The organism is Haloferax chudinovii (genome assembly GCF_042663345.1).
In the GTDB taxonomy this organism is placed as follows: Archaea; Halobacteriota; Halobacteria; order Halobacteriales; family Haloferacaceae; genus Haloferax; species Haloferax chudinovii.
Genome location: NZ_JBHTAB010000001.1, coordinates 184,541 through 240,996 on the forward strand (window position 1 = coordinate 184,541; position 56,456 = coordinate 240,996).

At 65.9% G+C, this 56,456-nt stretch carries 49 protein-coding genes and 2 pseudogenes (2 of these 51 running past the window's edge); 25 read left to right on the forward strand and 26 right to left on the reverse strand.

The features are described 5' to 3' along the window. Together ACFQI8_RS00880 and ACFQI8_RS00885 are read right to left on the reverse strand one after the other, a co-directional pair. Window positions 1-53 carry the start of a carboxylate--amine ligase gene (locus tag ACFQI8_RS00880; protein WP_390242217.1) on the reverse strand. Its footprint begins 1,264 nt before the window's first position, so only the first 53 of its 1,317 coding nucleotides appear in the window; the start codon lies at window positions 51-53; its stop codon lies beyond the left edge, outside the window. Between the two features lie 375 nt (window positions 54-428). Next, window positions 429-668: a DUF7120 family protein gene (locus tag ACFQI8_RS00885; RefSeq protein WP_004978002.1), complete on the reverse strand. Its 240-nt coding sequence runs from the start codon at window positions 666-668 to the stop codon at window positions 429-431. A gap of 196 nt (window positions 669-864) precedes the next feature. On the opposite strand from ACFQI8_RS00885, the gene ACFQI8_RS00890 reads away from it, so the two are divergent. Beyond that, complete coding sequence (locus ACFQI8_RS00890; protein WP_390242219.1) at window positions 865-1,479, forward strand: hypothetical protein; 615 nt, start codon at window positions 865-867, stop codon at window positions 1,477-1,479. Between the two features lie 58 nt (window positions 1,480-1,537). Further along, window positions 1,538-2,260, forward strand: a complete 723-nt coding sequence (locus tag ACFQI8_RS00895; protein WP_390242220.1) for a hypothetical protein — start codon at window positions 1,538-1,540, stop codon at window positions 2,258-2,260. A gap of 44 nt (window positions 2,261-2,304) precedes the next feature. On the opposite strand, the gene ACFQI8_RS00900 is transcribed toward ACFQI8_RS00895, so the two are convergent. From ACFQI8_RS00900 to ACFQI8_RS00910, 3 genes are all read right to left on the reverse strand, one after another. Continuing rightward, complete coding sequence (locus ACFQI8_RS00900) at window positions 2,305-4,089, reverse strand: archaea-specific SMC-related protein (RefSeq protein ID WP_390242221.1); 1,785 nt, start codon at window positions 4,087-4,089, stop codon at window positions 2,305-2,307. Beyond that, window positions 4,086-4,874 carry a rod-determining factor RdfA gene (rdfA, locus tag ACFQI8_RS00905; RefSeq protein WP_390242222.1) on the reverse strand — a complete coding sequence of 263 codons (789 nt, stop codon included), beginning with the start codon at window positions 4,872-4,874 and terminating at the stop codon, window positions 4,086-4,088. Before rdfA ends, ACFQI8_RS00900 begins: the two co-directional genes overlap by 4 nt. 64 nt (window positions 4,875-4,938) lie before the next feature. After that, window positions 4,939-5,688, reverse strand: a complete 750-nt coding sequence (locus ACFQI8_RS00910) for a V-type ATP synthase subunit D (protein WP_390242224.1) — start codon at window positions 5,686-5,688, stop codon at window positions 4,939-4,941. Window positions 5,689-5,796: 108 nt separating this feature from the next. Here ACFQI8_RS00910 and ACFQI8_RS00915 point away from each other — a divergent pair, with 108 nt between their 5' ends. Both ACFQI8_RS00915 and ACFQI8_RS00920 read left to right on the forward strand, forming a co-directional pair. Continuing rightward, on the forward strand, window positions 5,797-6,780 hold the full coding sequence (locus ACFQI8_RS00915) for an ABC transporter ATP-binding protein (RefSeq protein WP_390242226.1): 984 nt from the start codon (window positions 5,797-5,799) through the stop codon (window positions 6,778-6,780). Further along, the gene (locus ACFQI8_RS00920; RefSeq protein WP_390242227.1) at window positions 6,777-7,628 is read left to right on the forward strand and encodes an ABC transporter permease; all 852 of its coding nucleotides are present in this window, start codon (window positions 6,777-6,779) and stop codon (window positions 7,626-7,628) included. The genes ACFQI8_RS00915 and ACFQI8_RS00920 overlap by 4 nt, the downstream gene beginning before the upstream one ends. A 6-nt stretch (window positions 7,629-7,634) precedes the next feature. Here ACFQI8_RS00920 and ACFQI8_RS00925 read toward each other — a convergent pair whose 3' ends face one another. The 3 genes from ACFQI8_RS00925 to ACFQI8_RS00935 all read right to left on the reverse strand — a co-directional run bounded on the left by ACFQI8_RS00925 (window position 7,635) and on the right by ACFQI8_RS00935 (window position 12,532). Next, window positions 7,635-10,070 carry an amino acid permease gene (locus tag ACFQI8_RS00925; RefSeq protein WP_390242228.1) on the reverse strand — a complete coding sequence of 812 codons (2,436 nt, stop codon included), beginning with the start codon at window positions 10,068-10,070 and terminating at the stop codon, window positions 7,635-7,637. 123 nt (window positions 10,071-10,193) lie between these two features. Then, a complete protein-coding gene (gene secY, locus ACFQI8_RS00930; protein ID WP_390242229.1) occupies window positions 10,194-11,660 on the reverse strand; it encodes a preprotein translocase subunit SecY in 1,467 nt (488 codons plus the stop codon). Between the two features lie 161 nt (window positions 11,661-11,821). After that, entirely contained in the window at window positions 11,822-12,532 is a 711-nt protein-coding gene (locus tag ACFQI8_RS00935; protein WP_390242231.1) for a hypothetical protein, read from the reverse strand. Between the two features lie 299 nt (window positions 12,533-12,831). Here ACFQI8_RS00935 and ACFQI8_RS00940 point away from each other — a divergent pair, with 299 nt between their 5' ends. Together ACFQI8_RS00940 and ACFQI8_RS00945 are read left to right on the forward strand one after the other, a co-directional pair. Next, window positions 12,832-13,197, forward strand: a complete 366-nt coding sequence (locus ACFQI8_RS00940) for a hypothetical protein (RefSeq protein WP_390242232.1) — start codon at window positions 12,832-12,834, stop codon at window positions 13,195-13,197. A 172-nt stretch (window positions 13,198-13,369) separates the two neighbouring features. Next, window positions 13,370-15,235 (forward strand): chloride channel protein, encoded by a 1,866-nt coding sequence (locus ACFQI8_RS00945; protein ID WP_390242234.1) that lies wholly within the window; start codon window positions 13,370-13,372, stop codon window positions 15,233-15,235. 27 nt (window positions 15,236-15,262) lie between these two features. On the opposite strand, the gene ACFQI8_RS00950 is transcribed toward ACFQI8_RS00945, so the two are convergent. The 4 genes from ACFQI8_RS00950 to ACFQI8_RS00965 form a co-directional block, all read right to left on the reverse strand. Beyond that, window positions 15,263-15,700: a hypothetical protein gene (locus ACFQI8_RS00950; protein WP_390242236.1), complete on the reverse strand. Its 438-nt coding sequence runs from the start codon at window positions 15,698-15,700 to the stop codon at window positions 15,263-15,265. A 104-nt stretch (window positions 15,701-15,804) separates the two neighbouring features. Then, the gene (locus tag ACFQI8_RS00955) at window positions 15,805-16,722 is read right to left on the reverse strand and encodes a DUF106 domain-containing protein (RefSeq protein ID WP_390242239.1); all 918 of its coding nucleotides are present in this window, start codon (window positions 16,720-16,722) and stop codon (window positions 15,805-15,807) included. 395 nt (window positions 16,723-17,117) lie between these two features. Next, a complete protein-coding gene (locus tag ACFQI8_RS00960; RefSeq protein ID WP_390242240.1) occupies window positions 17,118-18,584 on the reverse strand; it encodes an MATE family efflux transporter in 1,467 nt (488 codons plus the stop codon). Then, window positions 18,581-19,171 carry a TetR/AcrR family transcriptional regulator gene (locus ACFQI8_RS00965; RefSeq protein WP_390242242.1) on the reverse strand — a complete coding sequence of 197 codons (591 nt, stop codon included), beginning with the start codon at window positions 19,169-19,171 and terminating at the stop codon, window positions 18,581-18,583. The genes ACFQI8_RS00960 and ACFQI8_RS00965 overlap by 4 nt, the downstream gene beginning before the upstream one ends. A 148-nt stretch (window positions 19,172-19,319) precedes the next feature. Here ACFQI8_RS00965 and ACFQI8_RS00970 point away from each other — a divergent pair, with 148 nt between their 5' ends. Continuing rightward, entirely contained in the window at window positions 19,320-21,338 is a 2,019-nt protein-coding gene (locus tag ACFQI8_RS00970; RefSeq protein ID WP_390242957.1) for a sensor histidine kinase, read from the forward strand. Between the two features lie 37 nt (window positions 21,339-21,375). On the opposite strand, the gene ACFQI8_RS00975 is transcribed toward ACFQI8_RS00970, so the two are convergent. Further along, window positions 21,376-22,539 (reverse strand): pyridoxal phosphate-dependent aminotransferase, encoded by a 1,164-nt coding sequence (locus ACFQI8_RS00975; protein ID WP_390242243.1) that lies wholly within the window; start codon window positions 22,537-22,539, stop codon window positions 21,376-21,378. A gap of 144 nt (window positions 22,540-22,683) precedes the next feature. Between ACFQI8_RS00975 and ACFQI8_RS00980 the strand changes: the two are divergent. Together ACFQI8_RS00980 and ACFQI8_RS00985 are read left to right on the forward strand one after the other, a co-directional pair. Then, window positions 22,684-22,869: pseudogene (locus ACFQI8_RS00980) on the forward strand (acetyl-coenzyme A synthetase N-terminal domain-containing protein); the annotation flags it as partial. Between the two features lie 135 nt (window positions 22,870-23,004). Next, window positions 23,005-23,227, forward strand: a pseudogene (locus tag ACFQI8_RS00985) (DUF8119 family protein). A gap of 4 nt (window positions 23,228-23,231) precedes the next feature. Here the strand turns inward: ACFQI8_RS00985 and ACFQI8_RS00990 are convergent. Next, a complete protein-coding gene (locus tag ACFQI8_RS00990) occupies window positions 23,232-23,420 on the reverse strand; it encodes a hypothetical protein (protein WP_390242245.1) in 189 nt (62 codons plus the stop codon). 156 nt (window positions 23,421-23,576) lie between these two features. Between ACFQI8_RS00990 and ACFQI8_RS00995 the strand changes: the two genes are divergently transcribed. Beyond that, complete coding sequence (locus tag ACFQI8_RS00995) at window positions 23,577-24,794, forward strand: inorganic phosphate transporter (RefSeq protein ID WP_390242246.1); 1,218 nt, start codon at window positions 23,577-23,579, stop codon at window positions 24,792-24,794. On the opposite strand, the gene ACFQI8_RS01000 is transcribed toward ACFQI8_RS00995, so the two are convergent. Together ACFQI8_RS01000 and ACFQI8_RS01005 are read right to left on the reverse strand one after the other, a co-directional pair. Beyond that, window positions 24,795-25,118: a hypothetical protein gene (locus tag ACFQI8_RS01000; protein ID WP_390242247.1), complete on the reverse strand. Its 324-nt coding sequence runs from the start codon at window positions 25,116-25,118 to the stop codon at window positions 24,795-24,797. A 144-nt stretch (window positions 25,119-25,262) separates the two neighbouring features. Then, window positions 25,263-26,513, reverse strand: coding sequence for a tyrosine-type recombinase/integrase (locus ACFQI8_RS01005; protein WP_390242250.1), 1,251 nt, complete (start codon window positions 26,511-26,513; stop codon window positions 25,263-25,265). Between the two features lie 207 nt (window positions 26,514-26,720). Here ACFQI8_RS01005 and ACFQI8_RS01010 point away from each other — a divergent pair, with 207 nt between their 5' ends. Both ACFQI8_RS01010 and ACFQI8_RS01015 read left to right on the forward strand, forming a co-directional pair. Further along, on the forward strand, window positions 26,721-28,190 hold the full coding sequence (locus ACFQI8_RS01010) for an APC family permease (RefSeq protein ID WP_390242252.1): 1,470 nt from the start codon (window positions 26,721-26,723) through the stop codon (window positions 28,188-28,190). Next, window positions 28,183-28,941: a universal stress protein gene (locus ACFQI8_RS01015; protein ID WP_390242254.1), complete on the forward strand. Its 759-nt coding sequence runs from the start codon at window positions 28,183-28,185 to the stop codon at window positions 28,939-28,941. The genes ACFQI8_RS01010 and ACFQI8_RS01015 overlap by 8 nt, the downstream gene beginning before the upstream one ends. Before the next feature lie 913 nt (window positions 28,942-29,854). Here the strand turns inward: ACFQI8_RS01015 and ACFQI8_RS01020 are convergent. Beyond that, complete coding sequence (locus ACFQI8_RS01020; protein WP_390242255.1) at window positions 29,855-30,670, reverse strand: IclR family transcriptional regulator; 816 nt, start codon at window positions 30,668-30,670, stop codon at window positions 29,855-29,857. A 400-nt stretch (window positions 30,671-31,070) separates the two neighbouring features. Next, window positions 31,071-32,318, reverse strand: a complete 1,248-nt coding sequence (locus ACFQI8_RS01025) for a Zn-dependent hydrolase (RefSeq protein ID WP_390242256.1) — start codon at window positions 32,316-32,318, stop codon at window positions 31,071-31,073. Window positions 32,319-32,765: 447 nt separating this feature from the next. Here ACFQI8_RS01025 and ACFQI8_RS01030 point away from each other — a divergent pair, with 447 nt between their 5' ends. The 4 genes from ACFQI8_RS01030 to ACFQI8_RS01045 are packed head-to-tail and all read left to right on the forward strand — an operon-like array spanning window position 32,766 to window position 38,463. Beyond that, window positions 32,766-34,439, forward strand: coding sequence for an ABC transporter substrate-binding protein (locus tag ACFQI8_RS01030; protein WP_390242258.1), 1,674 nt, complete (start codon window positions 32,766-32,768; stop codon window positions 34,437-34,439). A 15-nt stretch (window positions 34,440-34,454) separates the two neighbouring features. Then, the gene (locus tag ACFQI8_RS01035; RefSeq protein ID WP_390242260.1) at window positions 34,455-35,414 is read left to right on the forward strand and encodes an ABC transporter permease; all 960 of its coding nucleotides are present in this window, start codon (window positions 34,455-34,457) and stop codon (window positions 35,412-35,414) included. Further along, the gene (locus ACFQI8_RS01040; protein ID WP_390242262.1) at window positions 35,414-36,313 is read left to right on the forward strand and encodes an ABC transporter permease; all 900 of its coding nucleotides are present in this window, start codon (window positions 35,414-35,416) and stop codon (window positions 36,311-36,313) included. The genes ACFQI8_RS01035 and ACFQI8_RS01040 overlap by 1 nt, the downstream gene beginning before the upstream one ends. Then, entirely contained in the window at window positions 36,310-38,463 is a 2,154-nt protein-coding gene (locus ACFQI8_RS01045) for a dipeptide ABC transporter ATP-binding protein (protein ID WP_390242264.1), read from the forward strand. The genes ACFQI8_RS01040 and ACFQI8_RS01045 overlap by 4 nt, the downstream gene beginning before the upstream one ends. A 45-nt stretch (window positions 38,464-38,508) precedes the next feature. On the opposite strand, the gene ACFQI8_RS01050 is transcribed toward ACFQI8_RS01045, so the two are convergent. Beyond that, window positions 38,509-39,198: a DUF1028 domain-containing protein gene (locus tag ACFQI8_RS01050; RefSeq protein WP_390242265.1), complete on the reverse strand. Its 690-nt coding sequence runs from the start codon at window positions 39,196-39,198 to the stop codon at window positions 38,509-38,511. 373 nt (window positions 39,199-39,571) lie between these two features. Between ACFQI8_RS01050 and ACFQI8_RS01055 the strand changes: the two genes are divergently transcribed. Further along, a complete protein-coding gene (locus ACFQI8_RS01055; protein WP_004967970.1) occupies window positions 39,572-39,766 on the forward strand; it encodes a hypothetical protein in 195 nt (64 codons plus the stop codon). A gap of 34 nt (window positions 39,767-39,800) precedes the next feature. Here the strand turns inward: ACFQI8_RS01055 and ACFQI8_RS01060 are convergent, their stop codons facing one another. The 3 genes from ACFQI8_RS01060 to ACFQI8_RS01070 form a co-directional block, all read right to left on the reverse strand. Beyond that, complete coding sequence (locus tag ACFQI8_RS01060; RefSeq protein ID WP_390242267.1) at window positions 39,801-40,394, reverse strand: SprT-like domain-containing protein; 594 nt, start codon at window positions 40,392-40,394, stop codon at window positions 39,801-39,803. A 559-nt stretch (window positions 40,395-40,953) separates the two neighbouring features. Next, a complete protein-coding gene (locus tag ACFQI8_RS01065) occupies window positions 40,954-41,823 on the reverse strand; it encodes an SDR family NAD(P)-dependent oxidoreductase (protein WP_390242268.1) in 870 nt (289 codons plus the stop codon). A gap of 682 nt (window positions 41,824-42,505) precedes the next feature. Further along, window positions 42,506-43,642 carry an acyl-CoA dehydrogenase family protein gene (locus ACFQI8_RS01070; protein ID WP_390242269.1) on the reverse strand — a complete coding sequence of 379 codons (1,137 nt, stop codon included), beginning with the start codon at window positions 43,640-43,642 and terminating at the stop codon, window positions 42,506-42,508. A gap of 118 nt (window positions 43,643-43,760) precedes the next feature. Between ACFQI8_RS01070 and ACFQI8_RS01075 the strand changes: the two genes are divergently transcribed. Together ACFQI8_RS01075 and ACFQI8_RS01080 are read left to right on the forward strand one after the other, a co-directional pair. Further along, complete coding sequence (locus tag ACFQI8_RS01075) at window positions 43,761-44,246, forward strand: VOC family protein (protein WP_390242271.1); 486 nt, start codon at window positions 43,761-43,763, stop codon at window positions 44,244-44,246. 234 nt (window positions 44,247-44,480) lie between these two features. Further along, window positions 44,481-46,079 carry a long-chain-fatty-acid--CoA ligase gene (locus ACFQI8_RS01080; RefSeq protein ID WP_390242273.1) on the forward strand — a complete coding sequence of 533 codons (1,599 nt, stop codon included), beginning with the start codon at window positions 44,481-44,483 and terminating at the stop codon, window positions 46,077-46,079. A gap of 315 nt (window positions 46,080-46,394) precedes the next feature. On the opposite strand, the gene ACFQI8_RS01085 is transcribed toward ACFQI8_RS01080, so the two are convergent. From ACFQI8_RS01085 to ACFQI8_RS01095, 3 genes are read right to left on the reverse strand one after another with little or no spacing between them, the layout of a single operon-like run. Continuing rightward, the gene (locus tag ACFQI8_RS01085) at window positions 46,395-46,910 is read right to left on the reverse strand and encodes a Zn-ribbon domain-containing OB-fold protein (RefSeq protein ID WP_390242274.1); all 516 of its coding nucleotides are present in this window, start codon (window positions 46,908-46,910) and stop codon (window positions 46,395-46,397) included. After that, window positions 46,907-48,103 carry a thiolase C-terminal domain-containing protein gene (locus ACFQI8_RS01090; RefSeq protein ID WP_390242275.1) on the reverse strand — a complete coding sequence of 399 codons (1,197 nt, stop codon included), beginning with the start codon at window positions 48,101-48,103 and terminating at the stop codon, window positions 46,907-46,909. Before ACFQI8_RS01090 ends, ACFQI8_RS01085 begins: the two co-directional genes overlap by 4 nt. Before the next feature lie 2 nt (window positions 48,104-48,105). Next, window positions 48,106-50,052 carry a 3-hydroxyacyl-CoA dehydrogenase/enoyl-CoA hydratase family protein gene (locus tag ACFQI8_RS01095; RefSeq protein ID WP_390242277.1) on the reverse strand — a complete coding sequence of 649 codons (1,947 nt, stop codon included), beginning with the start codon at window positions 50,050-50,052 and terminating at the stop codon, window positions 48,106-48,108. Window positions 50,053-50,388: 336 nt separating this feature from the next. Here ACFQI8_RS01095 and ACFQI8_RS01100 point away from each other — a divergent pair, with 336 nt between their 5' ends. From ACFQI8_RS01100 to ACFQI8_RS01125, 6 genes are all read left to right on the forward strand, one after another. Beyond that, window positions 50,389-51,648, forward strand: coding sequence for an ABC transporter substrate-binding protein (locus ACFQI8_RS01100; RefSeq protein ID WP_390242279.1), 1,260 nt, complete (start codon window positions 50,389-50,391; stop codon window positions 51,646-51,648). A gap of 5 nt (window positions 51,649-51,653) precedes the next feature. Further along, window positions 51,654-52,676, forward strand: coding sequence for a branched-chain amino acid ABC transporter permease (locus tag ACFQI8_RS01105; protein ID WP_390242280.1), 1,023 nt, complete (start codon window positions 51,654-51,656; stop codon window positions 52,674-52,676). Beyond that, the gene (locus tag ACFQI8_RS01110; protein WP_390242281.1) at window positions 52,673-53,800 is read left to right on the forward strand and encodes a branched-chain amino acid ABC transporter permease; all 1,128 of its coding nucleotides are present in this window, start codon (window positions 52,673-52,675) and stop codon (window positions 53,798-53,800) included. The genes ACFQI8_RS01105 and ACFQI8_RS01110 overlap by 4 nt, the downstream gene beginning before the upstream one ends. A gap of 36 nt (window positions 53,801-53,836) precedes the next feature. Next, window positions 53,837-54,619, forward strand: coding sequence for an ABC transporter ATP-binding protein (locus ACFQI8_RS01115; RefSeq protein ID WP_390242283.1), 783 nt, complete (start codon window positions 53,837-53,839; stop codon window positions 54,617-54,619). Beyond that, window positions 54,616-55,323 (forward strand): ABC transporter ATP-binding protein, encoded by a 708-nt coding sequence (locus tag ACFQI8_RS01120; protein WP_390242284.1) that lies wholly within the window; start codon window positions 54,616-54,618, stop codon window positions 55,321-55,323. The genes ACFQI8_RS01115 and ACFQI8_RS01120 overlap by 4 nt, the downstream gene beginning before the upstream one ends. 213 nt (window positions 55,324-55,536) lie before the next feature. Continuing rightward, entirely contained in the window at window positions 55,537-56,058 is a 522-nt protein-coding gene (locus tag ACFQI8_RS01125; RefSeq protein WP_390242286.1) for a winged helix-turn-helix domain-containing protein, read from the forward strand. Between the two features lie 80 nt (window positions 56,059-56,138). Here ACFQI8_RS01125 and gdoA read toward each other — a convergent pair whose 3' ends face one another. Continuing rightward, window positions 56,139-56,456 carry the end of a gentisate 1,2-dioxygenase gene (gene gdoA / locus ACFQI8_RS01130; protein WP_390242287.1) on the reverse strand. Its footprint extends 759 nt past the window's final position, so 318 of the gene's 1,077 nt are visible here — the last part of the coding sequence; its start codon lies beyond the right edge, outside the window — the gene reads right to left on this strand; its stop codon occupies window positions 56,139-56,141.

Here is a 56,456-nt window from a genome sequence, read left to right on the forward strand (position 1 = left end):
TAGTTGCCCGACGGAACGAGTACCGATTCCCGGGCGTGCACGCGTTTGGACATGCCTGAACCGTCGCGCGGTGGCGGAATTAGTATGGGTTCGCTAACGGATTCGGGGTCGGTGACGGGAGGCGGTTCCGACCGCTCGACTCGGCGGTCGAAGTGCGGTCGGCCGCCCGCGACAGGGCCGGACCGCGCCGCCGCGCGCGAGCCCCGGCGACCGCCGAACTGTGGATTCGAACGCTCCCGACCGGATTCGATTCGTGAGAGTCGAGCAATCCGACGGTTTCGGGTCGGTTATCCACAGCATACCGGGTGGGTGGCGAGACTGTCGCCCCGGCCGACGGACCTGTCGAGTCGGCGAGGCGGGGCGCTCTCGACCGAAGAACAGTTCGGCGCGGTGCCGCGCGACCGCCGAACGTCGGGCTGACCGTCGCCTCAGAGCACGTCGTCGTCGAGGCCGCCGGGGTCGCCGGCGGTGTCGAAGAGGTTGTTCTGGGCGCTCTGGACGAAGTCCGACTGGACGCCGTCCTCGTCGTCGACGGGGGCACCGTAGGCGTCCATTCCCATCGAGAGGAGTTCCTCGACGGCCTGTTCTTCGCTGATGAACTCTTCGTCGACGAGCTGTTCGAACTCGACGAGCAGTTCGTCCGGGAGATTGACTTCTACGACGGGCATAGAGACGCGTTCGTGCTCGACGTACTTGAGCGACCGGGTGTGAGTAATCGCGTGTTGCGGTCGCAATCGGTCGCCGTGACTGACACTCCGCCCCGCGCGTCAGCCACAACCGCGTGTCTTATCAGCGCCCGGTCGGACCCTCCACTCGACGAACGGCGCGGCGTCGATTTCCGACGCCCCGGACCGAGGGACCGACGTGACACGCGACACAGATTCCACGACCGACGAGGCTTCCGCTCCCGCCGAGAGCGACGCGCTCGGCTGGCTTCCCGAGCGCGTCGAACTGCCGAGCGACGAATGGGTCATCTACCCGCGCGGCGAGCCGCGCCCGGCGAACTTCGCGCTCCGCTTCGAGAAGGCCGTTCCCGCGGTGCTCGTCGGTATCGATTCCGGCGACTCGCCGGGCGTGCACGTCCTCCCGCATCCGGGCGGCCTCTCCGTCTCGGCCCGGTTCGGCGGGGTCGTCGACGACTCGGTCCGCGAGTTCGAGCCGCCGGCGTCCGACGCCGAGCGCGAGGGGGTCGCCGCGTGGGCTCAGACGTGGGTCGACCGCGTCGACGAGCGGGCCGAACGGGCGCGCATCCGGGCGGCCTGCGGGCCGGTCCCGAACGCCGGCGACCGCGTCTCGCGGGCGCTCTTTGAGCACTTCGGGAGCGCGGACGCCGTCGCGGCCGCGGTGCTCGAACGGAACACCGCCGCGCTCAGGCGCGCGTCGGGCGTCGCCGAGCAGACCGCGGCCGACTTGGTCGTCCACTACGGCACCGACGCGGAGTGGGAGCACTACCGCCGCCACCGCGACGCCGCCCCGTGACTCAAACCGCGATTTGACTCTCGCGTAGGGTTATTCCCGTCTGTGGCGACTAACAGGTATGTCCCTGACACGACGTACTTTCCTCGGTTCGACCGCCCTCCTCTCGTTCGGCCTCCTCGCCGGCTGTGTCGGAAACGGCGGGTCGGACGACGGAACGACGACCGACGACGGACAGGCGGGCACGACGGCCGACGAGCCGACTGATGACCCCACGACCGACGGGTCGACCGACGACCTCCCGGACGGAAACGGCACTGACGACGGAGCCGGCGGTACCCGCCCGTCCGGCGGTCCCGGCATCTCGCTGGTCGGCGTCGACGACGCGCCCGACGTGCCCGTCGAACACGAAGTCGAGATAACGGAATCCCTCGCGACCGACGAGCACCCGCCGCAGGTCCGCATCACGCTGACGAACACCGGCGACGAGGTCGTTGAGGTCGGCGAGGGGAGAACCGTCTTCTTCCAGTACGTCTCGGACGCGACGAACGACCTCATCTTCCTCCCCGCGGACGGCGAGTACCCCGCCGAGGCGGGCTGTTGGCGGCTCGGAGACCACATCGCCGTGACCGAGGAGTACCGGATTCTCTCGCTCGAACCCGGCGAGTCGCGGTCGGAACTGGTGGACCTCTACGGCGTCGCCCAGTCCGAGGACGAAGAAGCGAGCTGTCTCCCGGTCGGCGAGTTCCGCTTCGAGGCGGATTTCGCCGTCGGCGGGCTCTCGGAGGCTTCCGACGACGAGAGACGAGAGGCGACGTGGGGCTTCTCGCTCACGCTGGAGTGAGAGCCGCGGGTTTCGAATACGACCGTTGACCCGTCGCTCGGGATTTATTCGGCTTCCCGTGGGGCCGTCGAGTCCGAGACGACAGACCAGTCCGCGGGGTCGATGTCGTGTCCCTCGACGGCGCTGTGCTCTGGATACGCCGTCATGACGAGATACGTCGCCGTCCCCGAGAGGTAGTCGGTCAGTCGCCCGAGGTTCTCGTCGGCGATGCCGCCGAGGCGGTCCACGAGCATGACCGGCACGCGCTCTGCCACGTCGAACGCCTCGTAGCCCGCGAGCGCCGTCGCCAGTCCGAGGAGTTCGACCTCGCCCTCGCTGAGCGCGTCGAGCGACGCCTCGCGGCCGTCGCGGGCGACGACCAGTTCGAACTCGCTCGTCAGTCGCGCGCTCTCGAACCCCGTCTCGAACAGCGTGACGACGTCCCGAATCGCGTCGTCGAACGCGTCTCGTGTCTCTTTCTTTATCTCTTGTTTCCGCCGCCGGAGGCGGGTTATCTCTTCGGTGAGCGACTGTCGCTGTGAACGCAGTGATTCGAGCTCTTCAGCCTTCGACTCGGACGATTCGAGTTCCGATTTCGCGTCGTCGAGGCGCGTTTTCGCGTACTTCAGGTCGCTCTCGATATCGGTCACCTGTTCGGCATCCGATTCGATTCGCTCGCGGAGGTCGTCGATTCGCTCGCCGAGTTCGTCGTCGCGTTCGCGCGCGTCGTCGAGGCGGCGTTCGAGGTCCGACCGGCGCTCGCGGAGCTCCCGAACGTCGGTCTGAAGCTCCCGCTCGCGTCGGCGCCGCTTCTCGCGCGATTCGACGCGCTCCGTGAGTTCCTCGACGCGTTCGCGGCTCGCCTCGGCCGCCTCGGTGCGGCGGTCGATTCGCTCGGCGAGGTCGTCGAGCCGCGCCGTCACCGACGAGGCGTCCGTCTCGGCACCGCAGACCCAACACGCGAGGTCGTCGTCGACGAGGCCGTGGGTCACGTCGGTCAGCAGTTCGCTCCGGTCTTCGGCCACGACGCGGCGGTTCGCGTCGTAGACGCCTCGAAGGAGTTCGATATCGCGTTCCTGCTGGCGGAGTTCCTGCTTCGCCGCGTCGAGTTCGCGCGCCAGTTCATCGTCGTCTTCCACGTCGAGTCCGTCGAGTTCCTCGCGGCTCGATTCGAGTCGCTCACGGACCCGCTCGGCGGTCGATTCGAGCCGGTCGATGCGGCTCTGGACGCGGGAGCGCTCCGCGCGAGCGTCGCTGAGCGCCTCGCGCGTCTCGTCGCCGCCGGCGGCGTCCGCGGACGCCGCGCGCTTCGCCTCCAACTCCTCGACCTCGGTTTCGAGTTCCGACACCCGAGCGACCAGCGTCGGCAGGCGTTCGGCCGCGTCTTCGGCCTCCGAGAGCGCCTCGTCGACCCGGTCTCGCTCGCGGCGCGCCGCGGCGATGTTCGCGTCGATGTCCTCGAAGTCGAGCGGGCGCGTCAAGAGCGGTTCGAGGTCGTCGCCCTCGCGCACGGCCCGCCGAATCTCGTTTTCCTCGCCGAGGAACGCGAACAGGTCGGCGCAGACGCGGTCGACCTCGTCGGACAGGTACGGCTCGCCGGTCGTCCGGACGCGCCGTCCGTCTCGGGTCAACTCGACCGCGTACTCCCGTTCGTCCGTCGAAAGCGAGACGCGCCCCTCGGTCGCGCCCTCGGTCAGCGGCGACGTCGTCCCGAAGGCGGTCGCTATCGCGGCGAGGAAGCTCGACTTCCCCTGCCAGTTGCTCGCGCGGACCGCGTTCAACCCGGGTTCGAGCGTCGCGCTCCCGCGTCGAATCCCGGCGACGTTCTCCACGTCGAGCCGCCAGCTCATGCCATTCCGGCGGCCGCGACGAGTTCGAGCACCGCCCCGGAGAACTCGCCGAGCGCGAGCCCGGCACTGGAGAGCGCGCCGATGGGGAGCACCGCCCGGAGCCGCCCGCCCGAGTCGGCCCCGCCGTCGGGCGCGACGCCGGTCTCGCGGACGGCCTCCTCGGTCATCTCGTCGGCACCGGCGTGGTGCTCCTGACAGACGAATCCGCGGTCAAGCGCCTCTTCGAGCGGGACCCGCGTCGGGCACTCCGCGCAGGACACCTTGACCTGCACGTCGACGCCGGCGTCTCCGGCTCCGGCGAGTCGCCCTTTCTTCCCCAGCGACGCGAGCGCCGACTCGGCTTTCTGTCTGACGGTCTCGCGCGCGATGTCGACGCTGTTTCGCTCCCAATCCGAGGACGCCTCGACGGTCGGCTTCTCGCCGTCGAGACAGTCGTTGAGGTGGCGTCGCATCGTGCTCCACGAGGCCATCGCGCCCGTCAGCTCGTCGGCGTCGATGTCGTCGGTGGCGAGGTCGGCGGCCACGTCCCCGTAGTCGAGGTCGTCGTCGCCGACGAGAGCCTCGTACTCCGCGTCGAGGCGAACGTCGGTCACGTCGCGACCGTTCCGCTCGTAGACGCGCGCGAGCAGTCGCTTGTTGAACCACGTCGTGAGCGACTTGTACCCCTCGCTTTCGCCGCCGTCGGCCCCGGTCCACCGCGCCAGCAGATAGTCGTCGATGGAGTCGTACCTGCCGGTCGGCGCGGCGAGCCCGTACCGTTCGATTGCCACGTCGACCTTGCACATTGTCTCGTTGCACGAAACTGGTGGCGCGACCGTAATAAGACTACGCTTAGCGGGCGACCTCGTCTCAGTCGCGGTCGCTGTCGTCCGTCCGTCGCGTCTCCGCGCTTCCGTCTTCTTGCCGTTCTGCCCGTCGCCGCTCGTTTTCCTGCCGTTCTGCTCGTCGCCGTTCCGCGTCCCGCCGCTCGTTGCGCTGTTTGGTCCGGAACTGTCGGAAGTGCTCTTCCTGTTCGCGCTCGTCGAGGTATCGCCGGATGTATCGTTTCTTCACTTCCAACTCCGGGATGAGCCGCTGGGTGAGGTAGTTGACGCGGAGCCGAAGCCGCCGAACCTCCGCGAGGAGGCGCAGGAGGACCGCCCGCATCTCAGCCAGCCTGACGACGTCTTCCACGACCGACTCGTAGGACCCGACGAGCTCGTCGTCGAGCGCGCTCGTGCCGAGGACGCCGTACCCCCGTCCGTCGAGCGACCGCCGCGCCGACGTGCTCAGAAAAAACGGGACGGTCAGCCCGACGAGCTTCGTTTCGGAGACGATGAGCTCCGTGTGCGAGCTCCGGGCCTCCGAGAGCGCGCGAAGCGCGATTTCGCCCTCCCGCTCTGCGCCCCAGACGTGGAGCTCCGCGGCGTCCCGGAACGCCTCGTCGGTCTCGCGGCGCAGTTCCGTCCACCGGTCTAAGAGGTCGAGGAGGACGAACACGAGACTGTCGCGCCGGCGTTCGAGGATGCGTTCTCCCTTCCGCGCGAGCGCTAACTCGTCGGTCACCGAGAGCAACTCGCGGCGCGTCGGGGTCGTTCGCCGGTGTCGCCGATTTGGCATTGTCTACGGTACGGTCGCCCCGACCGTTGATATAGTTGTGTCACCGACACGTACCCAGTCAATTTGACAAGGACTAAGCCGTTGTCAGTATCGACTCGAACACGAGCTATGTCTGGACACACTGCCGCCGAGTCGACGCGCCCGGCGGTCACGGCGACAGCCGTGAGGAAGCAGTACGGCGACACCGTCGCGGTTCGGGACGTGTCGCTCGACGTTCACGAGGGTGAGGTGTTCGGTCTCATCGGCCCGAACGGGGCCGGGAAATCGACGCTCCTCGGCCTGCTGACGGGGACGCGAATCCCGACCGAGGGTTCGGTTCGGGTGTTCGGCGAGTCGCCGACCGCGGTCGACCGCTCGCGGATGAGCGTGCTCCCGCAGGAGTTCTCACCCCACCGGCGACTCTCGGGCCGCGAACTCGTCTCGTACTACGCCGGGCTCTACCCGGACCCGCTTTCGGTCGACGAGGTGCTCGACCGGGTCGGCCTCGACGCCGGGGACGCGGCGACGGCCTACACCGACCTCTCGGGGGGCCAACAGCGCCGCGTCTGCGTCGGCGCGGCGCTCGTCAACGACCCCGAACTCCTGTTTCTGGACGAGCCGACCACCGGCATCGACCCCGCGGGCCGTCGCGACGTGTGGGACCTCGTCGACTCGCTGGCCGACGGCGGGACCGCCGTCGTGCTCACGACGCACTACATGGCCGAAGCCGAGCACCTCGCCGACCGCGTCGGGCTCCTCACTGACGGCGAACTCGTCCGCGTCGGTCCGCCCCGGGACCTCGTCCAGCGCTTCGGCGGCGAGACCCGACTCGCGGTCCGGACCGAGCGCCCCCGCGCGCTCGACCTCGACGCGACGCCCCTCGACGGCCGCCGGTACGGCGACTACGAGTACCGCTTTTTCGACGCCGGTCCCGACGACCTGACCGCGATGCTCGACCACCTCGACGCGGCCGACATCGCCTACGAGGAGGTGAGTCTCGTCCGCCCGACGCTGGAGGACGTCTACCTCAACCTCGCCAGCGAGCGCGGCCACGACTGTATCGTCAGCGCCGGTCCGGCGGGCCTCGCCGGGAACGCCGAGGTGACGCGATGACGGCGGCGGAGACGGGCGGAACGGACGAGACCGCCGCGGCGGCCGAGACGAGAGAGACGGCCGACGGCGGTCAGACTCGCGGATTCGCCGAGGCGACCCGCCGGGTCCGCGCGGAGGCCGTCGCCGAGACGCGCGCGTTCCTCCGGCGGCGGACGGCCGTCTTCTTCACCTTCTTCTTTCCCGTCTTCATCGTCCTCATCTTCGGCGTCCTCGTCAAGACCGGCGCGACCGGCGGCCTGTTCTCCCGCCCGGACGCGTACTACCTGCCCGCGTACCTCGGCGTCGTCGTCGTGTTGACGCCGCTGTCGCGGGTCGGAAGCACCGTCGCCCGAAACCGGGCGTCCCGCCGCTTCGAGAAGCTGGCGACGACGCCGCTTTCGCGTCTGGAGTGGCTCTCCGCCCATGCGGCCGTGAACGTCGCGCTCATCGGCCTCGCCGGCGTCCTGCTCGTCGGCGTCCTCGCCGCCGTCGGCGACCTCGGCGCGGCCCCCTCGCTCGGCGGCGACGCGCTGGTCGTCGCCTTTCTCGTCGTCGGCATCGCCCTGTTCTGCGGGCTCGGCTCGCTCATCGGCTCGCTCGCGGACTCCGAAGACGGCGTCATCGCCGCCAGCAACGCCGTCGGCATCCCGATGGTCCTCCTCGCGGACACGTTCGTCCCCGCGTCCAGACTCCCCGCGGCGTTCCGCCCGGTGGTCGACGCGCTCCCGCTCACCTACTTCGCACGCGGCGTGCGCGCCGCCGTCGCCGGCGGCGAGCTCCCGACCGCGCTCTCCGACCTCGCTATCCTCTGTGGCTTCGCCGTCGCGCTGTTCGCGCTCTCGGCGCGACTGCTCCCGTGGCGCGAGTGAGACCGCTCACTCGCCGCCACCGTTCCGGATGCGATGGCCGTCGCGGCGGCGCTTGAACCACCGCGTTACCCACGAGATGACGCCGAGGTCGCGCTTCGCCATGATGACCGTGCTCGCGGCGTCGCGGCCGACCGTCTCCGGGATCCCGCCGAAGACGAGTTGCTGGAGCAGGCCCTCTCTGGTCGCCCCGATGACCGTCAGGTCGAACTCCTCGGTCGTGGCGACGATGGTCGACGCCACGTCCTCGCCCTCGCGGACCGACGTCGTCACGGACTCGTCGTCGCCGACCGCGGCGGCCGTCGAAGCCACCCGGCGCTCGGCGTCCTCGCGGTCGCTCTCGTCGGCGTCGGGCGCGACGACGTTCATCACGTGAACTGTGGCGTCGTTGGTCCGCGCGATGGCGCGGCACACCTCCGCGGCGAGTTCGGCGTGCGGGCCGCCCGCGGTCGGCAGGAGAATCGAGCCCACCTCGCCGTCCGTTGAGCCGATGCGCTCGACGAGCACGTCACAGGGGGCCTTGGTCACGACCTCGTCGACGTTGCTCCCGAGGATGTAGTCGCGGCGGCGACCCCGGCCGCGCCAGCCCATCAACACCACGTCGCTGTCCTGTTCCTCGATGGTGTTGAGGATGGCCGTCCCGGCGTCGTGGCCCACTCTGACCGTCCCGCTGACGGGTACGTCGGCGTCGGTCGCCAACCCCATCACGGCGGCGATGGTCTCGCGCTTCTCGTCGACGAACCGTCGCCCCTCCGAAATCGGCGTCTGCGACGGCACCTCGACGGCGCTCATCACGAGAATCTCGGCGTCGCGGTCGCGCGCCACGTCGATGGCGGTCCGCATCAACTGCGCCGCGTTCTCCGGGTTGGCAATCGGGACGAGCACCTGCGACTCGCGCCGCTCGGGGGCGCGCTCGGTCACGACGGTCGGGGTCTCCGCTTCGAGCTTTTCGGCCTCCTTGCCCTCGGAGTAGCCGTAGTACACCACGAGTCCGAGCGCCATCCAGACGATTGTGGTCACGAGCGCGACGAAGCCCTCGGAGCCCGCACCGAGTCCCGGCGTCAGCCCGAGTTCGAGGAGCAAAAACGGCGTCAGGATGAACTGGAGGACGATGCCGATGAGCGGGGGCCACGGCATGTACGGAATCTCGTACGTCCGCGGGAGGTCGGGGTGGGTCGCCCGCATCTTGACGACGGTCCAGTTCACCTGGATGAACAGGAAGATGAACATGATGTCGGCGGCGGCGGCGACGCTCTCGATGGGGAGCAACACGGCCATGAGGCCGATGAGGACCGCCGAGAGACCGATTGCCCAGTGGGGCGTCCGCTTGTCGTCGTGGATGCGTCCGAAGAAGCCCGGGAGGACGCGGTCGCGCCCCATGGCGAACGACACCCGCGACGAGGAGTAGATGGTCGCGTTGAGCGCGCTCATCGTCGCCGCGAGCCCGGCGAACAGGAGCAGTGGGACGCCGTACGGGACGAACTGCCCGGCGGCCTCGATGATGCCGAGTTCGCCGAGGTTCCCGAGGACCTGCCACGTCGGCGCGGCGGTCGTGAGTCCCGCGCGACTCGCGAGTTCGGCGGTCACGTCGATGCCGCCGATGGCCGCGAAGGAGACGAGGACGTAGATGGGGACCACGATTGCCATCGAGTAGAACACCGCCTTCGGGACGTTGGTGCCGGGGTCGACGACCTCTTCGCCCGACTGGACGATTATCTCGTAGCCCTCGAAGGCGATGTAGGTAAAGCCCATCGCGCCGATGACACCGACGAGGCCGTTGGGCGCGAACGACGGACTGTCGAGGAAGGTCGCCGTCCAGTTCGGCTCGCGAACCGTCGCGAGGATGCCGAAGATCACGAAGACGCCGAGGATGAGAATCTTGATAGTCGTGACGACGACGCCCGCTTTCCCCGTCTCCTCGGCCCCACGGTAGTTGATGTAGGCGAACGCGAGCACCATCATGACCGCGAGCAGTTTCTCCACGAGCAGGCGGTTGAACAGCCCAAACAGGACGAACCCGTCGGGCAGGCCGGCGAACACCACGAAGAACTCGGTGAGAAAGACGCCGAACGTCACGGCGTAGAGCGCGCACGCGACGGCGTGGGCGAACCAGCTCATCCACCCGGCGTAGAAGCCGTTGGGGTCGACCAGCGCCTCTTTCACCCAGAGGTAGCCGCCGCCCGCCTCGGGGAACGCCGCCCCGAGTTCGGCGTAGGAGACGGCGGTGAACATCGCCACCAGTCCGTTGAGTATGAACGCCACCGTGAGCGCCGGGCCGGCCAGCCCAGCCGCGAATCCGGTCAGCGCGAAGACGCCCGCGCCGATCATCGCGCCGACGCCGATGAACGTGATATCGGCGAGGCTCATGTCGCGCGAGAGTTCCGTTTCCACCGACTCTTCACCGGGTGCGTCACCGCCCCCAGCGGTCGATTGTGTGTCGGCCATCAGTTGAACTCTCGAAGGGCGGGCAGAAAAATCCCGATGTGTGACGCCCCGGATTCGAGCCGTCGTCGTCGGGTTCTCACCCGCAGAATACGGATGTTTCTCGGCCGGGTTCGGCTCGGCGCGCTACCCGCCGAACATCGTCCGCATCATGGGGTGCATCTCCATGAGCTGTTCTTCGGCGATTTCCTCGTACAGTTTGTACGTGATAGAGACTGTGAGGAGGAGCGACGTCCCCGAGACGCCGCCGATGGTGCCGAGCATGTTCGCCATGACGGCGAGCAGGCCGACGAGGACGCCGCCGACGACCGTCACCTGCGGGATGTACCGCTCCATGACCCGCTCTATCACCTGCGGGTTACGGCGGAAGCCGGGAATCTGCATCCCGGAGTTCTGAATCTGCCGCGCGGTCGCCTCCGGGCCCATGTCGGCGGTCTCGACCCAGAAGATGGAGAAGATGGCCCCGCCGACGAGCATCAGCGTCAGGTCGATGGCGACGCGGACGAGAATCTGCCACGGCTCCTGCGACGCCGACCCGAGCCACCACATCCACTGGCTGGGCGCGTGAATCGGGTTCAGGTAGTAGAACAGGCCACTGGTGACCTGTCCGCTCGTGTACTGGCCGAGCCACGCGGGCATGCCGACCCACTGGCTGTTGAGGATGCGCCCGAGGAACTGGACGTTCGCCTGCAGAGCGCGGACGAAAATCATCGGCAGGACGCTCGCGTAGATGAGCTTCACGGGGAAGCGACCGCGGGCACCCTTGACGCGGGCGTGCGAGAGGGGAATCTCGACGCGGACGCTCTCGGCGTAGACGACGATGCCGAAGATGAGAAGCGTCGTGATGAGCGGGACGATGCCGCCCACGCCGAACAGGAGCGCCTGTATCCCGCTCGCCGTCGCGAGCGACGGAACCGTCTCGGTCCCGGCGAGGACGTGGACCCACTCGGAGACGATGCCGGTCGTCGACGCGCCGAAGGCCGGGTCGGCGAACAGGCCGCCGACGAGACGCTGGCTGACGCCGGCGATGATGAACAGGCCGACACCGGAGCCGACGCCCCACTTGCTGACGACCTCGTCCATGAACAACACGAGCGCGCCGCCGGCGAATATCTGCGCGAAGATGAGCCACTTCACGCCGACCGCGCCGACACCGAGGGCGCTCGCGACCGCCGGGTCCGCCGGGAGGTAGCCCCCGGCGAAGACGATGGGGAGGCCTTGGAGGGCGATCATCCCGAAGACGAGCAGTTTCTGGAGGCCCTGATAGAGGATTTGGTCGCCCGGGTCGTCCGTGTCGAGGCCGAGCAAGTCCCCGCCCTGTAGCAGTTGGAGGACGATGCTCGCGGTGACGATGGGACCGATACCCAACTGGAGGATAGTCCCCTGTCCCCCGCCGAGGATGGAGCGGAACTGCCCGAAGATGTCCTGGCTCCCCGTCCCGACGCCGAACAGCGTGACGTTCGTCAGGAAGAAGTACAGGACGAGAATCCCGGCGGTCCAGCCGAGCTTTCGGCGGAACGGGACGTGGCTGTCCGGGCGGGCCACGGCGGGCATCCGACTCAGAACCGGTGCTGCGGTGTCTTTCCAACTCATGGTCGATTGCGAGTGGCTGTTAGCGATTGCATGGTCTGTCGCGCCGACCGGCGTCGTCACTACGCGAGCGGCGTCCGCACGGGACGCCGTCGCTGTGCTCGCGAATCGGCGGTTCAGTCAGTCGTGGCCAGTCGTCGCGTATAACTGTATCGATGCGGTGACTATCCGTCCGCCGGCGTCGGTGTCGACCGAACCGTCGCGGAACCGGCCGTCTGAACCGACTCATCGAAGGACTCGCGCGGCTCGGCGTCGACGACGCGGAGCGGACGCCGCCGCCCCGCCCGGTCGAACGCGGCCACGCAGTCGTCGTCCCACGGCGGGACCGAGACGAGGACGACCTCGCGGAGCGTGTCGCGCTTCGTCGCCGCCAGTGGTCCCCACGGGTGGGAGACGAACTGCCCCGGCGTCCGGCCCGGCGCGGTCGCGAGGTCGACGCCGAAGACGCCCCGAACCGCCGCACCGGCGCTCGGGTGGACGAAGTGGCTGAACACCGACCGGGTCTCGTCGAGCGACTCCGCCCCGTCTAACTCGCCCGCGGCGGTCGTGCCGAGCGAGAGCGATTCACGGTTCGGTTCGGCGCGCGCCGCCCGGTCCAACAGCGCGTCGAGCAGTCCGCGCGTGACGTACACCGCCTCGCGCTCGGCGACGCGGCGGCCCGGAGCGCGAGGCGGCCCGACGAGCCGGGTGGCGACGGCGACCCACCAGAGGCCGACGCCCAGCACTTCGGCGTCGCTCGCGGCCTGTAGCTCCCACGGGGGATGCGGCAGTCCGAGTCGAAGCGTCGTGACCTGTACGGCGAGTCCGAGGAGGACGAGGGTGGCTCCGAGCGCGGTGACGAGACGAGTGAGACGGGCGACGGAATCGCGGTTCATCGGTGTGCTGTGGTCGGTCAGTCGCGGTGTTGTTTTCGGTTTGGCAATCGCTAAGTGGTTGTCGGGTATTTCGGGGACAAGCTTCTTGAAAAAGACTATAAGCGTCCACGCGAAACCCCCGATTGCCGTGTTTCACGGCCACGAAGCGGCCAACTGCTACCATCGTCTTCGATCTGACAGCCCCTTCGGTGACAGAGCCTGCCCGGTGTCGTCACCGTTGACCGCTTCGACACGGGACACCCCATCCGGCGCAGTCCCCTTGTTTCGGCATCGCGTCGGCGGGTGCCCGCTCGACACCCATGACGAATCCACAGTCGCGATCGCCGGTCGAACGCTCGCTCGCTCGAACGACGCTCGGCGTCGACCTCGCGTCGGCGGCGGCGCTCGCCGTCGCGGCCGTCGTGTTCCGCGGCCCCCCGGCGGAGGTCGGCGACGACGTCGTCGTCAGCGTCCTCCTGTTGGGCGTCGCCTGTACCGGCCTGTTACAGCTCGCGGCGCGTGGCGGACTCTCCTACCCCACGAAGTCCGCGGGCACCCTCGTCGGGCTGTGGCTCGTCGGCGTGTCGTTCGACCTCGGCGCGGGTCACCTCCTGATGTGGGTCGGCGTCGTCGCGGGCGGCTGTGTCATCGCGACGCACGCCGCTCTCGTGCGCGCCGCCCGCTGACCCGCCTCGCGGCCGCTCGTCGGTTCGGTGTTCGAAACGAAACTGACAAACGCCCCATCGAGCAACAGTGACTCGGATGCCCCAAAACCCGAGTGACGAGTCTACCCTGCGCGCGCGGATTCGCAGGGCGATACGGACGGCGGAGGTTGAGCCGCGGTACGAAGATATCGCGATGAACGTGCTAGCGGTCGCCATCGGCGTCGTCGCCGGGGTCGGGGCCGTCGTCTTCCGCGTCGGTATCTGGGTCGTGCAGGAACTGCTCTACGGCACCTCGCTCAACCCGGGCAACGTCTCGTTCGCGCTCGTGCCCGTGACCAACACCTTCGACCTCTTGTCCCCGCTCGGGCCGCTCCGCTACGCGGCCATCCCCGCGCTCGGCGGCCTTCTCGTCGGGGTCATCGTCCTGCTCACGACCGACGCGGTCAAGGGCCACGGCGTGCCGAGCGTCCTCGACGCGATGCTGAACCGCGGCGGCCGCATCAGCCCGAAAATCGCTCTCTACAAGACGCTCGCGTCGAGCGTCGCCATCGGGAGCGGGGCGTCGCTCGGCCGCGAGGGACCCATCATCCAAATCGGGAGCGCCGCCGGGTCGTTCTTCGGCCGGTTCGTCCGGTCGCGGCACACGCGGACGCTCGTCGCGGCCGGGGCGGCCGCGGGCATCGCGGGCACGTTCAACACGCCCATCGGGGGCATCATGTTCGCGCTCGAAATCCTCCTCGCGGAGTACTACCTCGGCCACGTCATCACGGTGGTCCTCGCCGCGCTGACGGCGACGGCGGTCGCCCGCCCGATTCTGGAGTTCTCGCCGACGCCCGGCATCCGCGAGTTCCTCGTGCCCGCGTCCTACCAGTTGGTGACGCCGGCGGTCGAACTTCCCATCTACCTGCTTTTGGGGGTCGTCGTCGGCCTCGTCGGCGCGGGCCTCGTGAAACTGCTCTACGGCGTCGAGCACTTCTTCGAGCGCCTCGACGCGCCGGGCTATCTCAAGCCCGCGCTGGGCGGGCTCCTGCTGGGTGCGAGCGTCCTCGTCGGCACGGTCGTCCTCGGCGTCGGGCCGGGGACGGCCGCCGGACTCCTCCTCGGGGTCGGGTACGGCGTCGTCCACCGGAGCATCGACGGCGGCTTCCTCTTCGGCGCGCTCGTCGCGCTGGCGGTCCTCAAGGCGGTCGGATTCTCCCTGTCGGTCGGGAGCGGGAGTTCGGGCGGCGTGTTCTCGCCGTCGCTGTTCGTGGGTGCCACCGTCGGCGGCGCGTTCGGCCTCGCGGTCCACGCGCTCGTCCCCGGGACGGCCCCCTCGGGCGCGTACGCGCTGGTCGGGATGGGCGGCATCTTCGCCGCGACCGCGGGCGCGCCGCTCACCGCCATCATCATCATCTTCGAACTCACCGGCCAGTACACCATCATCCTCCCGCTTCTGATGGTCAGCGTCGTCGGGAGCGAAATCGCGAGCTACCTCCTCAACGGCAGTACCATCTACACCCAGAAGCTCCGCGACCTCGGCTACACGGTCCAAGAGCGCCGTATCGGGAGTATCGAAGACGTGCACGTCGCAGACGTGATGACGACCGCCGTCGACACCGTCAAAGTCGGGACGCCACTTTCGGAGGCCGTCAACCGGCTTCGCGACACCGACCACGGCGGGCTTCCCATCGTCGAGGCGGACGAGTCGCTCGCCGGTATCGTCGTCCAGAGCGACGCGCAGGCGTATCTGACCGAGAACATCGAGGCCCTCGACGGCGACGACGACCCGGCGGCGGACCCGCCGGTCGAGGACGTCGGCACGCGGACCGTCGTCACGACGACGCCGAACAGCAACCTCCTCCACGTCGTGGACGCGATGGAGGCCGCCGACGTGGGCCGCGTTCCGGTGGTCGACAACGCGACGGTCGTCGGCATCGTCACGCGGAGCGACGTGCTCGACGCCTACGACGACATCCCCATCGAGTCGGCGGTCGAACCGATGCGCTGTCGCCGGGGCGACGAGCGGGCACAGTCCGACTCGCGGGCGACTCCGCGCACCGCGGCGGGTGACCGCTGAGCCGACTGCCGAGCCGGCGGCCGACAATCAGTTCGCGCCGACCTCGGGACCGATGAGGACCCAGTGGAGTCGGTCCTCGCCACCGGGGTGGCGCTCCCACCGGACGTGGTAGACGGCGGGTCCGTGCGGGCACGACGCACAGCCCTCGGCGCAGGGCGTCCGCTTGTGGATTTCGAGGTAGCCCGCGTGCGGTACGACTCGCGTGAGCACCTCGTCCGGCCCACGGAACCGTGCGATTGCCGCCTCGCGGTCGAGTGCGTCATCGTCGCGGTCGCCGAAATCGCTGTCACCGTTTCTATCGTCGCCGTCGCGGTACTCGTCCACGCGGCGGCGTCCGCTCAGCGCTCCGCGGTCGCGCCCGGTTCCGACGTACTCGACGAGCGCTTCGATTTCGGTCTCGTCGAGTTCGGTCGTCGTCGCGGGCGAGTCGCTCGGCTCTCGCCGCTCGGGTTCGTCGCGGTCCATGTCGAACTCTCGTCGCGGCGTCGATTTATACGAACCGGTTTGAAAACCACTAAGTGATTGTCACGGCCCCCGCGACGCACGCTTCGAGGGGCAGTTCGCGTCGCTCAGGACGAGGTCGTGGACTCCGAGTCCGAACGGGAGGTCCCGGAGGGGTCGATTCCGAGGAACTTCTGACAGAGCTGTCTGGCGGCGAACGAACAGAGGAAGTACCAGACGATCCACGCGGGCATCGGGCCGAAGACGGCGTCCTGCCAGCCTACCCGGCCGACGAGCGGGAGGATTACGTGCGCGGAGCCGGCGGCGACGTGGCCGCCGCGGACCTTCCAGCGCATCCAGAGGAACGCCGGGATGGTGACGAGCATTATCCAGACCATCGGCCTGAACTGCGCTTTCATGACGCTCCACTGGTCGCCCATCGCCTCCATCTGCTCTTCTTCGAGGCGTTCGAGCGCGTCGTCGTCGCCGCGCTCTTTCGCCGCCTCCCGGCGCGATTTCAGGTCGTCCATCCGGGCTTGGTGGCGTTCGAGGAGTTCCGTGTCCTTCAGCCGGTCCTGAATCACGGTCGAGTAGAGGCCGGTCGCCGCGGCGAGGACGATGACGACGGCGTAGAACGGTATCGAGTGCGCCAGCGGGCCGAGCACGACGTTGTCGACGCCGGCGACCGCGTTTCGGATGCCGGCGTTCGAGTAGCCGGCGAACAGGACGACGACGCCGAGCGCGCCGAGTTTGTCCACCCGGGACCACGACGAGTCGGCGTCGTCGCTGTCGTCTTCGACGCCGGGGTCGCGCGACTGCAGTTTCGAGGCGATTCGGTCCGGGTCCGACAGGGCGAAGCCGCCGGCCGCGGCGTCGGTCAGGACGCCCTGCTCGATGAGGCGACCCCACTGACCGCTCGACAGCGCGTCGTTCACGTCGCGCCAGCGGAGTTCTTCGGTCCCCTGTTTCGACCGTTCGACGACGACCGAGAGCGCCTCCCGCATCGCCGGGTTGTCCAGTAACGTCTCTAGGGTGTCTGCGGGCATTCACTCGCCCCTATTCGAGCGGTCGTTATCAACGCTTCCCTCCGCCGGAACCCGGCCGCGGCGGCGCTGGCCGACCGGGTGGCAGTCTCGTGAGCCGTTGCGGCCGTCCCGACTCTGTCTTCTCGGAGTTGATACGCCGAACTCGCCGGGACTATCGGTAACAATCACACACCGGGATCCGTCTCTACTGCGGAATACGACCTCGAAAAGTTAGTTCTCCGATACACGGCCACCGGTTCGTAGCGACGCTCGTCAACTCTCGGTATCTATTCTGATAATCACCGTCCCGGTTTACTCCGGACATGGTGGTGTTCGCCCGCCGACCCGATTTGCGGCCGCGGCCGCCCGTCTCTCGGCGATCGACTCCCGACGGGTCCGCAACGGCGACCCGTCTTTCAGTCCAGCCCGCTCGATAGCTCCACGTCGTCGTTCTCCAACTCGCCGCCGGCCGGCGACCCGCGGACGTCGCCCTCGCGCCAGGTTCCCCGACGGAACCAGAGCCACGCGATGGCCGCGCCCACGATGTTCGAGACGAAAAAGGCGATCCAGATGCCGCGCACGTCGGTGCTTCCGAGGAACCAGAAGTCGGTCGGCAGGAGCCCCTGCGACGCGATGAAGGCGACCGGTAGCCGGATGCCGGCGAGCGTGACGACCGATATCACCGCGGCGATGATGGTCTTGCCCGCACCCCGGAAGCCGCCGGTAAAGGCCCGCATGATACCGATGAAGCCGAACGACAGCGAGACGTACCGCAGGAACTCCGCGCCCACTTCGAGCACCTCGGCGTCGGTAGTGAACACCGAGACGATGGGCTCCGGAACGAGGAAGATGGCGAGCCCGAGCAGGCCGAGGACGAAGAACAGCCCCTTGGCGGCGACGTAGTTCGCCTGCTCCGCGCGGTCGTACTTCCCCGCGCCGATGTTCTGGCCGGACATCGTCTCGACGCCGCGCGCGACGGCGATAGCCGGGAGGAAGATGACCGAGAACACGCGGGTCCCGATGCCGAACGCCGCGACGACCGACGTCGAGAACAGGCCGACGACGATGAGAAGCGCGTTGATAGAGAGCGCGCGGCCCGTCCCCTCGATACTGGCGGGGATTCCGATGCGGAGAATCTTCCGCAGGTACCGGAGGTCCGGGCGCATGTCCGTGAGGTGGATTTGGATGCCTCTGGTCCCCGACACCATGATGGCGATGCCGACGAGCATCGCGAGGACCCGCGAGATGACGGTCGCGATGGCCGCGCCCTGAATCCCGAGTTGGGGGAACTGAATCGGACCGAGCGCCCACCCGTTGATGAAAAACGGGTCGAGGACGACGTTGAGGACGACAGTCCCGAACATCACGAGCATCGGCGTGATGGTGTCGCCCGCCCCGCGCATCAGCGAGATGAACACGAAGAAGCCGAACATGAACGGCAGACCGAGCGCGATGACCTGCATGTAGGCCGTCGCGCCCGGCAACACGTCCGGCGAGGCCCCGAGGAACGCGAGGAACGGCCGGACGAGCGGGTAGCCGAACGCGCCGAGTATCGCGGAGCCGAGGAACGCGAACGTGACGGTCTGCGAGGCCGCGTACTCGGCTTGGTCCGTCTCGTCGGCCCCGGTGTGCTGGGCGACGAGGACGCTCCCGGCGACGGACAGTCCCATCCCGAGCGAGATGAGCAGAAACACCATCGGGAAGGCGAACGAGATGGCCGCGAGCGCCTCCGTCGAGTACTGGCCGAGCCAGAACGTGTCCGCGAGGTTGTAGGCGGTCTGCAGGAGGTTCGTGACGACGATGGGAAGCGACAGGTAGAGAAGCGGCCTGACGATGCCGCCCTCGGTGAGGTTGAGCTCCTCTTGTCCCTTGAACAGGCTCATCGGTCTGCCCCCTCACTCGGCGTCCAGTCGAGGTGGAGTTCCAGCGCGTCCTCGACGACTCGCCGGGTCTCTGCGGGGTGTTCGTCGAGCGCGACGGCGCGGGCGTGTGCGCCGTTGCTCATGGTCGTGATTAGCCGCGCAATCTCTCCGGGGTCGGTCTCGTCGAAGTGCCCGGCCTCCACGCCGTCGCGGACGATGTCGGCGACGACTTCCCGCATCAGGCCGTCGAAGTCGAGGAAGCGCTCGCGGAACAGCTCGTGGTAGGGCGCTTGCGCCTTCAGTTCCATGATAGCCACGGGAAAGCCGTCAGATTCGGGCTCCTTCGGACTGAACACGGCGTCGAGAACCGCGTCGAGCCGCTTTCGCGGGTCGGACTCCTCGCACGACAGATTCGACTCGAATCGCTCGATGAGGTCGTCCAGAAACGCGTTCAGGAGCTCCTCTTTCGTGTCGAAGTGGTAGTGAATCGCGGCGCTCGTCACCGACGACTCGTCCGCGATTCGCTGTACCGTCAGGCCGGCGTACCCGTGCTCGCAGAGCGCCCGGTTGGTCGCTTCGAGAATCTCGTCCCTGGTCTCTGCGTCCATCTTCTGTCGGGGCTTACTAACCGGTCAGTTAAGAGGCTTTGGACCGCGAACGGCCCTGTGGGAGCGTCCCACGCCGCCCGACTGCCGGAGTTTCTAAGTACCCGAATCGGGTACCCGAGTACACGTGTTTCACTTGCCGTCACCGTACGTGGGCGCGCTCGTCCTCGCGACCGTGATGTCCGCCGGCGTCGCGAGCTACGGGTGGCGGTACCGAGACGAACCGAGCGGACGCTGGTTCATCGCCCTCACCGTGAGCGCCGGCTGTTGGTCGCTTTTTGAGGCGTTTTTCCTCCTCGCTGACTCGCCGTTCACCCGGCTCCTGTGGTTCGTTTTGGAGTTGGTTCCCGCGGAGTCGTCGGTGTTTTTCACCCTCCTTTTCGCCCTCGAAACCGCGGGCTACGAGCGGTGGGTCTCGCGGCGAACCGCGGCGTTGCTCGCCGTGTGGCCCGTATTGACCATCACGGGAGCGGCGACGAACGCTCTCGGAGTCCACGCGCTTCTGTGGAAGTCGCTGTCGTTTGCGACCGTCGGCGGAATCACGGCAACCGAAATCGTTCTCGGACCGCTGTTCTGGGTCGACGTGGGCTACAGCTACGTCGCCATCGGAACCGCGCTCGTCGTCCTCGGCATCCACTGTCTCCGGAGCCGACAGATATACAAAAAACAGGCGTTGGTCCTGTTCGTCGCGATACTCACCCCCGCCGTCGTCGGCGCGGTCTATCTCTTGTTCCCGTTCTCACCCGTGAACCCCATCGCCGTCTCGTTCGCCGCCACGTCGTCGCTGTTCGCCGTCGGTCTCTCGCGGTACCGCATCCTCGACATCAGCCCCATCGCGCGCGACCTCGTCATCGAGCGGATGGCCGACCCCGTCGTCGTCGTCGACCGGAAGGACAGACTGGCCGACAGCAACCCGGCGGCGAGGGCGCTTTTCGACGCCTCTCTCTCGTCGCTTGGTTCCCCCGTCGCCGACGTGTTCGGCGTCGAGACCGCGTCGGCGCTCGAATCCGGCGGGGAACTGCGGGTCGTCGACGACAACGGCGAGGCGCGGCATTTCGAGGTCGACCGGTCGGCCGTGACCGACGGCCGAGACGCGGTGCGCGGCCACCTGCACATCCTCCACGACATCACCGAGCGCCGCGTCCGCGAGCGGTGGTTTCGCGCGCTCACGGAGAACGCCTCCGACCTCATCTTCGTCCTCGACGCCGACGGCTCGGTCACCTACCTGAGCGATTCGGCCGCCCAGACGCTCGGGGCCGACGAGGACCCGAGCGAGGTGCGGTCGCTGGCTCGGTTCCTCCACCCCGACGACGAGGACGCCGCCATCGAGACGTTCCGAGAGTCGCTGGAGCGCCCCGACGAGGACGCCACCGCCGAACTCCGGTTCCGCAGTTCGACCCGCGAGTGGCGCGTCTTCAGCGTTCGGTGTCGGAACCTGCTCGACGACCCCGTCGTCGGCGGCGTCGTCGTCAACGCGCACGACGTGACTGACCGACGGAAGCACGAACAACAGCTCGAAACGTTCGCCAACGTCGTCTCCCACGACCTGCGTAACCCGCTGAACGTGGCGGAGGGCTACCTCGAACTGGTAAAGGAGGCTGAGCGTCCCGACCCCGACCACGTCGAGCGAATCGAGGCGGCCCACGAGCGCATGGGCGAGATTATCACCGACGTGCTCGCGGTCGCCCGCGGGGGGACGGTCGACGAGCGCGAGACGGTCTCGCTCGACGCCGTCGCGGCGGAGGCGTGGACGAACGTCGAAACCGGCACTGCCACGCTCGATATCGCGGAGAGCGCGTCGTTCGCCGCGGACCGGACCCGGCTCCTCCAACTCTTCGAGAACCTGTTTCGGAACTCGGTCGAACACGTCGGCGACGGCGTGGCCGTCACGGTCGGCGCGACCCGTGACGGCTTTTTCGTCGAGGACGACGGCCCCGGCGTGCCGCCGGTTGACCGCCCGAAGCTCTTCGAATCCGGCTTCACCACGGCCACCGACGGCACCGGCCTCGGCCTCGCCATCGTCCGAGCCATCGCCGACGCCCACGGCTGGTCGGTCGGCTACGAGGACGCCGCGGACGCCGGCGCGCGGTTCGTGATTCGCGGCGTCGAGCGCGACGGGGACTCGGACTCGGCTCAGGAGTCGAGCGCGGCGTCGTCGGACGACGCCTGACGAGGGCCGACCGCGCCGCTACTGGACCGCCGCCGAGCTACCAGAATCGGTTCTCGTCGAGTCGCCGGAGCGCCTCCTCGATGGTCGCCTCGTTGCGGGAGAACGTAAAGCGGACCCAGTCGGCGGAGCCTTCGGTGTAGAAACTGCTCCCGGGGACGACCGCGACGCCGGCCTCGCGGACGAGTCTGTGGGCGAACTCGGTGTCGTCGGCGTCGCCCGGATAGCGCGTCAGCATGTAGTACGCGCCGTCCGGTTTCACGGGGTCGAGGCCGACCTCGCGGAGCCCGTCGTACAGCAGTTCGCCGCGGCGCTCGTAGGAGTTCGAGAGGTCGTCGTAGTAGTCCGCCGGGAGCGACAGCGCCTCGACGCCCGCCCGCTGGAACGGCGTCGGCGCGCAGATGCTCGTGTAGTCGTGGACCTTCCGCAACTCGGCCGAAAGCGGTTCGGGCGCGAGGGCGAACCCGACGCGCCAGCCCGTCACGGAGTACGTCTTCGACAGCCCCGTGCAGACGACGGTCCGCCCGGCGAGCCCGTCGACTTCGACGGGGCTGATGTAGTCGTCCGCGTAGACGATGTGCTCGTATATCTCGTCGGTGACGACGACGAGGTCCTCCGCGTCGGCGACGTCCGCGACGAGTTCGAGTTCGGCGGGCGAAAAGACGTTCCCCGTCGGGTTGTGCGGGTGGTTGAGAATCAGCATCGACGCGTTTTCGGCGGCGTCCCACAGCGCGTCGGCGTCGAGTTCGAGGCCGTCGGTGATGTCGAGCGGCATCGGCTCGCCGCCGGCGAACTGGACCGCCGGGATGTAGCTCTCGTAGGTCGGCTCGAAGTAGATGACGCCGTCGCCGGGGTCACAGAGCGCGAGGAGCGTCGAGACGACGGCCTCGCTCGTTCCCGTGGTGACGGTGACCTCCGTTTCGGGGTCGTAGCGGACGCCCTTCCACTCGGCGTAGCGCTCCGAGACCGCCTCGCGGAGCGCCGGCAGACCCCACGTGATGGTGTACTGGCTCGACGTGTCGATTGCGTCTTTCGCCGCGCGCTTCACGCTCGCCGGCGTCTCGTCCTCGTCGGGAATGCCCTGCGAGAGGTTGATGGCGTCGTGTTCGTGCGCCTCGCGGGTCATCTCCCGGATGACGGACTCGCGGGTTCCCGCGACGCGCTCGCTCCCGATACGTCGGGAAAAGGGGGACGGTGTCGGCATACGTGGGCTGGGACTGGCTGACACAAGAAGCTTGGCGGACGCTCTCGACGCGCCGGGTCGCCCACCCCGACGAACGTGTTAACGCGATGAGGCCGACGTCACTCCTGTATGTCGAACGGTCGTGGCCCGGACTTCGAAACGAGGATGGCCGAAGACGAGGAAGTTCCACCTCCGTCGCCGTTCGTCGAGCAGGCGACCGTCACCGACGATTCGGTCCTTCCGGAGGACGAACCCCCGTTCGAGTGGTTCGGCGGCGGAACGCTGAACGCCTGCTACAACTGTCTCGACCGGCAGGTCGAGGCCGGGGCGAAAAACCGCGTCGCCATCAAGTGAGAGAGCCATCTCGGCGAGACGCGGACGTACACGTATACGAAAAGAAAGCGGAAGCAGAAACGTAACCGATGTACGACACGACCCACGCGAGGACGAACCGCCACTCGGGGCTCCCGACGGGGTGACCCGCCGATGAGCCTCGCGGAGACGTATTCGAACCCACGTGCGCGAACACCGCTCGGGCATGCTGACCGACCTGCTTTTCGCCCTGACGTAGGTGACGGTCGCGGTCGTTTCGGTCCTGTTCGACGTTCTCGACGGGCCACAGTGGGCCTTCTACCTCTGTCTTGGTGCGGGCGTCGTCGCGTACTTCGGCTTCTTCGCCTCGGTCGAAGCCGCACGCGAGCACCGGTGAGGGGTCACGTTCGCGCTCGGCCGCGCTCTCGCCGCCGGTAGGCGATGCCCAGTCCGGCGACGAGTAGCACGCCGATGACGACTAGACGACTCGTGTCGACGGTCGTGACCGCCGCCGCGCCGACCGGCACCCCACGCGACTCGCTGAACCCCGCGTCACCGTCATCGAGATTCGGAACCCGTATGCATCGCATTACTTATCCAGACGATTGGCTCACTATCAGCCGATATACGCAATTTCGATGGGTTCATCAGTCTCGTGGGTCGGTTTTCATTCAAATGAGGATTTGTCGTTGTCGCCGACCGCTCCGGACACCACACCACCGGAGACCGCGTCGGGTGAGGTGAGTATGGCATCAGTCCCACTCGTGCTCTCGATTGCGCTCTCGGCGGCCCTGTTCATGTCGTTCACCGTCGGAGCGAACAGCAACTCGGCCCCCGTCGCGCCCGCCGTCGGAGCCAACGCGCTGTCGGTTCTCCGGGCCGCCCTGCTCGTCGGCATCGTCGCCGGACTCGGGGCGATTCTCCAAGGGGGTAGTATCTCCGAGACCATCGGTAAAGACCTCGTGACCGGCGTGGCAATCACGCCGATAGCGGCGGCGGCGGCCCTGTTGACTGCCGCGACGCTCATCACGATTGGAAACACCTACGGCTATCCGATCCCGTCGGCGTTCACCGTCACGGGCGCGATGATCGGGTCCGGTATCGCCCTCGGCGGCGGATTTGCCGTCCACGAGTACGTCGTCATCCTCGGGTTCTGGTTCGCGATTCCCATCGTCGAGGCCGTCCTCGCGTACGGTCTCGCGCGCGGGCTTCGAAGCGACTCGATTCCCGAAACCGTCGGTATCCCGGTCCTCGGCGGCGCAGTCGGCTATGCGCTGGCCAACATCCAACTCACGGTCATCCCGACTGCGAGCGGGGCACAGGGGTCAGTCGCTCGATACCTCGCCACGACGTCCCAGCTTCTTCCGACGGTCGTTGGGGGCTCGTACACCCTCGGGATGGTGGTCGTGAGCGCGCTCTGCGGTCTCGTTGCGCTCGTCGGGACACGCGGGTTGCTCCGACGCGACGAGACCGCGGGCATCAATCAGTTTCTGGTCGTGCTGGGACTCATCGTCGTGTTTACGAGCGGTGGCTCGCAGGTCGGGCTGGCGACCGGCCCACTGGAAGCGGTGTTCGAGACGGACCTCCAACTCCCGTCTATCTTCCTGCTTACGCTCGGCGGCGGCGGGATTCTCCTCGGTGCGTGGATTCGAGGGCCGCGACTCGTGCAGGCCGTCTCGAACGAGTACGCCTCGCTCGGGCCCCGGCGGTCGATAGCCGCCCTGATTCCCGCCTTTCTCATCGCCCAGCTCGCAATCGTACTGGGAATCCCGATCTCGTTCAACAAAGTGATGATTGCGAGCATCGTCGGCAGTGGGCTCGCGGCGAGTTCGTCCGGCGGGAGCGGCGTCTCGCCGCGGAAAGTCGGCATTACCCTCGGTTCGTGGGTTGGCTCGATGCTCGGCGCGGGTCTCGTCAGCTACGGCCTGTATCACCTCTTGACCGCGGTTCCCTCCGTCGGCTAGTCAGGGGACGATTTGGCTGATGAGATCCTCTTCCGCGGCCCGGGTTTTCATCTCCTCCCACGTCTCGAAGTCAGTCGTCGCGTCGATGTATCCGTTGAGTTGGTCACGAGAGACGTTCTGCACATCGCTGACGTCGTCGAGGGTCCACGGACTCTGTTCGCAGAACGCGGCAAACGAATCGAACTCGGTGTGGTCGCTCATGAACGGCTGTGAGAAGAATGCGTCCGACTGCACTCGCGTGCCCGCTTGCAGTTCGCCGAGTCGGTCCAACGCGCTCTCGACCCGCTCTTCGAGACCGTTCAGGCCGGTAACCTGAAGATCCATGCTCGACGGTCACTCCTCGATACGGGTAAAAGCCACGACAACCGACGTCGGCGACTGCTCACGAGACGAGCTTCGTTCCACCGAACGCTCCGGAGACGCGGTCGCCTCGCGGAGCACGGACCGGGGTGACGCCGGCAGTCACAGTCACTGCGGCATCTGTGTCTCGACGGTCGCAGGCTCGCCGGCGGACTCGAACACCCCGGCCAGCGTCTCGCGCATCGCCTGCCGACGGAACGACCGGCGGCGCTCCTCGGAGAGGTAGTTCGACATGACGACGCCGGCGCTTTTCGACCCTTGGTCGGCGGCGACGCCCTCCAACTGGGCGAGCATCTCGTCGACCGCTTCCTGATACGCGGTGTACCAGAAGCGCCGACAGAGCTTCGCGGTCGGGACCTCGCCGTCGACGGTCACGCCCGCCTCGTCGGCGAGGCGCTTGAACCGGCGGTTGACCGTCTCGCGGGCGATGTGGCCCGAGGCGGCTCGCGAGGAGGGAAACAGCGCGCCGTTCCAGTCGTCGTCCGCGGCGAGTGCGTCGATGCGCGCGGCGACGGCGTCGACGCCGTAGAGGAGCGCGACGGTCCCCGGCCCGTTCTTCCGCGCTTCGAACGCGATGTGGGGGTCGTCGCCGGAGAGGGCGAGCTGGGAGGCGCGGAGCGACGCGAGTTCGTTCGGGCGGAGTCCCCACCCGGCGAGACCGATGACGAGCAGGCGGTCTTCGAGGTCGTCGGCGACGGCGTACACGTCGCTCACTTGGTCGGCCGTCATGGTGCGGTTGTCGGGTTGGCCCTGCTCCCAGCGGAACTGCTTCGCGGCGTTCTCGACGGGGTTGTACCGCGCGCGCCGGAAGTCGACGAGGTACTCGTAGAACGACCGGACCGTCTGCAGGTATTTGAGCTTCGTTCCGTCGGTGGCGAGTTCGGCGTCGAACTCGTCGAGAACCGCGAGACAGCGGTCTATCTCGTCGGGCTCGGCGTCGCGGTCGTCGAGTCGGGAAAGCAGGTCCGCCGACCCGTATCGGTCGCGGTAGACCCGGGCGAACCGCGCGAGGTGGGTCCGGCGGGTCGGCAGTGTCGAGTCCGCGAGGCCGCGCCGCGATTCGAGCATGTCGAGGTAGGACTCGAACGCCTCGACGGTGCGGTCGTCGTCGATGCCCCAGTCGTAGCCCTCGTCGTCGTCCTCGCCGCCGAGGCCGACGACCTCGACGAAGAACTGCCGCGGCGTGAGGCCGTGTTTCTCGCGGAGCGCGTAGGCGATGCCCGACCAGCCGCGTTCGGTCAGCCACGCGTAGGTCGGCACGTCTCGCGTCGGGTCCATCCCGTCACGGTCCATCGCGGGCGCTATCGTCTCCCAGTAGAACGCTTCGAGTTCGTCGAGCGACTTCCGCGACCAGTTCACCGCGGCTCCCCCCGCCCGAACCGGCCGCCGCGTCGCGTTCCGTGCGCCATCGTTCTGTATGCAGGGCGTGCCGCGGACGGATTAACGCTTTCTCTCGTCGCGGGTGACGACGCGTCGGCGGCGGCGTCGCACCCGCCGGCCGACCCGGCCGCCCTCAATATAACGGGTATTAGATATATTGGGGAGCCGTGATAACGGGGCGTTACAATGTCCGATGGAAACGACGGCGGTTCGGCGCTCGGGGGTGACCCGCCCGGCGACGGGGCAGTGGTCGGTTCGTCGGACCCGGCGGTCGACGTCGGGGACGCGGCCGACGAGGTGACGGTCCTCGAAAGCGGGACCGAGTTAGAGCGGACAATCGGCCTCCGGGGCGGCCTCGCAATCGGTATCGGAACGATGGTCGGCGCGGGTATCTTCGTCTTTCCCGGCCTCGCCGCCGGGCAGGCGGGGCCCGCGGCCACGCTCTCGTTCGGGCTCGGGGCGGTCATCGCGCTGTTGGTCGCCCTTCCGACCTCCGAGTTGGCGACGGCGATGCCGAAAAGCGGCGGCGCGTACTACTTCATCTCTCGCGGGATGGGGTCGGCGTTCGGCGCTGTCGTCGGCATCGGGCTCTGGCTGGGGCTGGTGTTCGCCTCGGCGTTCTATCTCGTCGGCTTCGCGCAGTACGCCATCGCCGTGCTGGCGGAGTTGGGCGCGGCGTCGATGGTCGCCGACCTGCCGCTCGTGGCGGTGCTCGGCGTCGGCTTCGGACTCGTCTTGACGGCGCTCAGCATGTTCGGGACCGAGAACGCGACGAAGCTCCAGAACGGCATCGTGAGCCTGCTCCTCGGTATCCTCCTCGTCTTCCTCGTCTATGGCTCGCTCGACACGCTCGGGCTGTTCGGCCGCCAGACCGTCCCCGAGGAGTTCATGCCCTTCGGGACGCTCAGCATCTTCACCACGGCGGCGCTCGTGTTCACCTCGTACCTCGGGTTCGCGCAGGTGGCGACGGTCGCGGGCGAGATAACGAACCCCGGGCGGAACCTCCCGCTCGCGATGGTCGGCTCCGTGGTCGTCGTCGGCGTGCTGTACGTCGTGACGATTCTCGTCTCGACCGGCGCGTTCGGGAGCGCCCGACTCGCCTCTTTCGGCGAGACGGCAATCGTCGAGGTCGCCCGCTCGTACCTCGGGTTTCCCGGCGCGGTCGCCATCCTCGTCGCCGGGCTCTTCGCGACGGTGTCGAGCGCGAACGCCTCGATTCTCAGCTCCTCGCGCGCGCTCTACGCGCTCAGCCGCGACGCGCTGGTCCCGACGCAACTCGCGCGAATCAACCTGCGGTACGGGACGCCCCACGTCGCGCTCGCGCTCGTCGGCGGGCCGACGGTCGTCCTCGTCGCCGTCGGCCGGACGGAGGTGCTCGCCGAGGTCGCGTCGTTCCTGCACCTCGTCACCTACGGGCTCATCTGCGTGGCGCTCATCGCGCTCCGCCGGTCGAACCCCGCGTGGTACGACCCGTCGTTCCGCATCCCCGGCTACCCGGTCGTCCCGGTGCTCGGGGCGCTCGCGAGCTTCAGTCTCGTCGCGTTCATGCAACCGCTCTCGCAGGCGGTCGGCGTCGTCGTCGCGCTCGCGGCGCTGGCGTGGTACTTCGTCTACGCCAGAGACGTGCGCCTCAAGGGGGTGAGCTCCGATGCGTAATCCCGACGACGTTCGCGTGCTCGTTCCCGTCGCCGTGCTGGCGGGACAGGTGATTCCCGACCAACTGACCCGCCTGCTCTCGGAGACGACGGTCGTCCTCCTCGCGTACCACGAGATACCCGAGCAGACGGCCCCCGAACAGGCCAGAGAACAGTTCGAATCGAAGGTCCGCGACGAACTCGACGAGCTCGTCTCGGCGTTCGAATCCGCGGGTGCGACAGTCGAGACGCGACTCGTGTTCACCCACGACACCGACCAGACGACGGAGCGCATCGCCACCGAGGCGGACTGTGACGCGGTGTTGCTCTCGAACCCCGCTCCGACCATCGACCGCGTCATCGTCCCGATAAAGGAGGACATCAACCTCGAAACGATTACCAAGGTCGCCGCGGCCGTCGGGAGACGCGAGGACATCGAACTCACGCTGTTCCACGCCGCCGAGGACGACGACGCGGTCTCCGAGGGCGAACGACTCCTCGACGAGGTCGCCAACGAACTGGCCGTCCTCGGCGTCTGCAGGGAGCACATCTCGCGCGTCGTCGTCGTCGCACAGAACCCGCTCGGGGCGCTCATCGAGGGCGCGGCCGACCACGACGTCGTCGTGATGGGGGAGGAGAAACCCACGCTCCGCGGCCGCCTCTTCGGCGAGACCTCCGACCGCGTCGCCGAGCAGACGGTCGGCCCGGTGCTCGTGGTCCGGCGACCGCTCGACCCCGAGGCCGACGACGCCGATACCGGCGACTCCGGGTGAGGCCGGTTCGCCTCCGTCCCGCTCTATCGTCCCATCACTATTGTGTGATCTGAACAATATTGGAAGTGCGAACTGCGGGCATAGCGTGACCGTCGACTTCCAAACTTGGTGAGATTTCTACAAATTTTACAAATTGTAGGCTGTTTCGTGCCAAGAAAGATTCTCAGAACCGTCTCTGTGGGCGTCGGAATCGTCCAGTCTATTCGTGACTTTCGGGTGCTATCGCTCATCCGTTCGAATCGAGGTAGTATTGTTTTTTAATTGCACTATTTGGTGGTTTAACAACCGCGTTTTCGGAGTGGGATACTCCCGTCTGGACTCGCTCAGTCGACCGCGTGTGTCCGCTCGTCGACGACGGTTTGGCCCCAGTCCCGCGTGCCCGCCGGTCGAACCGTGACAGCCAATCAAATTACACAAATAGCTGTGTAATGGGGCCGACATCCGCCCGGGAGTTGTCAGTCGCTGGCCGCAGTTGGTCAGACGTCTCGACGGCAGATTGTGAACCAAATGGAATCGATAGAATCTGACGAATAGATGGACATTCGACGACTGAAAATTGGGTTGTGTTCTTATTTGGTCAACCATCTGTGGTCATCGCTGTCGCCCGTCGGCTCTCTGGTGGTCCGATCTCACGCCGTCGCTGGGCGCGCGACGCCCCGACGTTCGCGCATGTTCGACTCGATTGGCGGACGGAATACGGCCCGAAGGCGGCTTCGAAACCGCGATAACGACGTTTGGGGGATGTGGGTCGGTCGGTCGTGCGCTCGCGACGATTGGGTCTCCGACTCGAAACAGTCCGGCCGAGACCGTCGGTTCTCCGTTTGTGAACCGGACGGGAGATGTCGACGGGGAGACGCTGTCGAGGACTGCCGACGACGCCCCCGACGTGAACCTCTCTGGACGACGCGGCCGACTAACTGAACGTCGGGAAGTCGTCGTCGGACTCCTCCATGTTGACGTTCACTTCGATGACGTTGGCGGTGTTAACGACGTTCTCGATGAGCTGTTCGTGGTACTCCGGCTGTTTCATCCGGCGGACGGGCCCGGAGACGCTGATGGAGCCGAGGACGCGTCCGTGCCGGTTCGTCACCGGCGCGCCGATGGCCTGCAAGCCCTTTATCTCCTCTTCGTCGTTGAGCGAGTAGCCCCGGTCGCGAATCGTCTCCAACTCCTCGAAGAGCTCCTCGCGGGTCGTGATGGTCGCCTCGGTCTTGCCCGGCAGGCCGTACTGGTCGATAATCCACTCGACGCGCTCTTTCGGGAGGTGCGCGAGAATCGCCTTCCCCGTCGCTGAGAAGTGGAGGTAGTCGGCGCGTTGGAGTTTGTTCACCTGGTAGTCGCTCCCGACGGCCTTCTCGCCGCTCACCTTGTAGAGGTTGACTCCCAGCCCGTGCTGTTCGGTCGCTAAGTGGGCGTACTCGCCGGTCTTCTCCGCGAGCTCCTCGATTTCGGGCTTGCCGATGCGGTAGAGGATGTTCTGGTACCGGACGTACTCGCCCACGAGGAGGAACTGCAGTGACAGCTGGTAGGTGTCTCCTTCCTTCACGACGAACTTCTCCGCCCGAAGCGTGCTCAGATAGTTGTAGACGACGCTCTTCGAGAGGTCGAGGTGGTTCGCCAGCTCCGTCACCCGCGCGCCGTCTAACTCCTCGAGCGCACGAACGACGTCGAACGCGCGCGACACCGTTTTCAGGGTCCGCGGCGAGCCGGTCGTGGGTTCGTCTGCCATAGTCCAGTTCGAAGCTCCCGCGGCATAGGTGTTTGTATTTGACAAACGGTCACTTCCGAAGAGACCGATAAATCGAACAGGTTGCCGCAACATAGCGCAATTTAGGGGGCATCAAAACTAAATACTACCTTATTAAGGACTGAAACAGCGAATTAGACCGCTACTCCTCTGTGTTCTCATTGTACAAACGATGCGGTGTGTTGCGCGACTCGACTCGCGCCGAGTTGTGAGAATAGACGGCCTTCGGCGGTTCTACTCGAAGATTCGTGTTTCGTCCGAGCGAGCGTTTCGACGACGCGGCCGTCGCGTAGACGCGGGAGTCGGCCGACTCGGACGCACCAGTCTCGGTGACCAATCGGAGAACAGAACCGAAAACGACAGTTGCCGTCCGGCGGCCTCGTCACTCGGTTGCGAGGTCGGCGAGCGCGCCGGCGAGCACGCGGGTCGCGTCGGCGCAGTCCGCCCAGTCGGTCCACTCGCGGGGGTTGTGCGAGATGCCGTCGCGGGAGGGGGCAAAGAGCAACGCGGCGTCGGTGACGGCCGCGACGTGCATGGTGTCGTGGCCGGCGCCGGAGTGGAGGTCGAGGGTTTCGAGGTCGGCGTCGGCCCCGGCGTCGTGGAGCGCGGCGCGGCATCGCTCACTCATTTCCACGGGCTTGCGGTCCCACGGGTGCGAGAGCGCGGTCTCGACCGGACGCTCGGCCTCGATGCGGTCGAGGCTCGCCTCCGCTTCGTCGATGACGTACTCGATGGAGTCGTACGCCACGTCGCGGATGTCGACGGTCAGGTCGACTTTCCCGGGGATGACGTTGGGCGCGTTCGGCGAGACCCCGAGCTTGCCGACGGTGCCGACCGCGGTCTCCGAGACCTCGTTGCGTTCGTTCGTCGCGCGCTCCACGTCGAGGACGAACTCGCTGGCGGCGGCGAGCGCGTCCGACCGGTCGTCCATGAGCGTCGACCCGGCGTGGTCGGCCTCGCCCGTGATTTCGACGGCACAGCGCGAAAGGCCGACGATGCTCGTGACGACGCCGGCGGAAACTCCCGCGTCTTCGAGACGTTTTGACTGCTCGATGTGGAGTTCTATCCACGCGTCCCAGTCCGCGGCGTCGACTCGCCCGTCTCCCCGGTAGCCGATGTCCGCGAGGACGTCGCCGAGCGGAATCCCATCGGCGTCCTCGATGTCGAGCGCCTCCGTGACGCCCAGTTCGCCGACGGCGACCGCCGACCCGATGAGGCCGCCGCCGAACCGCTGGCCCTCCTCTTCGGTGAAGTTCACGACCTCGACGGGGCGGACCGGCTCGACGCCGGCGTCCTGCATCGCGCGGACGCTCTCCAGCCCCGCGTAGACGCCGAGGGGGCCGTCGAAGATGCCGCCCTCGGGGACCGAATCGAGGTGGCTTCCCGTGGCGACCGGGGCCGCGCCGGGGTCCGCGCTCTCTGGCTCCCACCGCCCGACGATGTTGCCGACCTCGTCGATGGTGATGGAGAGACCGGCGTCCCGGAGGCGCTCGCAGAAGAACTCTCTCGCCCGCCGGTCCGCCTCACTGCCGGTCAGGACCGTCCGCCCCCGACCCTCGTCTGTCGGGACGGCCCCGAACTCCGCGTTCGACTCGATGTCACTGCGGAGTCGATGCTGATTGACTCGCATTGTCTCCGGAATCGGGACTAACCCTATTTTATTGTTTGGAATCCAGTCACACACGTGACAGTACTGGCTGGCGGCTGACGCGACCGATACGGCGGTTAATCGGGGGTGAGACGCTCCCATCGGGCGGCGTCTCCCCACCGCCTTCCAGAATTTCTCGGTGTCATCGGCGCAGGCGGCGGGCCGCGAGTCACGGCCCGCGGCGACGCGGGGGAGGTTGTCCCTCCGCGGTTCGTCGCCGACGCCGGGTCGGGTGACAGCCTCGAACCGCCCGCGGTTGACATCTCCGAAGTAATCTCGGTTCGCTCGGCGCGAAAGTGGCCATCCGGAACTTCTCTCGCGTTCGGTTCCCGGAACTGTCGCAGGGAGTACGGCTCTCGCGCCTCGATATAGTGATTGTACACACACAACCACAATTTTTATCACACAGTAGCGGATTTGAGGGTCTGTATGCAAGAGAATAGCAAGGGGAGCGACTCTCCCGATCGCACCGCTGATGGGACGCGTCGCGGTCGCTTCGACCGCCGCGCGTTCCTCGGGGCGGCGGCGACGACCGGCGCCGCGGCGCTCGCGGGGTGTACGGGCGGCGGCGCAGACGACGGCACGACAGAAGATTCGGGGTCCTCCGGCGGCAGTGACGGCACGGAGAGCACCGACACGACGACCGCAAGCGGCGGGAAGCAGGGCGGCACGCTCCAGTGGGGCGGCGCGGTGCCGGTGCAGGGTCTCGACCCGCACATCGACACCTCCGCGGCCTCCAAGCGCGTTCTGGAGAACATCTACGAGGAGGTCGTCGCACTGCAGGACGACTACTCCATCCAGCCGCATCTCGCGGAGTCGATGGAGGAGTCCGACGACAACACGCTCCTGACGTTCAATCTCCGGGAGGGCGTCACCTTCCACAACGGCACGGAGATGACCTCCGAGGACGTGCTCGCGAGCTACGAGCGCGTCCAGAACGGCGACTACCTCGCCACCGGCTTCTTCGACCACGTCGAGGAGCTTCGCGCCCCCGACGACTACACCTTCGAAGTCCAACTCACCGAACCGTTCGCGCCGTTCCTCGCGAAGATGGCGACGGCGGAGCTGTCGGTCATGCCCGCCGAGAACGCCGAGAAGGACATGGTCGAAGAACCCATCGGAACCGGCCCGTACAAGTTCGAGAGCCGCGAAATCGAGACCTCGTTCACGATGACGCGCAACGAGGACTACTGGGGCGCGTCGGACGAGGATGGCCCGTTCATCGACACCATCGTCAAAAGCGAGGTACCGGACCCGAGCGTTCGCCTCCAGTCGTTCCTCGCCGACGAGTACGATTTCATCAACGGCATCGCGCCGAAGGACGTCTCCCGCGTCGAGCAGGCCCCCGACGTTCGATTCGAGAAGCAGTTCCCGAAATCGCTCGTCTACCTCGGCCTGAACTGCGACGTGGCACCGTTCGACGACAAGGACGCCCGCCTCGCGCTCGACTACGCCATCGACAAGGAGAAGGTCGCCGAAGCGGCCCTCTACGGCACCGGCCAGACCACGGCGACCCCGGCGACGCCCGGTAGCCCGTGGGTCAACCCGGACATCGAACCGCGTCCACGCGACCTCGACAAGGCCCAAGAGCACCTCGACGCCGCCGGCATGTCCGACGGCTACACGGCGACGTTCAAAATTCCGCAGTCCTACCCGACGCAGGTGCAGGCCGCGGAGGTCATCGCCGCCGACGCCGCCGAGGTCGGCATCAACCTCGAAATCCAGCAGATTACGTGGAGCACGTGGCTCTCGGACGTCTACTCGAACCGCGACTTCCAGGCGACGACGAGCTCCTACCTCGCGCTCTGGTACCCCGACGTGTCGTTCTACAAGTTCCTGCACCCCAACGGGGCGTTCTTCTTCACCAACTGGGTGAACGAGGACTACAACGCGCTCGTCGAGGAGGCGCGCACCATCTACGACGAACAGGAGCGCGCCGAGCTCTACCACCAGGCGACGGAGATTCTCCACGAGGACCGCGCCGGTCACCTCTTCCTGTGGTGGCAACCGAGCCTCTACGGGGCCGGCTCGCAGTACAAAGGCGACATCGGCGCGCCCGACGGGTCGACGCTCCAGTTCGCCGACAACTGGCTCGACCGCTAACAGGGATTCTACACAATGTCGATGTACAACTACGTCTTTCGGCGCGTCGGGTTCATGGCGGTGACGCTGTTCTTCGTCACGCTCATCGCCTTCGCCGTCACCAATATCCTGCCCGGTGACGTGGCCCTGCTCATCTTGGGCCCCAACGCGACCGACCAATCGCTCGAAGCGCTCCAAACCCAACTGGGACTCAACCGCCCGCTGTACGTGCAGTACATCGACTGGGTCATCGGGCTCCTCCAGGGGAACATGGGCGAATCGCTCCGGTTCGGCGAACCCGTGGCGCGACTCATCGCCGAGCGGCTTCCCCGGTCGATGATGCTCGCGGTCGCCGCGACGCTCGTCGCCGTCGTGCTGTCGGTTCCGCTCGGCGTCTACGCCGCCGTCAATCAGAACGAAGCGCCGGACGTGAGCGCTTCGATGTTCGCCTTCGTCGGCATCTCGATGCCCATCTTCCTGTGGGGACTGGTGTTCATCCTGGTGTTCGCCGTCTGGCTGAACCTCTTTCCGACCGGGGGGTACGTCTCCCCGAGCGAGGACCTCGTCGGGTCGCTCACGCGACTCGTCCTCCCCGCGGGAGCGATGGGCTTCGCGCTCACCGCCTACATCATGCGGATGACCCGGTCGTCGATGCTGGAGGTGCTCAGCGAGGAGTACATCAACCTCGCGCGTGCGAAGGGGATGAGCCAGCGGGTCATCGTCCTCAGACACGCGCTCAAGAACGCAATCATCCCCGTCATCACGGTCATCGCGTTCCAGTTCAGCTACGCGTTCGGCGGGGTCGTCGTGCTCGAAGAGGTGTTCTTCTGGCCCGGCATCGGCCGGCTGACGCTGACCGCGATTCAGAGCCGCGACATCCCCCTGATACAGGGGTGCATCCTCGTGGTCGCACTCATCTACATGTTCTCGAACTTCGCCGCAGACCTGCTGTACGCGTACTTCGACCCGCGCATCCGCTACGGAGGTGACGACTGATGGCGACCGAACAGGAGACCGACCGCGGTCGCTTCACCATCACGCAGTCACAGCGCGACCGTATCGCCCGGTTCGTCCGGAAGTTCCGAAGCAACACGAAGGCGATGCTGGGCTTTTCCATCGTGGTGATGCTCGTGCTCGTCGCCGTCTTCGCGCCGCTCATCGCGCCGTACCCCATCGAGCAGACGAACATCGAAGACCGCTCGCAGGCCCCGTCGGTTGAACACCCGTTCGGTACCGACGACCTCGGCCGCGACATCTTCAGCCGCGTCGTCATGGGGAGTCGCATCTCGCTGTACGTCGGCTTCGGCGCTATCTCCGGCGCGCTCGTGGTCGGGGCGGTCGTCGGCGTCGTCGCCGGCTACGCCGGCGGGTTAACCGACGAGATACTGATGCGCGTCATGGACGCCGCGATGGCGTTCCCGCCGGTGTTGCTCGCGCTCACGCTCTTGGTCGTCCTCGGCCCGGAGTTGAGCAACGTCATCATCGCGCTGGCGTTCGTCTACACGCCGTACATCGCCCGCGTCTCGCGAAGCGCGGCGCTGGCCGAACGCAACGAGGCGTACGTCGAGGCCGCCATCGCCCGCGGCGAGAGCGACTCGCGCATCGTCTTCAGCGAGGTGTTCCCGAACTGCATGGCTCCCATGTTGGTTCAGGGGTCGCTGAACGTCTCGTTCGCCATCCTCGCGGAGGCGAGCCTGTCGTTCCTCGGTCTCGGCGCGCAACCCCCGCGGCCGTCGTGGGGGCTGATGATTAACACCGGTCGCGGCTTCATGGAGACCGCGCCGTGGATGTTGCTGTTCCCCGCGCTGGCTATCGGTATCGCCGTCGTCGGGTTCAACATGCTCGGCGACGGACTGCGTGACGTGCTCGACCCCAAAGTGGAGGCGATAGAATGAGCGCTCCCAGCACCGCGACCGACGGCGAGGCCGACGACGGCCCGCTTCTCGACGTGCGCGGACTCAGAACCGAGTTCCGCACCGAAAGCGGCCCCATCGTCGCCTCCAACGAGGTATCGTTCTCGCTCGACCGCGGCGAGACCATGGGTCTCGTCGGCGAGTCGGGCGCGGGCAAGTCCGTGACGGCGCGGTCGCTCATGCGCCTCATCGACTCGCCCGGCGAAATCACGGGCGGGCAGGTCGTCTTCAACGGGGAAGACCTCCTGCAGAAGACGGAAGCCGAGATGCGCGACATCCGCGGCAACCGCATCGCGATGATTCCGCAGGACCCGATGTCGTCGCTCAACCCGGTGATGACCGTCGGCGAGCAGATTACGGAGACGATTCGCCGCCATCAGGACGTCTCCAAGTCAGAGGCACGCCAGCTCGCCGTCGAGTCGATGGACGACGTCGGTATTCCCGACGCCGAAGAGCGCATCGACGACTACCCCCACGAGTTCTCCGGGGGGATGCGCCAGCGCGTCCTCGTCGCCATCGGCTTCTCCTGCGAGCCGGACCTCATCATCGCCGACGAGCCGACCACCGCGCTCGACGTGACGACGCAGGCGAAGATTCTCGACCTGCTCAACGAGATGCAGGCGCGCGAGGGGACGGCCGTGCTGATGATTACCCACAATCTCGGCGTCGTCGCCCAGACGTGCGACCACGTCGGCGTGATGTACGCCGGGAACCTCGTGGAGACGGCCGAGCTCGGCGACCTGTTCGACCGCCCGCGACACCCGTACACCCGCTCGCTCATCGACTCCATCCCGGAGGTCGACACCGACTACGACGAACTGCCGACGCTCGACGGCGCGATGCCCGACCTCGGGAATCTCCCGAGCGGCTGTAACTTCGCGCCGCGGTGTCCCCACGCCACCGAGGCGTGTCGGACCGGCGGCGACCCCTCGCTCGACGCCGTCGGCGACGGCTCCTCACGCGCGGCGTGTCTTCACGCCGACGACCTCGACCTCTCGGAGAGCACGGTCCCCGAAGCCGGGACCGGCCGCCGCGACATCGACCGCACCGGCGAACCGCTGTTCGAAGTGCGGAACCTGAAGAAGTACTTCGACGCCGGCGAGGGCGTCTTCGGCAACGTCCACCTCTCGTGGGAGGGCGGCGGCCTGCCGACTGTCGAACGGCGGCACGTCAAGGCCGTCGACGACGTGAGCTTCGACGTCTACCCCGGCGAGACCGTCGGGCTCGTCGGCGAGTCCGGCTGTGGCAAGTCCACGGTCGCCCGTACCGCGCTCCGCCTCCTCGAACCGACCGACGGCGAGGTGTACTTCGAGGGCCAGCCGCTCCACGAACTCGGCTCCTCGGAGATTCGGAGTCTGCGCCGCGAGATGCAGATGATATTCCAGGACCCGCAGAGCTCGCTCAACCCGCGGAAGACTGTCGGCCAAATCGTCGGTCGCGCGATGGAGAAACACGGCATCGCCACCGGCGAGGAAAAGCGCGAACGCGTGGGCGACCTGCTCGAACGCGTCGGGCTCTCGCGGGCCGCCGCGGGCAAGTACCCCCACGAGTTCTCCGGGGGCCAACAACAGCGCGTCGCCATCGCGCACGCACTCGCGGTCGAACCGAAACTCATCGTCTGCGACGAGCCGGTGTCGGCGCTCGACGTGAGCGTGCAGGCGCAGATTCTCAACCTCCTGAACGAGATTCAAGAAGAAGAGAACATCTCGTTCCTGTTCATCTCGCACAACATCGGCGTCATCCGGCACATCTGCGACCGCGTGGCCGTGATGTACCTCGGGAAAATCGCGGAGTTCGGGAGCATCGAGCAGGTGTTCTCGCCGCCGTTCCACCCCTATACGGAGAGCCTGCTGTCCGCGGTCCCCCACGCGAACCCGGACCGCGAGACGGACCGCATCCTGCTTGAGGGGAGCGTTCCGAGCCCCATCAACCCGCCGTCGGGCTGTCCGTTCCAGACGCGCTGTCCGAAGAAAATCGGCGACGTCTGCGAGCAGGACCTCCCGGAACTCGAAGCCGTCGACGGCGACGACCACTACATCTCCTGCCACCTCTCGGAGGCGGAGATGAGCCAACGCGACTCGTTTATCACGCCGTCGAAGCGCGCGGAGACCCGTCCGGCCGACTCGGACTGACGCCGCCCGCGCGGTCTCCTCTCAGTATTTGACGCCGATGTCGGCTCAGTACTTGACGCCGAAGTCCAGAATCTCGTCGGGGTAGTCGCCGAACTGCGCGTCCGTCTCGCGTCGAATCTGGGCTTTCGCGCGCCGCGCCTCAGCGAGCAGGTCGCGTAGGTCGGACACCGGTTCGTCGGAGAGGTCGACGCGGAGGTTGTGGTAGAACTCCGGCGTCGGCGCGTGGACGAGCACCGCGGCGCTCAGCTCGCCGCGGTCGTCGCCGCCCGCCGCCTCGCCGGCTTCGAGCGCCGAGACGAGTCGCTCGGCCATGTCGCCGTCGGTGGATTCGTAGGCTTCGGCGGTGGCGTCGACGACCCCCTCGCCGGCGAGCATGTTGCCCGCGACGGTGTAGTCGTCGCCGACGCGGTGGCCGGCCCACGAGACGCACTCACCGCCGGTGAAGGCGAACTCGCCGCCCGCGCCGACGCCGTGGACCTGCCGGTAGGCGGCGTGGTCGTCGTCGTCGAGGAGTGACTCGAAGGCGTCGTCGATTCGCTCGCCGCCTTCGGCGCGGGCGACCGCGTCGCGGCCGTGTTCGGTCTTCGTGTACGACTGCGTGACCGCCGCGCCGCCGGCGCTCACGTAGGGACAGGTCGCGCCGACGGCGACGGTGCCGGTCGTCACCGCCGCGCCGAAGACGTTCGCCTCGGGGTCGCGCGCCGCTATCGAGAAGGTTCCTGGGACGTGTCGCATGGGTTCGGTACTGGTTTCCGGTCACGCTCGCGCGGTAAATACTCTCCTCTCGCGGGCGCGACCGGACCGTGCGGGGCATCTCGACGGTCGGAGTTCGAGTCCGATTTCCGCCTCTCGCCCGCCATTAGTGCTGTGTATTTAGAACACAACTATATCGTTCTCATCTATATTTTCTGAACTATGGCTCCTGACATTTTGCTATAGCAGTTCAATTTTTTATTTCTGTTTTCTATAGGGTAAAAGTTTTACTTAATCTACACTAAATATGGTTCGGTGGCGTTTCAGAATTTTTTATTCTGTGCAATACTATTCCTCGCCGAGTGAGAGGCCGCTGGCTCCAACGCTTATGTTGTCGCGGCGGTAAGACCGGCGTATGAGACTCGGCATCGGTCGAAGCGGCGTGGCGATTCTCGTCGTGTTGTTCGTCATCCTCGGAGCGGAGGACGTGTACGTCTGGGCCGTCGCCGGCTCCGTCCCCGGCGTCGAGTTCTTCCTCGCGCTCGTGTTCGTCCTCGTTATCGCGTTCGTGGCGATTCGAGAGGCGCGGGCGCACCCGCCGAGTCGGTAGTCCGTTTCGGCGGCGGAGCGCTCGTTTTCGCCCGCTATCTCTCCTGTGTTCGACAGTCCAGCGGCGCTTCGCAACACGCGGAGCGATAGGCCGCCGACTCGCGAACCAGTTTACACTCGCGATAGCGGTAGGCAACGTCGGCGCCGCAGGCCTCGCAGGTGAGGATGTACGTCGGCTCTGCGAACCGGCGGACGCGAACCGGCGCGTCGACCGCCTCGGCGCGGCGCTTGAACGCCGGCCCGTGGTCGGTCGTACCGAACGCCTGGAACTGCTCGACGTGGACGAGTTCGTGTCGGAGCGTCGCCGTCCACTCCCCGCGGTCGAACGACTCGAACGCCCGCCACGACAGCGACACGGTACACGTCGGTGGGCCGCCGAGCCGGTTCGAGGACGACGTGCCGTCCCACTGCCTTGGTTCGCCGACCGTCGCGTCGTCGACGGTCGGTGTCTTCACCGCGGCCGCTCGACGCTTCGCGCGGGTAGACACTTCCCACTCGACGCGGTGTAGGTCCACGTCGAAGTCGTCGTCGCTCGCCGCGCGGCGGCAGTACGCCCGCGACCAGCTCACCAGCTCGTCTGCGGTCTCGACGGCGTCGTACGCGCTCTGGCTCCCGTTTTCGTGTCCCACGATTTCGAGCCGCGATTCGGAGCGCGCCGATATGTGTGTTTTGCTCGTCCGCGGTGGGTCGCCGATGTCGAAGGGGTGCGCTCGAACTCACGTCCGGGCGGGCCGAGCGAATCGCTCCCCTCGGGTGATTCTGTGCGTCTCGATTTCGAACGGCAGGGGATACCTCTCGTTTGACTGACTAAATTTATTGTGTCGTTGTCGGTGAGAGACAATGAGGTTAAGTAGCATCTGCGAAAGACGGGGCGGAAAATAGGTGAATCATATTTCGCTATATGAAATATTGGGTTCGGGTGTCCTCACAACTTCGGAGGATAGGCCGATTTCGAGTCTCCTCGACGGTTCGAAGTCGAGATACCGACAGTGCCCGATTCCTGTCCATTCCGAACGTGCTATCCAAACGGATGTGGTGTCTCGTCTCTCTGCTGGTGGTCTCACAGACTAATTCGATTCGGACAGAACTACTGGTCTGCGGTCGAATAACTATCTGTTGAGCGCTCAGTCGACAGCTTCACCGAGCCGTCACTGGCCGACTACCGCGGTCGGATGACGGTTCAAACGACTACCGTGAGCCGCCGTCGAGGCCCAGTTCGTCGTGGAATACCGACGTGAGGCGGTCGGCCGTCCAGCCGTTCTCGTTTATGGCGGTCCGCTCGATTTCGGGCTCCGAGAGGACGCTGACGGAGTCGCCGACGGCGCGTATCGTCCGGCCGGTGATACCGGCCGCGTCGTCGCTCATCAGCGCGGCGACGACCGGCGCGATTTTCTCGGCCGACTTCGACTCATCGTCGAGGAGACCCTCGGTCATCCGCGTGTACGCGATGGGCAACAGGGCGTTCACTCTGACGTTCGACGCGGCGAGTTCCTCTGCCGCCGTCCGCGTGAGTCCGAGGATGCCCGCCTTCGCCGCTCCGTAGTTCGCCTGTCCGACGTTTCCGAGCGCCGACGGACTCGTGACGCTCACGAAGGACCGCTCCGACGAGAGTCCACCCTCGGTCTCCCCGTCGCGGTCGCGCCAGTGGCGAGCGAGGTTCCGAAGGAGCGAGAAGTGGCCACGCAGATGAACGTGAATCACGGCGTCCCACTCCTCGCCCGTCATGTTCGTGAGATACGAGTCGCGGAGGATGCCGGCGTAGTTGATTGCCCCGTCGATTCGCCCGTACGCTTCGAGCGTGTCCTCGATGAGGGCCTCCGTGTACTCCAGACTGGTTATGTCGCCGAAGTGTGCCATCGCCTCGCCGCCGTCGGCTTCGATTTCTTCGGCGGTCGTCGCGGCTGGGTCTTCGGTGGTTCCCTCGCCCGCGAGCGACGTTCCGAGGTCGGTGACGACGACTGTCGCACCGTTCGCGGCGAGCTCCTCCGCGGTGGCTCGGCCGAGATCACCGCCACCGCCAGCGACGATATACACCTTTCCGTCGAGAAGGTTCGTCATTCGTACTGTTCTGTATCAATCGACCCGTATAAAATATGCGGGCGTCTCGACCGACCTTCGAACCGTCGTTACCTCTCGGGTGCTGGGTGCGCGCGGCGAACTTCGACGGGTCTGCGGTCCCAAGGACGACCTCCATGCTCGGCGACGCCCTTCGATTTCGCCGACGACCTCACGGATTCCAGCGAGGAAGATGTTTTGCGCCTTGTAAATGAGCATGTCGTCCGCGCGATCGAGAATCTGGAACCGCGGGGACGGCCGCCGGTACCTGCCCCGAACGGGAGGACAGGTGGTCGTCAGGTGCTGGCGAACGTGGGGTCCGACTGCGAACACGAGTGATAGTCCCGCATCCCGACCCAAACGAATATACATTATTGTATACATTATATAACAATTAAGCATTGACTATTGTGCACGTTCATTACTGTTTGGTGATGTTACAACGGTAATGTTGTAATAGATTCTGTTCGAACATGTCTGTTCCCGTTATTGTATACGAATATGTATACTTACTCGATTCACGGCGCATCGGCTCAGAGGGCAGGAAGCGGGCACCGAGAACGGTCTATGCGAAGCTATCGGTCAGAGTACACCAACTCCCACAGTCCTCGCCGACGGCGCGTCGTCGACGGCGTGACGGCGGGACGGTGGGGTGCGGGGCGGCCGTGAGTTCGGTGGCGCTCCGTCAGAGGAGTTCGCGAGCGATGATGTTCTTCTGTATCTCGTTCGTGCCCTCGTATATTTTCGTGATACGGGCGTCGCGGTAGTACTTCTCGACAAAGTTGTCCTCGACGTATCCCGGTCCGCCGTGTACCTGAACGGCCTCGTCAGCGACCTCGACGGCCCGTTCGCTGGCGAACTGCTTCGCCATACTCGCGAGTTTCATCGCGTCTTCGTCCCCGCGTTCGCCCGCGGAGGCGGCACGATAGGTCAGCGACCGAGCGGCCTCGACCGCGGACCCCATCTCCGCGACCTTGTGTTGGATGGCTTGATACTCCCTGATTGGCTTTTCACCCTGCGTGCGCGAGTTCGCGTAGTCGGTCGCCGCATCGAGGGCCGCCTGAGCGACTCCGACCGCCTGTGCGGCCACGTTGACGCGTTCGGTCTCGAAGAATTCGAGCAGGTGATAGAAGCCCCGGTCGACCTCTCCGACGACGTTCTCCTTCGGAATCCGGACGTCGTCGAGCTCGATTCCCGCGACGTCCGCCGCGCGAATCCCCAACTTGCCGGTGATGGGCGTCGCCTCGAACCCGTCGCGGTCCGTCGGCACGAGGAACGCGGTCAGTCCCCGGTGCTCGGCGTCTTGGGTCGTCCGAGCGATGATGATCGCGACGTCGGCGACGGACGCGCCGGTAATCCACTTTTTCTTCCCGGTGAGCGTCCACTCGTCGCCGTCGCGCTCGGCGCGGGTTTGAATACCCGCCATGTCCGAGCCGTAGTCCGGTTCGGTGAGCGCCATGCACGTTCCGACTTCGCCGGCGGTTATCCGCGGTAGCCACGTTTCGCACAGCTTTTCGTCGGCTTGATCTAACAGGAGCGTCGAGCCGAAGCTTCGCGCCTGAATCGCCAGTCCGATTCCCGGGTCTGCCCGCCAGAGCTCCTCTGTGTAAATCGCCATCTCCAGCGGGTCGAGACCGAGCCCGCCGTACTCCGAGGGGACGTTCGCCCCGACGAGTCCCGACTCGGCCGCTTCGGCGATGATGCTGTCCGGATACTCAGCGGTTCGGTCGTACTCCCGTGCGACAGGCGCAATCACTTCTTCGCCGAACGCGCGCACGCGCTCTCGAATCTCGTCGTGCGACCCAGCCAATTCGTAAGCCATTACCTCAATTTCAAAATACAGTGTTAAGTATTCTTCGACTATTATTTGGAATCGTTAATAATACCGGCCGTTCGACTGACCGGAGGAATTTTACCTGACGCGTGTGACCAACTACCGTGTGAAGCATCACAACACGCCGATACACGTCGAACACGTGGGCATCGCCGTCGAATCGGTCCGAGACGCGGAACCGGTTCTCGTCGCGCTCGGCTGTCAGAAACTGCTCGACGACACGGTCGACGACCAGTTCCGGTGGGCGTACTACCGACTCGGGGACGGCTCTCGTATCGAACTGATTGAACCGACCGGTGCGGACTCGTTTCTCACGCAGTATCTCGACGCCAACGGTCCGGGCCTCCACCACGTGACCTTGGAGGTCGCGGACATCGAGGCCGTCGTCGAAGCGATGGAGGCGAACGGGTTCTCCGTCGTCGATTACGAGCGCCGCGACGAGTGGGCCGAGGCGTTCGTCTCGCCTCGGAACCCGACCGGGACCCTGTTCCAACTCATGGAGTACCACGACGCCTACGAGCGCCGCCGGCCCCATCCGCCCGAAGAACTGTTCGTTTCCGGCTTCCGACTCAGCGCTCCCGACGACGACTGACCGATTCTCACTTCGCGGACCCAGTCGGCGATACCACCGCGCCGGCGAGCGGTTTCGCTCGCCGCTCGAGACACACTGGTAACAACAACCGGAAGATTAATTTAAATTGTGTAGAATTACTATCTGCAGGCGTAACAAAAGATAGCACACGCGAATTCAGATGTCCGCGGGCCACGGCTCCGTTCGACGCCGCGTCGACCGCGTACGAACTCGCAATCGGTGCGCACTAGACATATGCAAAAACCACTACTCACTACGGACTTCTTGGAACGGGCTGTCAAACTGTACGGGGACGAGGTCGGTGTGGTCGCCGACGACGGCACCGAGTTCACGTACGCCGAACTCGGTGAGCGCATCAACCGCCTCTCGAACGCGCTTCGGGAGTGGGGCGTAGAGAAAGGCGACCGCGTCGCCCTCCTGTCTCCGAACTCCCACTACTTCATCGAGACGCTCTACGCGTCGATGCAGTTGGGGGCGCTGTACGTCCCGTTGAACTTCCGACTCCAGCCCGAGGAGTACGACTACCTCGTCAACGACTGCGAGCCGACCGTCCTCATCGCCGATTACGACTACGCCGAGAAACTCCAACATTTGAAGGAGGCGGGCGACACCAGCGTCGAGCAGTGGGTGGCGTACGACGCCGACAGCGTCGAAGGCGAGTGGCACGACTACGAGACCGTTCTCGACGGGGCCTCCGCCGAACAGCCCTCGACCCCGGATATTCGCGAAGACGACGACGCGACGATTCTCTACACGAGCGGCACGACGGGGGACCCCAAAGGCGTCGTTCACACACACCGGATACAGCACTATCACGCGCTCATCCACGCCCACCACACGGAACTCGAAGACAGCGACACGATGCTGTGGACCTCGCCGATGTTCCACATCAACGGCTGGGGTCACATCTACGGGCTGACTGGCATCGGCGGGACGCACGTTATCCTCCGCGAGTTCGACCCCGCCGCGGTCTTCGACCGAATCGAAGAATACGACGTCTCGTTCCTCGGTGGGGCACCGACCGTGCTCAACATGCTGTTGGAGTACTACGAAGACGCCGACGTGCCCACGCGCGGCGACCTCCCCGTCCGCGTGGAAACCGCGGCGAGCCCCCCGCCGAAAAAGACGATTCGACGAACGGAAGACGAACTCGGCTGGCGTATCATCCACGCCTACGGTGCCACGGAGACGGGCCCCATCATCACGACCAGCAACTCGAAACGCAAGATTGCGAAGGGCGACAAATACAGCATCATCAATAAGCCCGGCTTCGCCACGCTCAACACCGACATTCGCGTCGTCGATACGGACGGTCGAGACGTCCCGCTCGACGACCAGACGAAAGGGGAGGTCGTCGTTCGCGGCAACCAGGTGCTGGACCGGTACTGGAACAAGCCCGAAGCCACCGACGAGGCGTTCAACGACCGCGTCGAGGGCTGGTTCCACACCGGCGACATCGCGACGATGGACGAAAACCGCATGATCACTATCGTCGACCGGAAGAAAGACATCATCATCTCCGGCGGCGAGAACATCTCCAGCATCGAAGTACAGGACACCATCTACGACCACCCGGACGTGACGCGGGCGGCGGTCATCGCGGTTCCGCACGAGAAGTGGGGCGAGACGCCGAAGGCGCTCGTCGTCACGCGCGAGGAGTCGGACCTGACCGAGGAGGGGCTCATCGAGTTCTGTCGCGAGCGACTGGCGCACTACAAGTGCCCGACCGTCGTGGAGTTCAGAGACAGCCTTCCGGAGACGTCGACGGGCAAGATTCAGAAGTTCGAGCTTCGACAGGAACACTGGCAGGAGGAAGAACGAGACGTGAACTGACGTGTCGCTCGTTCCCGTATCGGCTTCTGCCGGTCGGACAAGTACCCGAAACGCGACGAATAGGGCTTTCGACTGCATTACGACGCGCTCGTGCCGTTTCTCGAACCGCTCGACTTCACCGGCGTCACCCTCCTCTGTCAGGACCGGGGGCGGCGCTATCGGGTCGACCGCCGCGGGGGGACGACGGCTCATGAATGTCCGGCCGCGTGAACGCGCACACGCAGTACGCGGTGGCGTGTCTGTCCTCCAATCGGTGGCGTACCGTTCCTCCAGTCGTCGTCACCTCGACCGACGACCCGGAGGTTCGACCGCCCGCTATACGGGCGTGAACCGATAGAAGACCCGGTCTTGGTCGGTGGGCCCGTCTATCTCGACGATTTTGAGCCGGACCTCGCTCCCGATTTCGAGGTCCTCGTACGACGCGTCGTCGACCCGCGCCGAGAGTCGAATCTGGCCGAGGTCGACGACGCCGGCGACGAACGGCGTGTCCTCGTTCATCCCGATTGCGGACGTTCCGCGTACCTCGGTAAAAGAGTACATCTCGCCCTCGTGCGGGAGGTCGACGTATTCGAGGTCGTCGCTCGTGCACTCGGGACAGACGATACGCGGCGGGAAGTGAAGCTCACCGCACTCGCGACACTCCGTGGTCGTGAATCGGCCGTCGCGGAGGTTCTCGTAGAACTCGTGAATCTGCGTGTGTTCGGCGTCCTGTAGCTCGTAGAAGTCGAGGAGCCGCGGCAGTTCGACCTCGGAGGGAATCGAGATGGTCTCCCGCGGCACTTCGCCGCCGTCTGGCAGTACGTGGTCGTCGTTCGATGGGTGGTCGCTCATTGTGGGTCCCTCGCGAGCGTCATGACGCTGTGCACTGAGCCGCTACCGCTGAGGTTGTGAATCAGCCCCGTCTCTGGGTCACCCGCGACCGCGCGGGCGGACGGCACCGCGCCGGCGAACTGGCGGTAGACCTCCAGTGCCTGCGAGACGCCGGTTGCTCCGAGCGGGTGTCCACAGCCGAGCAGGCCGCCGCGGGGGTTGACCGCGACGTCGCCGTCGAGTTGACTCCGCCCGTCTTCGACGAACTGCCCGCCCTCTCCGGGCTCGCAGAAGCCGAGTTGTTCGTACTCGATTATCTCGCTAATCGAGAAGCAGTCGTGGACTTCCGCGACGTCGATGTCCCGAAGCGGGTCGTCGATTCCGGCCTGTTCGTAGGCCTCCTGCGAGGCCTCGCGGGCCTGCGGCCACGTCGTCATCGACGGGAGGTTGTTGATGGAGTTCCCCGCCATACAGGACTGACCGCTTCCGGTGATGTACGCGGCGGTCTCGGCCCCGATTTCGTCGGCTTTCTCCTCGCTGACGAGCAGGAGCCCCGTCGCGCCGTCGGTGATTCCACTGCAGTCGAGCAGGTTCAACGGGGGCGCAATCGGGTACGAATCGAGCACGTCGTCGACGTCTACCTTCTTTCTGTACTGCGCGAAGTCGGTCTCGGCGGCGTGGTTTTTGTTCTTGGCGCTCACCATCGCGAGCTGTTCGCGCGTCGTCCCGTGTTCGTGCATGTGTCGCTGTGCGAACTGCGCGAAGTGCGACGGCCCGTTGAGCCCGTTGACGCCGTCGAACTCCCTGTCGAGGACGTTCGTCATGTTCGACTGCATCTCGGGCATGTACTCCTGTCCGAGGTTCATCTTCTCGACGCCGAGGACGAGCGCGACGTCCAGTTGCCCCGCGGCGATCGCGAGCCACGCGTATCGGAGCGCGGCCTGCCCGCTGGCGCACGCCAACTCCGTCCGCGCAATCATCTTGTTGGCGTTGATACCCAGCAGTTCCGCGGTGAGCGGGGCGACGTGGCTCTGGAACGCGAATCGCTCGGGCTGGACGGCACCGACGAACAGCCCCTCGACGTCGTCCGGTTCGATGCCGTCGACGTCGTCGAAAGTCGCCTTGCCGGCCTCCTGTGCGAGGTCTTTCCACGTCGCGTCGCGCGCGCCCCACTCGGTCGTGCCACCGCCGACGATGGCCGCGTTCTGTGGCATCGTCAGTCCTCGAAGTTCGGCTGGCGGTCGTTTCGGAACGCCTGGACGCCCTCTACGACGTCGTCGGTGCTGGTGAGGAGTCCGAACCCTTGGCTCTCCAACTTCAGTCCGGCGTCGAGGCTGGCGTCCTGTCCCTCGTTTATGACCTGCTTTGCGACCTTGAGCGCCGTCTTCGGCCCGGCCGCGATGTCGTCGACGAACGCGTCGACGGTGTCGTCGAACTCGTCGGGCGAGACGGCTCGGTTGATAATCCCCCACTCGGCGGCCTGCCCGGCCGGAATGTGGTTCCCGCGGAAGACCAGTTCCTTCGCGCGCGGTTCCCCGATGAGGCGGGTGAGCCGCTGGGTGCCGCCGCCGCCGGGAATCAGTCCGAGGTCGATTTCCGGGCTCCCGAACGTCGAGTTCTCGGTCGCAATCCGAATGTCGCACGCCAGCATGAGTTCGAGGCCGGCACCGAGACAGAAGCCGTCGATTGCCGCGACCGTCGGCCGGTCGAAGTTGTAGATGCGCTCAATCGACTGTTCGACGTCCATAATCTCGGTCGGGGCGTTGGTGAGAAAGCCCGTGATGTCCGCACCGGCCGAGAACGCGCGGTCGCCGGCCCCGGTGAACACCACGCACGAGACCTCGTCGGTGTCCGCGGTCGACAGCGCGCGGTCGACCTCCGCGAACATCTCCTCGGAGAACGAGTTCAGGCGCTCGGTGCGGTCGAACTCGATGGAGAGAACGCCCCGTTCGTCGAGGTCGACGTTGAGGAACTGATACGGCCATGCTCCCGTGTAGTCGTAGAACCCCTTGCCGGCGGTCTCACCCGTGTCGCCGTTTTCGACGAGCTCTCGGAGGTACTCGGCGGGCCGATATCGCTCCGCTCCGGTCGCTTCGTGAAGCGATTCGAGCTTTTCGAGCACGGCGTCGAGGCCGATTTTGTCGCCGACCCGGCAGGTCCCGAGGGGGAACCGTCCACCGAGGCGGACGCCGAGGTCGATGTCCTCCGGCGTGGCGACGCCGCCGCCGACCAACTTGGCGGCTTCGTTTATCATCCGCGCTTCGATGCGGAGCGTGTCGAACTCACCGGCGTCGTTGGGACCGTACGTCGGTCCGTCGCCGTCGTCGTACTCGTAGAAGCCCGACCCCGTCTTCCGGCCGAGCGTCTCACGCTCGACCATCTCCGCAATCGGCGGGGGCACGTCGAACTCGGAACTGTCGAGGAAGTCGTACCCGATGTCGATACCGCTGTAATCGTTGAGTTCGAATGGGCCCATCGGGTAGCCGCGCTGGAAGACCATGGCCGAGTCCGCCTGTTCGACCGTACACGCGCCCTCGTCGAGCATCCACGCCGCCTCTCCCATGAACGGGACGAGCACGTTGTTCACGACGAACCCGTGGACGTCTTTTTTGACGTCGATTGGCGTCTTCCCGACGGACTCGACGTAGGAGTGCATCGCTTCGACGGTCTCCTCGCTGGTCTGTTCGCCGTGGACGACCTCGACGAGCGACATCTTCACCGGCGGGTTGAAGTAGTGGGTCCCGACGACCTGTTCGGGTCGGTCGGTGGCGTTCGCCATCTCCGTTATCGAGAGCCCCGACGTGTTGCTCGCGATGACCGCGTGGTCGGGCGCGTACCGGTCGACGTCCGAGAACGTCTCGCGCTTCAGTTCCATCTTCTCCGGAACCGCCTCGACGACGAGGTCCGCGTCCTCGACCGCGCGTTCGAGGTCAACGAACCCGCTGACGCGGGAGAAGACGTCGTCCGCCGACTCGTCTATCTGTCGCTTCTCGGCGAGTTTTTCGAGACTCCACTCGATGCTCTCGAGTCCGTTGTCCACGAACTCCTGTTCGATGTCGCGGAGTGAGACCTCGTAGCCGGCAATCGCGGCCACCTCTGCGATACCGTGGCCCATACTGCCGGCACCGAGGACTGCGACTCGCTCTATGTCGTTGTCGTGCATCGTCTATACTGTACTTAACCCGCCTATTCAATGTTGCGGGAAGAATACATACTGTTAGGCACAAGTCGATTTAATAGTACAAAAGATATTGATGTTGCCCATGTAAGAGATATTGGAAACTATACCGCCGAAACTGAGAACACTCGTCGCCACCACCCCACCGGAACTGTCGGTCTCCCGGACTGTCGTGCGACGGCCGGTCGCCGAGCGACACGGCGTCCGCACAAGAGCAACTGTACAGTCTATGACGAGGAGGCTTTCAACTGTTAATCCTCCCAGAATTTTTCCTAACCATCGAAAAGGATATAACTCCGTGATTCAAGTACAGATTGGACCATGAGATCATTTAGCAGACGAGAGTTCGTTAAGGTCGCCGGGGCGGGAACAGTCGTCGCGTCTTCGGGGCTCGCGGGCTGTACCGGCACCGGCGGTTCGGGCGGCGGAGGCGGTGGCGGCATCGGCGAGGAAATCACGATTGCGTGTCCGACGGCGCTAAGCGGGGCGTTTGCCCCGTACGGAGAGGCAGAACGAGACGGGGGGATGCTCGCCGCCCGACATCTGGAAGAGGAGTTCGACGTCTCCATCGAAATCATCACCGGCGACTCCGCCGCCGACCCGAACGAGGCGGTGAGTCAAATCGAGGGGATGGTCGTCGACGACGGCGCACACATGGCGTTCGGCGGCGTCAGTTCTGCGGTCGGCATCGCCGTCGGCGCGTGGGGGTCGGAAAACCAGGTCCCAGTCTGCGTACACGGCGGGTCCGACGATATCACGGGCTCGCAGTGCGCGCCGTATATGTTCAGCACATACATGTCGAATACGATGCAGTTGGGCCCGGTCGCGCCGGCGATGGCCGACCTCGAAGACGACTGGTACATCCTGTACTCGGATTACACTTGGGGGCAGACGGCCTTCGAGGCGTACTCCGAGGCCCTCGAAGCCGAGGGGGCCAACGTCGTCGGCAGTCAGGCAGTTCCGTTCCCCACACAGGAGTACAACCCCTACCTCAACAGCGCGGCGAACTCCGATGCCGGCGGCATTGCGTTACTCGTCGCGGGGTTAGACCAGCGGGCCTCGACCAGTCAGATACTCAGCCGCGAGATGCAGGACGACTACTCGTTTATGATGCATCAGACCGAAGACGTCGGGCTCTGGGGTATCGACCCGGCGGCCGCGGCGCTCTTGGACGTGAACAGTCAGGGCTGGAGCCCGTCGCTCGACGTCCCGGAAGACTGGCTACAGGAGGTCGCCGAGGTCTCGGACCACGACCCGTTCGTCCGTCACTACATGGGGTACGTCTCCGTAGACCAACTCGTCCGCGCCGCGGTTCGTGCGGACTCTCTCGAAGGAGCGGCCATTCGAGACGAACTCTCCGGACACGAGGTCGAAAATCAGACCATTTACGACCTCCAGCCCTCCGCTGACACCATCTACTGGCGTGCGGGCGACCACCAGTTGGTCCAGCCGACCCACATGACGTCCGGGCGTCCGGTCGAAGAACAGCAGAACGACCCGAACAAGGTCTGGTTCGACGTCGCGGACACGATGAGCGGAGACGACGCGTCGCCCGAACCGAGCGACGAGTGCGAACGCTAACTGAGATGGCTACTTCTACACTCAGGCGACTCGGAGCCGGGTCGCGCTCGACGTCCGCCGTCGGTGTCGTTATCGCGTCGGCCCTGCTGTTCTTGCTCACCTTCGCCGTGTTCCCCGACCTGTTCGTCCAGAACCTCATCGGGGGCGTCGCCTACGGCATGGTCTTGGCGATTATCGCGCTCGGGTTGGCGCTCATCCTCGGTCTCCTCGGCGTCGTGAACTTCGCTCACGGCGGGCTGTTCATGTTGGGCGCGTACGGTGCCTACGAAATCGTCGTCACTCAGGGGCTGTCGTTCTGGGTCGCGCTCGTCGTCATCCCGATTGCCGTCGGCGTACTCGGCGTCGCGATGGAGGTGAGCGTCCTCCGCCGACTCTACGGGAAAAACCCCGTTATCGGCCTGTTGGCCACGTTCGGCGTCTTCTTGATGATAGAGGAGGCGACGAGGGCCCGCTGGGGCGGAACGCCGCTCACGTTCGACATCCCGTCGGTGTTACAGGGCGCGATTCCCCTCGGCGTGGGACAGATTGCGACGATACGACTGCTGACCGTCGTCGTCGCGGCGTTCATCATCGTCGGTATCTACAGCCTCATGTACCGAACCGACTTCGGGCTCACGATTAGAGCCGGGCTTCAGGACAGGGAGATGGCCGAGTTCATCGGTATCAACATTCCGATGCGGTTTACCATCGTCTTCTTTCTCGGCTCCGCCATCGCCGGGCTGGCCGGCGTCCTCCGGGGCGCCGAGACGGGCATGGACCTCTCGCTGGGATTCGAGTTCGTCCTCCTCGCGTTCGTCATCGTCATCATCGGCGGGGTCGGGAGCATCTTCGGGAGCGTCGTTAGCGGCCTTCTGGTCGGCGTCAGCGTGTTTATCCTCCCGGTCACGGCTCGGGCCCTCGCGACCGTGACCGGCGTCGACGCGCTCAACGTCGCCGGAATCGGCGGCGTCGTCCCGTACATCGTGATGCTCGTCGTCCTCTTGGTTCGACCGCGCGGGCTGTTCGGCGAGGAGGGGTTACTCGAATGAGCTACACGGCTCGGCTCAAGCGACTGACGAGCGACGTGGACCTGGATACGGTCCGCGAACTCAAAGTCCCAATCGGAATCGCGTTGGTCGCGTTCCTGCTTCGCCCGGTTCTCGGCTCCGAACTCGTTCTCGGCACGCCGCACATCGCGACGACCATCCTCATCTGGATGCTGTTCGCCGCGGCGTTCAACCTCCTGTTCGGCTACGTCGGACTCCTCTCGTTCGGTCACGCGATTTTCCTCGGAACGGGAGTCTACGTGACCGCCATCGGCCTCTCCGAGTTCGGACTCCCGTTTTCGCTGATGACGGTCGTCGCCATGGTGTGTTCGGGGGCAATCGCCTACGGAATCTGCCGGATAATCGTCCGGTACGGGGAGATTTACTTCGCGATGCTCACGCTGGCGTTCGCGATGGGCGTTCACTTCATCGTGAACTCCAACCCGTACGGGCTGACCGGCGGCTCCGACGGGCTCCGTTCGGGCACGACGCCCGAATGGATCGGCAGTTTCAGAGGCCAGCGAGTCATCGACGTTCCGTGGTTCGCCGACCTACTCGGCGCGTTCGGGCTCCAACCCAGCTACTACTACTTCGTGGCCGTGGTGTTCGTTGTCGCGATGGTCCTGCTGTGGCAACTCATCCGGTCGCCCTTCGGACAGACGCTCGTGGCGATTCGAGACAACGCGGAACTCGCCCGGGCGATGGGCATCTCCGTGAACCGGTACAAGGTCTGGGCGTTCACCATCTCCGGCGCGTTCTCGGCGCTGGCCGGTGCGTTGCTCATGCTCAGTAACTACGGGGCCGCAATCGAGAACTTCAGCCCGGAGACCAGCGCGGAGGTGCTTTTGATGACCATCTTCGGCGGCGCAAACTTCTTTTTCGGGCCGTTGGTCGGCGCGTTCAGTTGGTTCGGCGTGCAGGAGTTCCTCCAGTCGTTCGAGGTGCTGGGCCTCCCGGTCGTCGGCGCTATCGAACTGAGCGGCGTCCTCGGCTACTGGCGGTTCTTCTTCGGATTTGCCTTCGTCGTCGTCATCCTCCTCTCGCCTCGTAACGGCGTCTGGGGCTACGTCCGGAACGGGGTACAGAACGGCATCGACGCGCTCCGACAGCGGGGTTCCGATGACTGAGTCGCATTCCGAAACACCCTCGGAGAGACAGTAACTATGCATACAGATACCGATCCGAAAGAAGCGGCGTTAGGCACAGACGGCCTCACCCGGCGGTTCGGCGGCCACGTCGCGGTCGACCGTGTCGATTTGGCCGTCTCGAAGGGCGAACTTCGGTCGATAATCGGGCCGAACGGGGCGGGCAAGACGACGCTTTTCAACGTCCTCACGAACGCGCTCGCTCCGTCCGAGGGGCGGGTGTACTACGACGGGACCGACATCACGGACGTGCCCCAGTACGAACGTCCCCACATGGGGCTGGTCCGGTCGTTCCAGTCGAATCAGCTCTTCGAATCGAAGACGACGCTCGAAAACGTGCGAATCGTCGCACAGACCATCGAACAGGGGTCGTTCTCGTTCGATTTCTTCCGCGACGGTCAGCGCGTGGCGGAAGAGCGGGCCTACCAGATACTCGACCAGGTCGGCCTCACACCGCTTGCCGGAGAGACGGCGACGAACCTCTCGCACGGCGACCAACGGCGACTCAGCATCGCGATGGCGCTCGCAACGGACCCCTCCGTGCTACTGCTCGACGAACCGACGAGCGGGATGGGGCCCGCCGAAACGGAAGAGACCGCCGAGATGATACAGTCTATCCAGTCCGAGTTGGGGCTCACGCTACTGCTTATCGAACACGATATGAGTATCGTACTCTCGATGAGCGACCGCATCTCCGTCCTCGACCGTGGCAAGATAATCGCGACGGGCGAACCGGACGCGATTCGTGACGACGACGCGGTACAGAAAGCGTACCTCGGCGGTATGCGGGAGGAGCTATGACGCTTTTGACCGTCGACGGACTCGAAGCCGGGTACGAAACCGGACAGGTGCTGTTCGGCATCGACATGGAGATTTCGGAGGGTGAAACGGTCTCGCTGTTAGGGCGAAACGGGGCCGGGAAGACGTCCACCATTCGCTCAATCGTCGGCGCTGAGACGCCTCGCATAATCGACGGGTCGATAACGTTCCGGGGGACGGACCTGCTCGCCTGTCAGACACACGAAATCGCCGACTTCGGCCTCGGCTACGTTCCGGAGGAGCGGCGGTGCTTCCCGCGACTGACCGTCGCGGAGAACATCCACGTGGCGGCGACGTCCGTCGACGACCCCCTCCCCGAGTCCGAGATGTTCGAGTTCTTCCCCGAACTCGACCAGATACGCGACCGCGAAGCGAAGAACCTAAGCGGCGGGCAACAGCAGATGGCCTCAATCGCCCGCGCCCTCGTCGCGAACCCGAAGTTGATGCTACTCGACGAGCCGTGCGAGGGCCTCGCGCCGACAATCGTCCGGCAGGTCGAAGCGGGCATTCGGCGGATAAACGAAGAGCGCGGCGTGACGGTGCTCATGGTCGAACAGAACGTCGCCGCGGCCATGGCAATCGCCGACCGACATTACATACTGGAGGAGGGCAACCTCGTCAACGAGGTGACGACAGCGCGGCTCAGGGAAGACGAAGACCTCCGACAGGAGTATCTCGGCGTCTGACGCGGTTTGACCCGCGTCCCGAGCGCGAGGGGAATCGAACGCTCGAACGCTCGCCGACCGTCCGGCTTCGGGTCGCGTCGGTCCGACCGGCTGTTTCGATACGAGGCTCGGAGTCGGCACGGCCTTCGCATCGGGGCGGTTCTTCTCGGCGGGACGCTGATCCCAGTCGGCTCCGAAAACCTATCGTACCCCGGCTTCCAAGACCGGGCTGAGATGACCAACAAACGACCCGACTGGGAATTCAAAGACCGCGATATTATCATTCTCCGCGAACTCGGCCGCGACCCACAGCTCTCCGCTCGGGAGTTGACGACCGTGCTCAAAGAGGAGTACGACATCGACGTCTCGCACGTGACGGTCAGTAAGTCGATTCGCGATATGCGGAGCGCGGGCGTGTTTCGGGAGGCCATCATTCCGAACGAAGACTACTTCACGTTCTCGCTGATGGAGTTCAAATTCAACCCGGAGAACTTCGCGGACCACTGGCGGGAGACGATGGAGTTCCTCCGCGATAGCCAGTACACGCTCTTTTATTTCCTCTCCGACGGCGAGTATCAGTGGAAGGCGGTCATGATGTTCCCGAGCCGAGAGGTGCAGTCTCGGTGGCTCCACAACTTCTACAAGGACCACGGGAAGATGGTGCACAACGTCCGTAGTTCGGTGATGACCAACGTGCTGAAGTTCGGGACCGAACCGCAACTGTTCGACCATCTCAAACAGGATACCGTCAACTGACCGCCGACCGGAACCGCACTCCGGTTCGGTGATATCTGCTGAGGCGCGAACGGAGTGACGCCGGGAGCCGGACCGCGCGGCTACGGTTCGGCCTCGGCGTAGAAGTTGAACGCCTCGAACACCGGGCGGTCGGTCATCCCGAGGAGAATCGCTTCACCGTCGGGGTCGTGGTGATGAATCTCGTCCGGCGGAATCACGAAGATGTCGCGTTCGCTCCATTCGAGCACGTCGTCGCCGACGTGCGTCGCGCCCTCGCCCTCGATGACGAAGTACGCGTCGACGGCGTTGTGGAAGTGCGGGTCGGTCTCCGCTTGAAGCAACTGCGCGCGGAACGACATCGTCGGGAACAGCGGCGGCTGTCCAGTCGCGGGGTTGACGTACGAGAGACTGTAGCCGTC

Bases quoted from the DNA above. Each gene is read 5' to 3' on its own strand.
- ACFQI8_RS00885 (WP_004978002.1), bottom strand. From the start codon at position 668: ATGCCCGTCGTAGAAGTCAATCTCCCGGACGAACTGCTCGTCGAGTTC.
- ACFQI8_RS00895 (WP_390242220.1), top strand. From the start codon at position 1,538: ATGTCCCTGACACGACGTACTTTCCTCGGTTCGACCGCCCTCCTCTCG.
- ACFQI8_RS00900 (WP_390242221.1), bottom strand. From the start codon at position 4,089: ATGAGCTGGCGGCTCGACGTGGAGAACGTCGCCGGGATTCGACGCGGG.
- rdfA (WP_390242222.1), bottom strand. From the start codon at position 4,874: ATGTGCAAGGTCGACGTGGCAATCGAACGGTACGGGCTCGCCGCGCCG.
- ACFQI8_RS00910 (WP_390242224.1), bottom strand. From the start codon at position 5,688: ATGCCAAATCGGCGACACCGGCGAACGACCCCGACGCGCCGCGAGTTG.
- ACFQI8_RS00915 (WP_390242226.1), top strand. From the start codon at position 5,797: ATGTCTGGACACACTGCCGCCGAGTCGACGCGCCCGGCGGTCACGGCG.
- ACFQI8_RS00920 (WP_390242227.1), top strand. From the start codon at position 6,777: ATGACGGCGGCGGAGACGGGCGGAACGGACGAGACCGCCGCGGCGGCC.
- ACFQI8_RS00925 (WP_390242228.1), bottom strand. From the start codon at position 10,070: ATGGCCGACACACAATCGACCGCTGGGGGCGGTGACGCACCCGGTGAA.
- secY (WP_390242229.1), bottom strand. From the start codon at position 11,660: ATGAGTTGGAAAGACACCGCAGCACCGGTTCTGAGTCGGATGCCCGCC.
- ACFQI8_RS00935 (WP_390242231.1), bottom strand. From the start codon at position 12,532: ATGAACCGCGATTCCGTCGCCCGTCTCACTCGTCTCGTCACCGCGCTC.
- ACFQI8_RS00940 (WP_390242232.1), top strand. From the start codon at position 12,832: ATGACGAATCCACAGTCGCGATCGCCGGTCGAACGCTCGCTCGCTCGA.
- ACFQI8_RS00945 (WP_390242234.1), top strand. From the start codon at position 13,370: ATGAACGTGCTAGCGGTCGCCATCGGCGTCGTCGCCGGGGTCGGGGCC.
- ACFQI8_RS00950 (WP_390242236.1), bottom strand. From the start codon at position 15,700: ATGGACCGCGACGAACCCGAGCGGCGAGAGCCGAGCGACTCGCCCGCG.
- ACFQI8_RS00955 (WP_390242239.1), bottom strand. From the start codon at position 16,722: ATGCCCGCAGACACCCTAGAGACGTTACTGGACAACCCGGCGATGCGG.
- ACFQI8_RS00960 (WP_390242240.1), bottom strand. From the start codon at position 18,584: ATGAGCCTGTTCAAGGGACAAGAGGAGCTCAACCTCACCGAGGGCGGC.
- ACFQI8_RS00965 (WP_390242242.1), bottom strand. From the start codon at position 19,171: ATGGACGCAGAGACCAGGGACGAGATTCTCGAAGCGACCAACCGGGCG.
- ACFQI8_RS00975 (WP_390242243.1), bottom strand. From the start codon at position 22,539: ATGCCGACACCGTCCCCCTTTTCCCGACGTATCGGGAGCGAGCGCGTC.
- ACFQI8_RS00990 (WP_390242245.1), bottom strand. From the start codon at position 23,420: ATGCGATGCATACGGGTTCCGAATCTCGATGACGGTGACGCGGGGTTC.
- ACFQI8_RS00995 (WP_390242246.1), top strand. From the start codon at position 23,577: ATGGCATCAGTCCCACTCGTGCTCTCGATTGCGCTCTCGGCGGCCCTG.
- ACFQI8_RS01000 (WP_390242247.1), bottom strand. From the start codon at position 25,118: ATGGATCTTCAGGTTACCGGCCTGAACGGTCTCGAAGAGCGGGTCGAG.
- ACFQI8_RS01010 (WP_390242252.1), top strand. From the start codon at position 26,721: ATGTCCGATGGAAACGACGGCGGTTCGGCGCTCGGGGGTGACCCGCCC.
- ACFQI8_RS01015 (WP_390242254.1), top strand. From the start codon at position 28,183: ATGCGTAATCCCGACGACGTTCGCGTGCTCGTTCCCGTCGCCGTGCTG.
- ACFQI8_RS01020 (WP_390242255.1), bottom strand. From the start codon at position 30,670: ATGGCAGACGAACCCACGACCGGCTCGCCGCGGACCCTGAAAACGGTG.
- ACFQI8_RS01025 (WP_390242256.1), bottom strand. From the start codon at position 32,318: ATGCGAGTCAATCAGCATCGACTCCGCAGTGACATCGAGTCGAACGCG.
- ACFQI8_RS01030 (WP_390242258.1), top strand. From the start codon at position 32,766: ATGCAAGAGAATAGCAAGGGGAGCGACTCTCCCGATCGCACCGCTGAT.
- ACFQI8_RS01035 (WP_390242260.1), top strand. From the start codon at position 34,455: ATGTCGATGTACAACTACGTCTTTCGGCGCGTCGGGTTCATGGCGGTG.
- ACFQI8_RS01040 (WP_390242262.1), top strand. From the start codon at position 35,414: ATGGCGACCGAACAGGAGACCGACCGCGGTCGCTTCACCATCACGCAG.
- ACFQI8_RS01045 (WP_390242264.1), top strand. From the start codon at position 36,310: ATGAGCGCTCCCAGCACCGCGACCGACGGCGAGGCCGACGACGGCCCG.
- ACFQI8_RS01050 (WP_390242265.1), bottom strand. From the start codon at position 39,198: ATGCGACACGTCCCAGGAACCTTCTCGATAGCGGCGCGCGACCCCGAG.
- ACFQI8_RS01055 (WP_004967970.1), top strand. From the start codon at position 39,572: ATGAGACTCGGCATCGGTCGAAGCGGCGTGGCGATTCTCGTCGTGTTG.
- ACFQI8_RS01065 (WP_390242268.1), bottom strand. From the start codon at position 41,823: ATGACGAACCTTCTCGACGGAAAGGTGTATATCGTCGCTGGCGGTGGC.
- ACFQI8_RS01070 (WP_390242269.1), bottom strand. From the start codon at position 43,642: ATGGCTTACGAATTGGCTGGGTCGCACGACGAGATTCGAGAGCGCGTG.
- ACFQI8_RS01080 (WP_390242273.1), top strand. From the start codon at position 44,481: ATGCAAAAACCACTACTCACTACGGACTTCTTGGAACGGGCTGTCAAA.
- ACFQI8_RS01085 (WP_390242274.1), bottom strand. From the start codon at position 46,910: ATGAGCGACCACCCATCGAACGACGACCACGTACTGCCAGACGGCGGC.
- ACFQI8_RS01090 (WP_390242275.1), bottom strand. From the start codon at position 48,103: ATGCCACAGAACGCGGCCATCGTCGGCGGTGGCACGACCGAGTGGGGC.
- ACFQI8_RS01095 (WP_390242277.1), bottom strand. From the start codon at position 50,052: ATGCACGACAACGACATAGAGCGAGTCGCAGTCCTCGGTGCCGGCAGT.
- ACFQI8_RS01100 (WP_390242279.1), top strand. From the start codon at position 50,389: ATGAGATCATTTAGCAGACGAGAGTTCGTTAAGGTCGCCGGGGCGGGA.
- ACFQI8_RS01105 (WP_390242280.1), top strand. From the start codon at position 51,654: ATGGCTACTTCTACACTCAGGCGACTCGGAGCCGGGTCGCGCTCGACG.
- ACFQI8_RS01110 (WP_390242281.1), top strand. From the start codon at position 52,673: ATGAGCTACACGGCTCGGCTCAAGCGACTGACGAGCGACGTGGACCTG.
- ACFQI8_RS01115 (WP_390242283.1), top strand. From the start codon at position 53,837: ATGCATACAGATACCGATCCGAAAGAAGCGGCGTTAGGCACAGACGGC.
- ACFQI8_RS01120 (WP_390242284.1), top strand. From the start codon at position 54,616: ATGACGCTTTTGACCGTCGACGGACTCGAAGCCGGGTACGAAACCGGA.
- ACFQI8_RS01125 (WP_390242286.1), top strand. From the start codon at position 55,537: ATGACCAACAAACGACCCGACTGGGAATTCAAAGACCGCGATATTATC.